Origin of the sequence: Beijerinckia mobilis (genome assembly GCF_000745425.1) — a bacterium.
Lineage (GTDB): Bacteria > Pseudomonadota > Alphaproteobacteria > Rhizobiales > Beijerinckiaceae > Beijerinckia > Beijerinckia mobilis.
In genome coordinates this window covers 1-57,671 of sequence record NZ_JQJH01000002.1, presented here as the reverse complement: position 1 = coordinate 57,671, position 57,671 = coordinate 1, and the positions used below count along the sequence as shown (strand labels likewise).

Sequence of the window (57,671 nt, the reverse complement as noted above, 5' to 3'; positions counted from 1 at the left end):
GGCTTAGGACAGAACGGCGCCAGCACCTGCTGTTCGAAAGCCTCGAGATCCCGATGGTAGAGCCTGAAATCACCAATATGGCCGCGGCGCCGGTCCGGTAGCAGTCGCTGCGAAAGTCCCTGGCCGCGCCAGTCGAATATAGCGATGGCAAAACCGCGCTGGCGGAGATCGGCAATCGTCTCGAAATATTTCTCGATGAATTCAGCGCGCCCGGTGATGATGGCGACCGTGCCCTGCGGTCCAGCGGAATTGGAAGCCGCCCAATAAGCGTAACGAAGCGCGATGCCGTCCGCTGTGAGAATCTTGCCGACCGTCCCGTCCGGAGGCACAGGATTCTGGTCGATCGCAACGAAATGCAAGGGGACCCTCCAACAAAATGGCCTCTGCTCCTTGAGACTCCCCAAAGAGAGCCTCCTCAAAGAGTCACCTCAAATCCGAAGGATAACATAGACCACCCGACCGCCCCGAACCTTATCTCCATCAGGCGCCGGACCCTTCCGGCTCGAAGGAATCGTGCCGCGAAAAGAGCATTGGAGCAGGCAGTTTTCAATGACGTCTCGCACAGGGCACCAAGCCGCCAATCCTTTGAGACCCATCAGACCATGGACTCGAAAATGGATCCTATCCAGCGCCGATGACTATTTTTGAACAATCTGCCCATGAAAAAGAGCGCCGGACGGATCCGGCGCTCCCTGAAATATCCTATCCTGGTAGCCGGGGCACCAGACAATGGGGGAGCCCGGCCCCGATTCTAGTTGCCGTGATAGATCAGCGGAACTTTCGATGTATTGGCGTCATCGAAAGTCAGAGGCTTATCCCCTGCGGGAAAGCCATTCTGCTGCAGCAGAAAGGCCATGATCTGCACATATTCATCCGGTTCGAGACTGCCCGGATTTGTCGCCGGCATGTTCTGCGAGAGGATAATGAAAATATCGCTCACCGTAAAACCTGCCGTGGGCGACGCAAAGGTCGGTCCCTTCAGTGCAGGCCCGGCGCGGCCAGCCAGGGTCGGACCATGGCAGATCGCGCAATTATCCGCATATTTCTGCTTGCCCCCCTCCGCCTGAGCGGTGGTGAAGAGCGCCGGCGGTGCACTTGCCGCATCGGCAGCCGGTGCGGGTTTGGCGGCCGCAGGGGCTGCCTCTTTAGCCGGCGTCGCCTCAGCCAATTTCTGGCCCTTGGGCTCGCTTTTGGCAGCATCCTGATCGAGATAGGGGCTCGTCACTTTGGTCAAGGCGCCGCTGTGGGCGAGCGTGACAACCGCTTTATCGAAATCCTGTGCCGCCGCCGCATTCGACTTGTCGTAAAGAGCGACGAAATCGTAGCGGGCAGTGGTGGAATCCAGATCATGCAGATCGAAGCGCGCATGATGGATGGCGGAATAGCTCGCCACCGTCGGGCGCCACAGCATCGCCGCCTGAACCTTATGCGCGTCGAGTGACGCCAAAGCATCCGACTCCTTCACATGCACATCGGCATGCAGGCTCGGATATTTCGGGAAATAGAGGTTGGGAGTCGTCTGATAGCCGACCGCCACCGTCGCGCCTTTGGGCAATTGGTCGAGCGTGGTCGCGGAGCTGCCCGCCGGCGTCACCAGAACGAAACCGGTATGACCATAGGGTGCCGTCGCCAGCAACCCTTCCGGCGTCACAGGCTCATCGGCAGCAACCGGGAAGCCCATGACCAGAGTGCACTGATGCGCCAGCTTGGCGAAACCATCGAACCCATCGTCGTCATCACCGTCGAAATAATGAATTTTGACGGCCTTGCCTTCCTGCTTGGCGACGGCGCCGGCGAGCGCCGCATCCATCTCAGCCGTAGGGCTTGACTTGTCGACGCATACGGAGAGCTCCGCCGCGCCCGCGGAGCCGCCGTACCCAAGTACGGCGGCGATGGTTGTATTCCGCGCGAGGCGGAAAAGATTATTTAGACCCGGCATCCTGCCTGCCTTTGGTTATAATGAGAAGACGTAATAGTGGCCGCCCAGCGGAATATTGAGAACCCGCGGATCCTTGGCCATCTCTCCTCCCCAGATCGGCGTACCGCCGCCCCAGCCGGCATAAATGCCGATATATTGTTTATCTCCGACCTTCCACGTGCTCGGCACGCCGATGATACCAGAGGTCATTTTGGGGCTCTTCCACAAGACCTTGCCGGTCTTGGCATCGAAAGCATAAAGGAAACCATCAGCGCTGCCGGAGAAGAGCAATCCGCCAGCAGTCGCGAGCATGCCGCCATTCCAGGGAAGGTCGGAGGGGAAGCGCCAAACCTGCTTGCCGGTATTCACGTCGAAGGCCTGGACCGAACCCCAATGATCGGGATTTTCAGGGTCGCGCTTGACGAGGAAGGATTCACCGAGGAACGGGAGACCGGCGCGATAGCTGACCTTATTCCCCTTCATGGTCATGCAGGTATGTTCGGTCGGGACGAAGAAGAGATGGTTCTCCGGATCGATCGCCGTCGGCCACCAGTTCTTGCCACCGAGGAAGCTCGGGCAGGTGAAGATTTCCTTGCCGATATCGGGATATTTATCCGGATCGACGACCGGCTTGCCGTCCTTGAAGCCGGTGATGGAGGTCGCATGCGCGAACTTCCAGGCATTGATCAGCTTGCCGTCAGTCCGGTCGATCGCATAGACCCAGCCATTGCGGCTGGCCGTGAGCAGAGCCTTGTGAGCCTTACCCTCGAAATTGACATCCGCCAGCACCGTCTCATTGGTGCCGTCATAGTCCCAGCTGTCGTTTGGCGTATACTGATAATGCCATTTGATCTTGCCGGTCGCAGGATCCATGGCGATGACGGAATCCGTGAAGAGATTGTCGCCGGGACGCAGCTTGGCGAGCCAGGGGCCCGGGTTGCCGACACCCCAGAACAACGTATCCGTATCCTTGTCATAGCTGCCGGTAAGCCAGGCAGCGCCGCCACCGGTCTTGTAGGCACCTTCCGGCCAGGTATCGCCACCCGGCTCGTTTGGCGCAGGAATCGTATGCTGGCGCCAGGCCTCCTTGCCGGTCTCGGCATCAAGCGCCGAGATGAAGCCGCGCGCGCCATATTCGCCGCCGGAAACGCCGACGATGATCTTGCCCTTGACGACGAGCGGGGCGACCGTCATCGCATAGCCGATATCGGGCTTTTCGAGCTGTGTATTCCAGAGGAGCTTGCCGGTCTTGGCATCGAGCGCGACGACACGATTGTCGAGCGTTGCCATATAGACCTTGTCGCCGTAAAGGGCGACGCCGCGGTTGACCACGTCGCAGCAGATCGTCTTCAGGCCGACGCCGGAAAGATCATGTTTGTAGGTCCACAGCGGCTTGCCAGTCGAGGCCTGGAAAGCATGCAATTCGTTTTTCGGCGTTGTCAGGAACAGATAGTCACCGTTGACGATGCCTGGCGCCTCATGACCCATATCAAAATCGGTCTTGAAATCCCAGACCTGCTTCAGATCCGTGACGTTTTTCGTGTTGATCGTATCGAAGGGCGCATAGCCCGACGAGCCATAATCGCGACGATACATGAGCCAGCCATTGTCCTTGGCGGCATCGTTCAGACGGGCCTCGGTAACCGGCGCATAAGCGTCATCGGCAGTCGCGGCACCGCTCGAGAACAGCATAGCCACAAGCAAGCTGCTTGAAATCAGAAATGAGCGTTTCACGGTGTCCCCTTAAGAATGTTCAGGATGTGATTGAACCAACGCCATACCGTCTCGTAACGACCGGCGGCAGAAGCGGATATCATGCCAAGCCCATCTGAAGCCGACCCAAAAAGGCCGGAACAACAGTCGCGATGACATGAGAACCGGTTTTAGTTTGTCAGCCAGAACCTAGAAGTCAGGAATTGGGAAAAGACAACCGAAACGATCAATGGAAATGGCTTCCAGCATAAACGAAACCTGCGTTTATGGAAAACTTCCTGCGACCGAATGGCATTTTCCCGGCGCGGAATGTGGCAGGTCCGCCCCTGTTAAGCAACTCATTTTCATCGGTAAAAGGGGAGATAGCCAGCCTGGAAAAGGAATCGGCGAGCCACCATTCCCCCGCGAATCTTCGCTTCAGGAACCGGCGTGAAAGGCTGCAACATCCGAATTTTGGAAGCTTTTTCCATGCTCCCGGCCGAAGAGCTTTCCGTCAAAGGCAGCCGGTTCGAGGCCGATCATTTTCTTGCAAATCATCGCCTGCCGCTCCTGCCTGACCCTGTTCAGCAAGCCTCGAAAACAAGTCCAACATGCTGAAAAAACGCAATCATCTGCAGGCAGCCGGGCCATTCGCAACGTCAGAGCGAAGCGCATCAAAGCCGGGCCGTACTCATCGATAGAAGTTTCCTATCAAAAGACCGTCATTATGAATGTATTCCAGAAGAGATTCTTCCAAAAAAGAAGGGTGAAAGGACGCGCCTTTCACCCTTTTACTTTCCAGTATCGATCCGCAGGCGGACTCAAACCTGCGGTTGCGGCTCAAGGCCCGGTTCGGGTCCGGATTTCGGACGGCTGACACCGGTCGTCGGCACCGTCGAACCACGCGGCGGAGTCGGCTCCTCCCTGATGTCGCGGACAGGAACCCGGCCCTGGAGCAATCCCAAAATCTCCTCGCCCGAGAGCGTCTCAAATTCCATGAGCCCCTTGGCGAGTGTTTCGAGATCGGCGCGTTTCTCGGTCAGAATGCGCGTGGCTTCGGCAAGGCCCATCTCGACGAGCCTGCGGACTTCCGCATCGATCTTCTGGGAAGTGGCTTCGGAAATATTCTGCTGCCGCCCCATCGAATAGCCGAGAAACACTTCCTCCTGGTTCTCGCCATACATCACCGTGCCGAGTTCTTCCGAGAAGCCCCAGCGGGTCACCATGGCCCGCGCCAGCTTGGTCGCCTGTTCGATATCGGACTGGGCACCGGAGGTCACCTTGTCACGGCCGAAGACGATTTCCTCGGAGACACGGCCACCCATGAGAACGGCGAGCCGGGAGAGCATCTGCTCATAGCTCATCGACAATTTATCCCGCTCGGGCAATTGCATGACCATGCCGAGCGCGCGCCCGCGCGGAATGATCGTCGCCTTGTGAACCGGATCCGTCGCCGGCACATTGAGCGCCACCAGCGCATGGCCGCCTTCATGATAGGCAGTCAGCGTCTTTTCCTGTTCGGTCATGACGAGCGTGCGGCGTTCCGCACCCATCATGATCTTGTCCTTTGCATCTTCGAATTCGACCATAGTCACGACGCGCTTGCCGCGCCGCGCCGCCATCAGGGCCGCCTCATTGACGAGATTCATGAGATCGGCGCCGGAAAAGCCCGGCGTCCCGCGCGCCACGGTTTTGAGATCGACATCCGGCGACAGCGGCACCTTGCGGACATGAACCTTGAGAATACGCTCGCGGCCGACGATGTCGGGGTTGGGGACGACGATCTGGCGGTCGAAACGGCCGGGACGCAAAAGGGCCGGATCAAGCACGTCGGGCCGGTTGGTCGCGGCGATGAGGATGATGCCCTCATTGGCCTCGAAGCCGTCCATCTCCACCAGAAGCTGGTTGAGCGTCTGTTCGCGCTCGTCGTTGCCGCCGCCGAGACCCGCACCACGGTGCCGGCCAACAGCGTCAATCTCATCGATGAAGATGATGCAGGGCGCATTCTTCTTCGCCTGTTCGAACATGTCGCGGACGCGGCTCGCGCCGACGCCGACGAACATTTCCACGAAATCCGAACCGGAAATGGTGAAGAAGGGCACGTTGGCCTCGCCGGCGATTGCCCGGGCGAGCAGGGTTTTACCTGTACCGGGAGGGCCGACAAGCAGGACACCGCGCGGGATGCGCCCGCCGAGCCGCTGGAACTTCTGCGGATCACGCAGGAATTCGACGATTTCCTGGAGATCTTCCTTCGCTTCGTCGACGCCGGCGACATCCTCGAAGGTCACCCGGCCATGGGCCTCGGTCAAAAGCTTGGCTTTCGATTTGCCGAAACCCATTGCCTTGCCACCCGCCCCCTGCATCTGCCGTGACAGAAAAATCCAGACGCCAAAAATAGCGATGAGCGGCAGCCCGTTGACGAGCAGCGTCACAAGCCAATTATTGCCGTCGGATGGAGGCTTGGCCGAGATCGAGACGTTCTTTTTATAGAGCATCTGAACGAGATTCGGATCGTTCGGCGCATAGGTCGCGAAGGCGCGGTTATCGGTGAAATGACCGCTGATCTCATTGCCGGCGATCGTGACTTCGCGCACCTTCCCCTGGTCGACCTCATTCAGCAGCTGGCTGAAAGTGATGTCCTGGGTCGCCGTTCGCTGTCCGGGATTTTGGAACAGCATTACAAGCGCCGCCACCAGGAGGATAATGATGACCCAAAGTGCGAAATTCCGGAAGTTCGGATTCATTTCGATCCCGCGACACGCCGACCGGCTCGAAAGCTTCAGCGTCAGTAGTAGAAGGAAGCGCCCTCCGGCGCGATTTTTTCAATGTAGGCGCCATGCGCCCCCTTGCCAAGGACCCTCGGTGGCGAAAGCAAAGTCAAGTGCCCGTTAGAACAGGAGCAAATGCGCCCCTCAGGAGAGCGGCAAATAAGGGCGGTTCTCTGACGCGGCGGCCCGTGCCGTTAGAAAAAGAGACTCTGCCTCCAACCAAAACTGGTCATCGCAAAGGATAAACTGTCCGTTTGCTTACAACCGTCCCACCATAAATTTTCCATGCAAAATCAATGCTAATGGAAGAAGCATCGGCTTACCGATGCACCGATCAGCGCAGCCGGCCGCTTTGAGGCGATTCGGCCGTAAAGAGGGTGGAGAAAGATCAATGCACCCCTTTCCGGTCGATGCGACGATGTTCGACAGCTGCGAATTACCCTATCCGTAAAATGGCAGATACTTTGTTTCGGACCACTTCCATTGCCCCAGTCACCGCTTGATGCATCGCCCGGCTACGCATCATCGGATTGCGTCGCGGCTTACTAGCATTCACGCCGCCTGCGCGAACCGCTCCGGGTCAAACTTCAATAGGCCTCTGGCGCTTCGCACCCCTTGGCCCTTCACGTCGCAAATCGAGCCTGCCGCACGCGTCAAGGTGCAAACAGATGCCGCCGAGCGTCGCTTTGAAGGCACTGGCGGCATGAAGCGCAGCACCGAGACCATCGCTCAATGTTTCGAGACGATCGAGCCGCAAGGGCTGGCCTTTTTCCGAGAGCGCGAGAATTTCCGCTTCAATGAATCGCAGCAGAATTTCCTCGGGTTCATCTCGAAGCGCCCGGCAATCCACCGAAACGGTGTCGGACCGCCGCTCTGCCGGCAGGGCAGTCCGGACCTGTGCCGTCCGTGCAATGATCGCCTCGTCGGCACGGGCCGCACGCCTTCCGAGACGCAGCAGGCCCATGCGATCGAGTCCGATTTCCGCCATTTGCCGTTCCATTCCCCGGAGCCTGGCCCGCGCGAAACGCGTGTCGGTATTGGACGGATCCCTTACGAAAGGATGATGCGCCTGGACACAGACGGTCAGCAAATCGGCTTTCGTCAGTTCAAGCAAGGGCCGGAAATGCGGCAAGCCATTGCGCAGACAAAAAGCCTCCATACCGCGCAAGCCACGCAGCCCGCTCCCGCGCAGCAAACGGAAAAGAATCGTCTCCGCCTGATCATCGGCATGATGCGCCGTGACGATCCCCTCGGCGCCGATCCGTTCCGCATGAGCAGTCAAAAGAGCATAGCGTGCCTCCCGCGCCCGTTCCTGCAGCCGGGTCTTTGGCTTCTCGCCTTCCCATCGCAAAAGGTGATGCGGCAAACCGAGCCTTTCCGCCCATTTTCCGACATTTTCCGCCTCAAGGGCGGAATCCGGCCGCAAGCCATGATCGACGCTCGCCACATGCAACAGCGGCACCGGCGTGCCGATGCTCTCACGGTCCCGGCGCCAGCGCGCGGCCAGCAGCATCAAGGCAACGGAATCGGGGCCGCCGGAAACAGCGAGCAATAGGCTCGTCATCGACTCGAATGGCTGAAACAGACGGGCGAGCCTCTGGGAGGCAACGAGATCATCAGCCGGCGCTTCTTCCCATTCAGCCTGACCGGCGGGACCTTCCGGCCGCGGTGCCGTAAGGACGCTCTTCTCCCCCGCCGACAGAGAAACGGGATCGAGGCCTGCATCCGAACCATGCGGGAGCGCCGCCGCTCCGCTCAACACAGGCTCAACATTGCAGACGTTTGGCTTCGCGATCCGCATTCGCTTTCACCTGCGCCGATGCATTGGGATATTTGCGATCGATCTCGGCGAATGTTGCGCAAGCCTGTTCCTTTGCCCCGAGAGCGATGAGCGACTGGCCTAGCCGCAGCATGGCTTCGGGCGCCCGGCCCGTATTGGGATAATGCGTCGAGATCTTGAGATATTGCTCGGCGGCCTCACGCTGGCGTCCACGACGATAATAGGTTTCGCCAAGATAAAAGATGGCGTCGGGAGCGAGGCGGTTCTTGCCGTTCTTGGCCAGAAAGGCGGTAAAGCTCTTTTCGGCGTTTTCATATTCTTTCTGGCGGAAATAGCCGAGCGCCAGATCGAAATCCTCCCGGACCGGATTGGCGGGCACCGATGCGAGCGTGGTGCTGGCGGCTGGCGCGGCCGCATCATTGTGCTGCGGCGCCGCCTCGGCGCGCAAGCGCCCTCCGGCGAGGTCAAGCGGCGCATTGACCGTCTCGGCTCGTCTGTTCGCGGCTGGCGTGGTTCCGAGCGAGCGCGGCGCACCCGGCGCATCAGGGTCGGCAGCGGGATCGAAAGCATCACGCCGGCGACCATTTTTTCCCGTGGGGACGGCGGGAGGCAAATCCCCATCACCATCCTCCGCCAGCTGGCTGGCAAGCGCACCAATGCCATCGGTCACATCGCCGCGCCGTTGCGGCGTCCTTGGAGCGGCAGCAGGAGATGTGGGGGTACCTGCCGCTCCGCGTCCGGCATTGCCACTTTCCTGCAGGCGGAAATCGACATCCTCCTGGAATTTCTTCAACTGATCCTCGAGCTTGCGCGTCGTAAACTGCATCTGCTCGATCTGGCCGGTGAGTTGACGAACCTGGTTTTCCAGCTTGTCGATACGCACCAGCAGGCCTGCACTATCCTGCGCCGGCGCGCGGCCGTAGCCGCCATCACCGTAATCATTGGGCGCATAATCATAATTCTGGGCATAAAGCCCGCCGTTCGTCCCCGCTTCGAGCGGCTGTGCGACGGCGGGGGACAGGAGGGCAAGACCAACAGGCCAGATGGCAGGCGAAAAGCTCAGGGCGTTCCGGGCCAGGCGGCCGGCGGCCATCATACGAGAAAATAAAAACAATCTGGCAAAACTCATGAACCGATCCCCATCCTCCCGCAGGAAGACCGATGAACGACGGCAAGGCAAGTGAAAAAGCCGACAGGTAACGCTTCCGGCTGGACGCTGATTGCCGGAAAAACCGCACCGGGCTTGTCTCCCCGGCAAGACACCTCCGAGAGAAGCCTCTATAGCATCTCAGAAACGTCCCGGACCATTTCCGCAAGGAAACAGGCTACAGCTTTATTGAATTGATTTTCTTAAATATGGATCGGAAACAGAAGTTGAGACCGTACCAACATTCTTATTCGAAAACCTTGTCATGAGACCGATGCCTAATCAAGTCGGACCGATTGCCTCTCAGATGGATTATAGTATGGTCAGGATCGTGGCCCATTGATCCGACGGATCACGTTCCACCCTCCGCCGGGACGATGTTCGAACGGCTCCCTTGAAAGACCGGATTGTTCCATCGGGTGCGGACAAGAAGCGTTTTACCGCGATCAAAACACGCGGCGATCAATTTAATGGTCGATGCTCGGAAGCATAAAGCCCGAAGCGGACGGACAAGCGGTGCATGTTCTTTAGTGGGAATGCTGCAAATTTTCGCTGTGAGCAGTCGCAATTTTCGAAGGGATGCCGTCAAAGCGTCTCATCGGGCTCCTCGCACACCGGACCCCGGTCCGAGCTATTGGCTCTATTGGCAATTTGAAAGATATCGTTCATTTCGATCAGGAAGCGGGCTCAATCCATCCTGCAGGAACGAGACGATCTTTTCTTGACCTTGAGACAATTGACGACCGGCCTGACGCATCAGCCTCAGGCATGGTTGACCAGTCAAACTCTTCTTATCCCATAAAACTTTACCGAATCGCGGTTCCGTCGAAAGTCTGTTTACCGGCATGGGCTTAGAGGAATTCTTGCCATCGTTCATCCGCCGGCTCCCGCAGCGCGGTCCAGGGCTCGTGAAGCAGAGGTTCGGTGGCTGAGAGCGATTGAAAGGACGCCAAATCATGGCACGCCAATATTTTGGAACCGATGGAATCCGTGGCCGCGCGAATGCCGCCATAACGCCTGAGCTGGCGATGAAAGTCGCCCAGGCGACCGGCGTCCTGTTCCAACGCACCGGCGACCAACGTCATCGCGTCGTGATCGGGAAGGACACCCGCCTTTCCGGCTATATGATCGAATATGCGATGGTGGCGGGTTTCACCTCGGTGGGTATGGACGTACTGCTGCTCGGACCCATGCCGACGCCGGCGGTCGCCATGCTGACCCCCTCGATGCGCGCCGATGTCGGTGTCATGATCTCCGCCTCGCATAATCCTTACGAGGATAACGGTATCAAGTTGTTCGGGCCGGACGGTTTCAAACTCTCCGACGAGGTCGAGGCCGAAATCGAATCCATGCTGACGCGTGAGGTCCCGCCCAAACTCTCGAAGCCGGCCGACCTCGGCCGCGCCAAGCGGATCGAGGGCGCGCAGGCGCGCTATATCGAATTCACCAAGCGCACGCTCACACGTTCGCTCTCCCTCGAAGGATTGCGCATCGTCATCGATTGCGCCAACGGGTCGGGCTACAAGGTCGCGCCGGAGGCGCTTTGGGAACTCGGCGCCGAAGTCTTTTCCATCGGAGTCGAACCGGACGGATTCAACATCAATCGCGAGGTCGGATCGACCGCACCGGGCGCCCTCATCAAAAAGGTGCATGAGGTGCGCGCCGATATTGGCATTGCGCTCGACGGCGATGCGGACCGCGTGATCATCGTCGACGAAATGGGCAAAGTCGTCGATGGCGACCAGCTGATGGCGGTCATCGCCGCGAGCTGGCTGGAAGAGGGACGCCTGAAACATCCCGGCATCATCGCCACCGTCATGTCCAATCTCGGCCTTGAGCGCTATCTGTCCAGCCTCGGCCTCACGCTCGAGCGGACCGCCGTGGGTGACCGTCACGTTCTCGAGGCCATGCGCGCCAAGGGCTATAATCTCGGCGGCGAGCAATCCGGCCACATCATCCTGTCGGATTATTGCACGACAGGCGACGGGCTCGTCGCCGCGCTGCAACTGCTCGCTGTCGTCAAGCGGCTGGGCAAGCCGGTCAGCCAGGTCTGCCGGCGGTTCGTGCCGGTGCCGCAAATCCTCAAGAATGTCCGTGGCGTCACCAAAAGCACGCTCGATGAAGCCCATGTCATCCATGCGATCGAAGAAGGACGCCAAAGGCTCGGCGCCTGCGGCGGCCGTCTCGTCATCCGCCCCTCCGGCACGGAGCCAGTCATCCGCGTAATGGGAGAGGCGGATGATCAGGATCTCGTCGAATCCGTCGTCGATGAAATCTGCGACACGCTCGCCGCCGCACCGCCTATCGCCGCCGAATGAGTCGCGCGAAGGGGTCTTGCCGCGCGATTGTTTTGGACGCGAAGCGCTCCCATTCGCAAATCCCGTTTGCAAATCGACCTCGGCGAAACCGCCCTTGGAGACTATCCTTCAAGGAGCGGTAGCCCGTACAGGCACGGTCTTCCCATCCCGCGCCTTATCAGCTTTCTCCGAAGACGGTGGATAGGCGGCAGGAGGATGCGATCACCGGGCCATGCTGCCTGAATGCATCATACTTCAGGGAAGAGCCGGAACACGGCGGCGCGTTCCGGCTTGATGTGCTCTTGCTCCGGCGATACATCGATTCATCCGGGAAACAACGAAGCCATTCAGGCCAATGCCTAGAGCATGTTCGGATGTTTCCGAACTGCACCACTTGAAACTGCTCCAAGCAAACTCTCCGAAGTTTGCTGACACTTACAAGTCAGAGCCGCTCCGATTTTGTTTCTAAAAGCAAAATCAACCGTGGCTTTAGCCATGCAACAGTTTTTCCCGATAATGTTGAATCGCCTTGCGGTTCCATGATACTGAAAATACTCTTGTTTTTCGAGTAGAGCGTTTCTGGACATATCCGAAACGGTCCAGGCTGCTTAACGCACGGGGCATGAATGTCGGCCATCCTGTCTCCCGAAGAAATCGAACGCTATGGTCGCCACATTCTCCTGCGGGATATCGGTGGCCAGGGGCAACAGAAACTCAAGGCGGCTCATATTCTCGTCATCGGCGCCGGCGGCCTAGGGTCCCCCCTCATCCAGTTTCTCGCCGCCGCAGGTGTCGGGGAGATCGGCGTCATCGATAATGACGAAGTCTCGCTATCCAATCTCCAGCGGCAGGTGCTGCATGGGACACCGGACCTCGGCCGCCTCAAGGTCGCCAGTGCCAGGGATGCGGTGCAACGCCTCAATCCCCATGTCGTTCTCACGCCCTATGCAATGCGCCTCGATGCAGGCAATGCGCGGGAGCTTATCGAGCGCTATGACATCATCGCCGATGGGTCGGATAATTTCGCCACCCGTTATCTCGTCTCCGACCTTTGCTTCCATGCCCGCCGTCCGCTCGTAACGGGGGCGGTCGGCACTTTCGATGGATCGCTCACGACTTTGCGGCCCTTTGAAACGCAGCCGGACGGCAAGCCTAATCCGACCTATCGTTGCCTGTTTCCAGAGCCGCCACCGGAAGGATCCGTGCCGACCTGCGAGGAAGCCGGCGTGCTTGGCGCCCTGACGGGTATGATCGGTGCAATGATGGCTCTGGAGGTCATCCGCGAAATCGTCGGTTTCGGCGAAGGCTTGGTCGGACGCCTCCTTTTAGTCGATGCCCTGCATATGCGTTTTGAGACCTTGTCTTATGGTTGGGATCCGGCAAATACCCTGAATGGGAATCCCGCTCCTCTCTAATGCCGACCCCTCTTCAAGGCATCCGCGCTGATTGTGAGCCGGGCCTAAAGAGCTGTGCGGCGATCTCCCCGTCCCATCTCCAGGAAATACTGGCGTTGCCGGGTTCGACTTTCTCCAGTGCATGGTGATGCGAACCGTTGCGGCCGGGCTGAAGCGCAATGCAACAGAATAGAAAGCGGCGCATGAGCAAGCCTCCCCACCACCTTGGCCCTTCCTCCGTCTATTCTTGCGGCCTTTTCCCCCGCCGGCCATCGGATCCGCAAAATCCAAAGCGCCTGCGTCCGGTCCTCCGCTCTCTTTTCGCGATTCTGCTCTGGCTCATCGGGCCATGCGCCGGTCCATTCGCGATTCCGGTGCATGCAGAGCAGCCTCCCCGTCTTGCCAGTGAAGGACGGTTTCTGCCGGTTCTTGCCCGCCACGGCATGGTCGCAGCTCAGGAAACCAAAGCCGCATCAATCGGCGTCGCGATTCTGCAACAAGGCGGCAATGCCGTTGATGCCGCCGTCGCAGTCGCCTTCGCCCTTGCCGTCACTCTGCCGCGCGCCGGCAATCTCGGCGGCGGTGGCTTCATGCTGGTGCATCTCGCGAAGGATGACAAAACAATCGCCATCGATTACCGGGAAACCGCTCCCGAGGCGATGACTGAAACCACCTTTCTCGACGCCGATGGACATGCCGATCCGGAACGCTCGCGCCGCAGTGGTCTGGGCGTCGGCGTGCCGGGCACGGTCGCCGGGCTTGCACTGGCGCACCGGCAATACGGTTCCGGGCGTCTGACGCTGGCCGAGCTTGTCGCGCCCGCCGTCGCGCTTGCCCGCGATGGCATCAACGTCGGCCAGGATCTGTCCGATTCCCTTTATTACGGATATGATCTCCTGCGCCGATGGCCGTCGAGCGCCACAATCTTTCTCGATGGGGAAGGCCATCCTCTGGAACCCGGGGCGCGCCTCGTTCAAACGGATCTCGCAACCACGCTCGAAGCGATCGGACGCGACGGCGAGAAAGCTTTCTACACCGGCCCCGTCGCGAGCAGAATCGTGGCGGCCGTCAAAGCCGCCGGTGGATCGATGACGCTTGACGATCTCGCCAATTATCGCGCCATCGAGCGCCAGCCGGTCTCCGGCGTCTATCGCGGCCATAAAGTGATTTCCATGCCGCCGCCTTCGGCCGGTGGAACCCATCTCATAGAAATCCTGAATATTCTCGAAGGCTTTCCGCTTGCCGATTACGGCCCGGATTCGGCGCGGACCATCCATCTGACCGGAGAGGCCATGCGCCGCGCCTATGCCGATCGCGCCCATTATCTGGGCGACCCCGATGCGGTCGCAATTCCCCTGCAAAAGCTTCTTTCCAAGAGCTATGCGTCGGAACTTCGGGCGCAGATCGATCCGGCGAACGCCACGCCGTCCTCGGCCCTCCATGCGCTCGATTTCATCCCACATGAAAGCGACCAAACCACGCATTTTTCCGTCGTCGATGCCGAGGGCAACGCGGTCTCCAACACCTATACGCTGAATTTCTCCTACGGCATCGGTCTCGTCGCCGAAGGCACCGGTGTGCTTTTGAACAACGAACTCGACGATTTCTCCGCCAAGCCCGGTGCGCCCAATGCCTATGGACTCGTCAGCAGCGGCGCCAATACGCCAGGCCCGCGCAAACGGCCGCTTTCCTCGATGACCCCCACGATGGTCTTCGGCAAGGATGGCGAGCTCGAACTGGTCACCGGTTCGCCCGGTGGCTCGCGCATCATCACGATCGTCCTCGGCATTCTCATGGATACGATCGATTTTAAAATGAATATCGCCGAGGCAACCGCTGCACCGCGCATTCATCATCAATGGCTGCCGGATGAACTGCAGGTCGAACGTGGCCTGTCTCCCGATACGATCGAAAGCCTGGAAAGGCTCGGCCATCATGTAAAGATCTTCGATGCCTGGGGCTCCGCTCAGAGCATCGCCCGCCTTTCCAGCTTTCTCATGGGCGCGGCTGATACACGCCAGCGTGGAACTTCAGCGATCGGTTATTGAGGCTGAATACGCTCATGTTTATGTGTAGTCTCCCGCGAAGGCTCTCCACCCGCCATGAGCATTGGGGAACAAACACAAGAGCTTTCGCGATTTCATTCGCGCGAAAATGCGTTGATTTTTAGGTGGCATGTTTCCGGATATGTCCGAAACGTTCTATGCGGCCCGATTCTCGTGACGATTTTCCTGACCGTCCGGCAGGAAGGCAGGGGAAGCCGCGGGCACAGTATAATGTTCGATGTAGCGTTCACCCAATTGATCGAGCGGCATGACCGTGAACACATCGGTCGTATTGAATTGCCAGTCGATCACAGCACCATCGCCAAAGCGCGCGCCCGCCCGCAAATAAGCCTTGATAAGCGGCGGCAAGGACGCAAGACCCCGCCGGGGATCCACTTCCTGTTTGTCGAGGATCGCCATGGAGACGGCCGAGGTGCCGCAGGGCCGCACCTGCCATTCCGGCTCGGCTTGGGCGTGATGATGCAGAAAACTCAGGGGCAAAGCGAGCTTCTTGGCCTGCGTCCCGGGCAGGCTGGCGCAGCCGATCAGCACATCGATTTCATAATGCTGCGCATAGATCCAAAGTCCGCGCCACAACAATTCGATCACGCGTTTCGAGCGGTAATCGGCATGGACGCACGAGCGTCCAAGTTCGAGAAAACGCTTGTCCGCATGGCGGGCCAGCATCGGCGCGATCAGAAATTCCGTCTGGCTATAGAAGCCGCCATATTTTTCCGCGACGTCGCCCCGCAAGAGCCGATAGGTGCCGACGAGTTTGGGTTTGAGACGGCCGAAACGATTGCGATGGGCGGTATCGAATACAAGCAGATGATCACAGATCTTGTCGAGCGCGCAAAGATCACGCCGCAGCAAAGCACTGCGTGAATGCGCCGTCGCGCCGCCTTCCTCGTAGAAAACCTTGTAACGCAGACGCTGGGCTTTTTTGATATCGCGCTTGTTTTGCGCGAGACGGATTTCGAATGGCCCCGAGGCTCCGAGCATAGCTGGAAGCGGCGACCCGCTTGCCCGATCACGCCGCCGAACGGTTTCAGGCTCGACAGCGGAAGGCGGCGATGAATATTCCTCGGAATGAACGCCAAAGCCGAACGCCGAACCGAAAGACCACATGCGCCGACACGTCTCAAGAGGAAGCGATGAATAACCCTAGGCGCAAGCTGCGACGCCTTGATGACAATTCGGCGAAGAGCTTGTGAATGCCAGGAGTTTCGAAAAATTTCTCGCGGACTTTTGCCTTTATAGTCTAATGCTTTCCTGTCGGCTACATAGTGTCATCATCGCACTGTATGTTCGTGGTAGGGTTCGACCGCCAATACTCATTGGCTTCTATTTTGTCTTTCGGGCGAGGATCATGAACTTCCTCAGGTTGATCGGCCTCATCGCCACGCTTGTCATTTTCCTGTGTTGCGCCGTGCCACTGCAATTCCTTGCGCAACGGCGTTTTCCGCATTTGTCGGCGCGGATGACACAGAATTTCGCACAATTGCTCTTGCGTATCCTGCGCATCCGTATCAACTGTGCGACTCGAAGCGAAAGAACCGGCGCCCGGCTTCTCATCGCAAACCATATTTCCTGGATCGACATCCTTGCCCTGGCCAGCGTCGAATCGGCGAGCTTCGTCGGCAAGAGTGAGATTGCGCGCTGGCCGCTCGTCTCGACTTTCGCCAAGGTCGAACGGACGATCTATATCGACCGGAAAAGACGGCGTTCGATCATTCCCGCCAACAGGATGATGGCCGATTGCCTTGCCAGCAACCGCGACGTGCTGTTGTTTCCCGAAGGCACGACCGGCGCGGGCAATGGGCTTCTGAAATTCCACAGCTCCCATTTCGCGGCGCCAGGCCTCGCACTCACAGCAATGCCCGAACGCGAAAGCGTGCCAGTGCAGCCCATCCTGATCCGCTATTCATCCGCGACGGCGGCCTGGATCGGCGACATGAGTCTCATCCCTCATATCTGGCAGGTTCTGCGCGAAAAACCGATCGTGTGCGAACTGCTCTATGGCCCAGCCCTTGACCATCAACGCGACACAAATCGAAAAGTGATGACACAAAAGGCGCGTGCCATCATGGAATGTCTCCAGGAAGCACCAGAGTTGGAAGCCCGCCATGCCGCAACGTCAAGGCAAATCATCCAACCGGGACGGCCCATGCTCGTCCCCGTTCAAAACAGCTCGCATTCACCCGGAATGGAGAGAGAACCCGCCGGCTCCTCTTGGTGCGGCCTCAGTTTTGAGGAAAGCGCGGCAAGTTTGACAGCCTGCAGGGCCGATTCCGAATCCATGCGCCAGTTTACGGGCAATTGAACCGCCACTTTTGCGAGAAAATCCGCGAGACAATCCAATGTCTGCGAGACATGGTCGATCGTTTGAATGTCTCGCAAGGAGGCGGCGTCACCAAAACCGATCCTGTCGTCGCGCCCGACGAGGAGCGGACTGAGCGCCCCCTGGAAACGCCCCATCGCCTCTCCAAGCTGCGCCAATTCCACGGCGACACGCCCGAGAACCTCGCCGAGCGGCGCGCCCGCCTCGCGTTCTGACACCGATGGAATCAAGGGTGTTTCGTGTTCATCATCCATCATGGCCAATCTCGGAAACGGCAATCGTCTTTACTCCGGCATCTCAGACGAGCGGCCGCAAAGCGTAAAAATCCAGCGCAGCGACTCTTATTTTGACGAGACCCGTCAAAAAAGTTCGATCGAGCCCGCTTCCGGCTGCACGAGGGGCTTTGCCGGCACCGCCGTCACCAGCCCATCATCCTTGAGAAAGACCTGCCGCGCCCGCCCCGAAACCGGCCAGAATTGTATGCGCCGTCCACGCGACCCTCGCAGGCTCCCGCCGATAATGTGAATCCCCTCATTATGAAGGAAATGTTCCGCGAAATCCGCATTCTGCGTGCCGATATCGACCATACCCTCGCGTGTACAGGCACCGCCAAACAATTTGGCCTCAAGCCGTGACCGGTGCCCACCCCTCTGCAGAATACCATTGAGCAGAAGCTCCATCAGATAGACACCATAGCGCTCGGCTTCTCGGATCGAAGCGTGACCCTGCGGTGCAAAGGACAACCCGTGCCCCGGCAAAAGAAAATGATTCATACCACCGACATGAGCGACCGGATCACGGATACAAGCAGCCACACAGGATCCGAGCAAAGTCGTAATCACCACGTCCGGATCGTCGCTGACATAATATTCACCCTGAATGATATGAATCCGTTTTTCCCGCCCGGCCTTCTCACCCGGCTGTAAAGACAATGTAGAGGCTCCACCGGCTACATGACCGGGAGGAATTTTTCTATCCGCAGCCCTATCCGCGCGCTCATTGGACCGCAAAGGCGCATTCATTCTTGTCATTTGAGTTTTCCAATCACGGCCTCGATCTGCGATTTCAGCACCGGCACGGTGAAGGGCTTGGCCAGAAAGTTGTTGACTCCGGCGCTGGCGGCCCGTTCCATCAACGCCCTGTCGCTTTTCCCGGTCAGCATGATGAAAGGAATCTTGCGTGTGGCTTCATGCGCACGGACAGCCCGCAAGAGCCCGATTCCATCGAGCTTCGGCATGTGGAAATCGGAAATGATTAGATGCGCGGCTCTGCCCGAAAGGCTTTTCAGGGCTTCCTCGCCATTCGAGGCCATTTCGATTTCCGACATCCCCAAGTCCTGGAGCCCCCCGCGAATGAGAAGCCGGCTGGTTAGCTGGTCATCGACGATGAGCACTTTCACGGCAGCGGCGAAGGGCATTTTTCTTCTCCATAAAGGCTGGTGGCACGCAGAATCTCGGCCCCGATCCTGTGCAACGGGACCTGTTTCTCAACCGCGCCAATTTCATAAGCGGCCCGGGGCATGCCATAAATGAGGGAGCTGGCTTCATCCTGACCAAAGGTGCGCGCGCCTTGCCGGCGCATCGCCAGCAGACCTTCGGCGCCGTCCCGTCCCATTCCTGTCAAAAGTACGCCGACGCTGCGCGGACCGGCCACCTGGGCAATGGAGGAAAACAGCACATCGACCGAAGGACGGTGACCATTGACAGGGTCCGCCTGGCGAAGCCTGCAACGCAGGCCATTAGCACCCGCAGCCGCGATTTCGAGATGACGCGGACCGCCCGGCGCCAGATAGATTTGACCGACCTCGAGCGGCGCACCATCCTGCGCTTCAGCGACGCGCGGAAGGCTCAGCCGGTTCAACCGTTCGGCAAAGCTGCGGGTAAAGCCGGCGGGCATATGCTGCGCAATCACTGTCGGCGGACAATTTTGCGGAAAGCCTGAAAGGACGGTGATGAGCGCCTCCACGCCGCCAGTCGAGGCACCGATAGCGACGAGGCGTGCGCCCGGCTGGAAATTGTCATGAGCACCCGCGCCGGATCTTTCGCGCGGCTGCGTGATCGCAGCGGGCCGCACCGGCGTCGGACGCAACGAGGCGCGCGCCCCTGCGGCCGCCCTGACCTTTGCAGCGAGGTCGGGAAAGAGGTTCGCTTCTCCCATCGCCGGTTTCGCCACGCAATCAAAAGCCCCAATCTCCAGCGCCTTGATCGTCGCCGACGTACCCTGCGCCGTGAGGTTCGACACCATGATGACCGGTGTCGGCCGCAGGCGCATGATCTTGTCGAGGAAATCGAGACCATTCATGTTCGGCATCTCGACATCAAGCGTCACAACATCAGGGTCGAGAGCCTTCATCGCCTGGCGTGCTTCGAGCGGATCTTTCGCCTCCCCGACGACATCGATATCATGATCGCGTTTGAGCACCATGGCGATCAGCCGCCGCATGGTAATAGAATCATCGACGATGAGCACGCGGACCGGTCTCATGCCTGCTCCTTCTGTAAACGCCTATAGGTGGTGATGCCATCGCCCACAAAAGCATGTGCGGCATCCCCCGTGAGCCGTTCCGAATGGCCGATATAGAGGACACCTCCCGGCTCGAGAAACGGCTGGAAACGGTTCCAGATCCGGCTTTGTGTTTCTTCCTCGAAATAGATGACAACGTTGCGGCAGAAAATCGCCTGGAACGTGCCTTTCATCGGCCAATCGCCGATCAGATTGAGTTCGCGGAAACTGACGAGCGCACGCATGGACTCGCTGACACTCATCCATTTCTCGCCGTCAACATCGACCGGAGCGAACCAGGATAGGAGAGTAGACGGAACGCCGGCCATCGCCGTCTCGGCGTAAACGCCCGCCCGCCCTTCGCCGAGAACCACGGGATCAATATCGGTCGCGAGAATTTTCACGTCATAACGCGCCGCGTCCGGCAGGAGGGAAAGCACGGTCAAGGCGATCGAATAGGGTTCCTGCCCGCTCGAACAGGCCGCGGACCAGAGCCGGACCCGACCGCCGCGGCGCGCACCATCGAGAAGAGGTGGCAGCACCTGCGTCCGCAAATGCTCGAAATGATGCGGTTCCCGAAAGAAGCGCGTGACATTGGTGGTCAACGCAGCGAGCATCCGCTGACGTTCATCCACACCGGCCTTATCGCCGATCAGGGCGCAATAATCATGAAAGCTCGTCAATCCGAGCAGACGCAAGCGTCTCGCCAGCCGGGAATAGACCAGCGTGGCCTTCGATTCCGGCAGATAGATGCCTGTGCTGGAATGTAATGTATGCGCGATCTGCCGAAAATCTTCCGCCGTCAGAATGAATTCCCCATCGACGAGACTCTTGGCCAATGGATTATGCCGCATGGCTTGCGCCCGGCTGACCCCTTCATGCGGCGCCATGGTTCTTGTCGTCATGCCATTCTCCATCATTGACCGTCGCCGTCACGCCGCCTCGCATGCAGCCGCAGGGAGCACCTGATCGAGGGAAATGAGACTGATCATGCGGCCATCGATGGCGAGAACACCGCGCACGAACAATTTCGCCATTTCAGAAGCAACCTCAGGCGTCGGCTGGATCATCTCATCCGTCACACTCAGAATATCGAGAACAGCGTCGACGAGAAGGCCGATGACCTGGTGGCCAAGCAGCGGATGGACGACCTGAACGACAATGATGACATGACGGACCGTCGGCTCGGCGGCCGGGAAGCCCAGACGCGCGGCAAGATCGACGATCGGCAAGACGGCTCCGCGCAAATTGATGACGCCCCGCACGAAACCCGGTGATTGCGGCAGGACCGTTGCAGGTGTCCACCCACGTATTTCACGCACAGACATGATATCGACGCAGAATTCCTGCACGCCGATTCTGAAAGCGATCAACTCACGCGCGAAAGCATCATTTCTGTCAATTTCATTCATGGCAGTCCCCGATTCGTATCATTATTGGAAGACATCATGGATATTCTCTCCGCCCATCCGTGAAGCGGAAACATAATCCCATGAATGACGCCAAGGCGGAGGCGAGATGGAATTGTATGAAATGTTCCATAAGGTTCCGTCACCGACGTTCCTAAAGTTTTAGAACATCCTCGATTAAGGACGAACACAATATATTTTAAGTATTTATGGATATTCAAACAACTGACGGTCCAGGAACAGTCAGGTGGACCCGAGAGCGCCTAGCGGCAGAGTGAATGTTTTCGACAATGCTCTTACAAAAATGGAGCGTACCGCACACAATTCCGGTTGCTCAAGCGATCCTCCACTGGATGCCATCAGACGGCTTTAGGTAAAATGATCACGACATAAACATACCAGCAAATCCCACTCTGAATGGGGGAATGAGGACGTCCTCCGTTTCGCAATCGGGAACGCCTCCATGCGCCGTAAACAGACCGGCATCTGCGTAAGTGTCCGTTACACGTAGCAATCGATTTCTTTCGGGGTCTTGCGATCCTCTCGAGGAATGACGGAGTCAGAGGGCGCCCCGATGCGGGAACTCGCGACCAAAGCCTCGACATCGAGAATCAGTGCGACCCTGCCATCGCCAAGAATGGTCGCCGCCGCTATACCCGGCACATGGCGGTAATTGGCTTCAAGACTCTTGATGACCACCTGGCGCTGCCCCTGAATAGCGTCGACGAGCAGCGCATTGCGCACACCGCCCTCCGTCTCCACCAGAATGACGACGCTAGCGAGCACGTCCGCAGTTTCACAGCGATAGGCCAATTCCCGCCCGACATCGATCAATGGCGTGAATTGATCACGGATAGCGATCACACGCGTATCGCCACCGAACTCATGCACAGCGACAGACCGTGGCTGCAAGGTCTCGACAATGGCAGTCAATGGCACCACGAGTGTCTGCCCAGCGACAGTGACAACCATGCCGTCGAGAATGGCAAGTGTCAGCGGCAGGCTCATGGTGAAGGTCGACCCCTTACCCGGCCGTGAACTGATGGAAATGCGGCCGCCAAGCGCCTGGATCGACCGGCGTACCACATCCATGCCGACACCACGCCCGGAAATATCCGAAAGGGTCGCTGCCGTGGAAAAGCCCGGCAGAAAAATCAGATTGTCGATCTCGTCATCGGTCAGCGCGGCATCCGCCGGGATCAGCCCTTTGTCGACGGCTATCTGCCGCACACGCGGCCGATTGATGCCAGCGCCATCATCGGAAATCTCGATGACAATCCGTCCGGAACGATGCATCGCACAAAGATGCACGATCCCTTCCTCGGCTTTGCCAGCTGCGACCCGCGCCTCGGGCGCCTCCAGACCATGATCGATGGCATTGCGGATCATATGCGTCAGCGGATCGGAGAGCTTTTCGATAACGGTCTTGTCCACCTCCGTATTCTCACCGGAGGTCACGAGCCGCACCGATTTGCCGGTCATAGCGGCGACTTCCCGCACCAGACGCGGCATGCGCTGGAACACCGATTTTACCGGCTGCGCGCGGATCGCCATGACACTATCCTGGATCTCACGCGTCAATTGTTCGAGGTCGTCGAGCCCGGAGCCGATGGCCGCTCCCCTCGTCAGCCCCGCCTCATTGACACTTTGTGCCAGCATGGCCTGGTTGATGACGAGTTCACCGACAAGATCGATGAGGCGGTCGACCCGATCGAGATCGACGCGAATGGTCGCGGCAGGCGCCGGCGCCTGCGTGCTTTCGCGTCGTTCGTTCTCGCGCCGCTCGCCCATCCGGCTTTCGCCTGCCACTTGCCCCCCTGTTTGGCTCCCTTCACGCGAAGCCGGTGCGGGACTGGCTGCCGTTTCCGGGAAAGGCGCTTTTGCGGGAGCGGATGCGAGCGAAGCACGAGGTGCAACCCCCGACGTCGCGGCTCCCAGCTCGTCAACCGCTTGTGGGGCATCAGGCCGATCTTCCGGCTGATTTTCCGACATGGCGGGCACCGAAGAAGCGAGACCCTCCTCCTTTACGCGAGGCAGCATTTCGTCACGCAGCGCAAAAAGGTTCAATGCCTGCCCATCGGGTTCCGTATCCGCACTCATTTCGATGGAGAGATCACAATCCCACTCCACGAATTCGAAAACGGCTTCAATCGCCGCTTTATCCGCTCGTGTATGCAATGTGATGACAAAGGTGAGATAGGCTCCCTCGGGATCGAGCTCACCGAGAAGCGGCAGAGTGGAAAAATCGCAGGCGACAATCATTTCGCCGAGTTCGCCGAGACCACGCAGCAACAAAGCCGCCTCATTGGCTTTGGCATAGAGACCAGGCTTCGGCGTGAAGCGGATCGTCCAAGAGGTTTCAGGCAGCTCGGCGAAGGCCGGCAGCTCATCGTCGAGTTCATCGAAGGAAACCTGCACAGGCTGAAAAGAAAAGCCCGCCATATCTTCGGACTGGTCTTCCGCCGCAGGTTTGTCCGCTCCGGAAAGAGCCGCAAGTTCCACGGCCATGGCGTCTGAGCGTTCCGCATCGACGGTTCCTCCGTCACGCGCCGCCCGGACGAGATCGGCGAGAATATCCGAGGCCCGCAACAGCACCTTCAACACATCCGGCGAAGGCGCGAGCGTTTCCGAGCGCACCGCATCAAGAGTGGTCTCGAAGATATGGGAGAAGCGCACGAGATCATCGAGGCTGAAAGCGCCGGCTCCCCCCTTGATGGAATGAACCGCGCGGAAGACCGCATTCACCGTTTCGGCGTCGGCTTCGCCGTTCTGCATCGCCAACAGACCATTTTCCAGTTCCGCAAGCTGCTCCTCGCATTCCTGGAAAAAGGTCTGTCTGATCGCCATCATCGCATCCATGTCGATCTCCAAGACCTCAGGCAGCGACGCGCCGGATCGCGTCGACGAGTTTTACCGGATCGAAGGGTTTGACGATCCAGCCGGTGGCCCCGGCGCGGCGCGCCCGGTCCTTTTTTTCCGCATCGCTTTCCGTCGTGAGAACGAGAATCGGAATCGCGCGATGGCGATCGTTGCCGCGGACACCCTGAATGAAGCCGAAACCATCGAGGCGCGGCATGTTGATGTCGGTCACGATGACATCGGGGCATTCATGATTGAGTACTTCGAGGCCTTTCTCTCCATCTTCGGCCTGGAGCACTCTGTATCCGGCATCGCGCAATGTCAGCAGCAGCATATCGCGCATGGTCCGGGAATCATCGACGGTGAGTATGGTCTTGGTCATCGGGATAAATCCTTATCGAGAACGACCGTGCCATCCTGTTCCGGGTCGTTAAGGCCCGGATGGCTGGACAAAGCTTCCAGCATATGGACGGATCGAATACCGAGGAGATCGAGCCCTTCCAGAAAGTCCGGCGAGGGCTTGGAGATGGAAAGCGGAATGTCATCGGCCCGCCAGGTCAGCGCCGCCGACAACAGAACCTGCAGGCATTGACCGCCGAGCCGCTGGACTTGCTCCGCGTCGATGATCAATTCCCGGCCCCGGCTAGCAAGGAGCGCATTGGCGAGCGGCGTTGCCGCCCGCAGATCGAGAATCGCCGGCAGGGCCACGGTGGCGATGGCGGCGGAATCGGGCAAAGTGTTCATCAGATCATGATCCTCGACTGAACCCTGGATATTCGGGAGGCGCGTGGCGCCCGCGCGAAGCCTTTCCGGGGGCGGCCATCAGAATTCCTCCCAGCCTTCATCGTCCGGCGAGCTTTCCCCAAGCTTGAGAGCCGCCGCTCCATGGCTCGACGACACTGGCTGGCGGAGCGGGGAAGCCCCCGTTGACGGCCGCGAAGGAGCTCCTGAGGAAGGCCTCGACGCTTTTCCCGAGACCGCAGGTGTACGCTGGGGTCGCCGTGCCGCCGGATGTGCGGCGGAGGAGGATAATGCTGCTCCCGAGGCAGCAGCGTTCTGATCCTGCTGCTTCTCGCCAGCAATTCTGAAGCGGGAGATGAGACCGTCCAGTTCCTCGCCTTCCCTGGTGAGGGCACGGGCCGCGGCGGTGGTCTGCTCCACCATGGCGGCATTTTGCTGTGTCATCTGGTCCATTTGATTGATGGCGGTATTGATCTCGTGCAATCCGGTCGCCTGCTCGCGGGCGCTGGCGGCGATCCGCGCCACGATCTCGTTAATCTCGTTGACCTGCGCGACAATGCGCGACAGGGCCTTGCCGGTATCGCCGACCAGATCCACCCCTTGCGTGACCTGGGTGCTCGAGGCCTGGATCAATGTCTTGATTTCCTTCGCCGCCTCGGCCGAGCGCTGCGCCAGCGCCCGCACCTCGGAGGCCACAACCGCAAAGCCGCGCCCGGCTTCTCCCGCCCGGGCGGCCTCAACGCCAGCGTTCAGCGCCAGAAGATTGGTCTGGAAGGCGATCTCATCGATCACGCTGATGATCTGACCGATCTGGGCCGAGGATTGCTCGATCCCGCCCATCGCTTTGATTGCTTCGGAAACGATCACACCGCTCTTGTCGGCATCGGCCTTCGCGGTCGCGACCACCTGGCTTGCATGGCTCGCCCCTTCGGCCGTTTTCTTGACCGTCGCGGTGATTTCATCGAGCGCCGCCGCCGTCTCTTCAAGACTGGCCGCCTGCTGCTCCGTGCGGCGCGACAGATCATCTGCCGCGCGCGCGATCTCCCGGGTCCCGGCGCTCATGCCCTCGCCCTTCGCCCGCACCGTCGCCAGCGCTCCATGGAGGGTCTCGACGGATTGATTGAAATCCTGGCGCAGGATATCGGCGGCGGAAGAAAAAGGCTCGTCAATCCGCATCAATAGATTGCCAACGGCAAGCTGTTTCAGACCATGCCCCAGGGCGACAATTGCCTGTTGCCGTTCCTGTTTCGTCTCTTCCTCTATGACAGCGGAATGCCGGCGCTCCGCCTCGATGCGGTCCTGCGCCGCTTTCGCCTCAGCCGCCAGGCGCTCGTTGTCGATAAGACCTTTCTTGAAGACTTCCACCGCTTCGGCCATGCTGCCCAGTTCGTCATGGCGATCGAGGGCCGGAACCTGCAGATTGCATTCTCCATTGGCGAGACGCCGCATGGTCTGCGTCAGGGCACTCATAGGTCCCGTGATGATGCGCGCCAAAGCGTTGCCGATCAAAAGGGAGAGCACGACGCCGAGGACACCACCAGCAATCAGCGTGGTGCGGAACAAAGTGATCGTGTGCTCCTGCGCCGTTTCGGCCTTTTCCGCCTCCGCATCGATCACTTGCCGCACCTTGGCGAGGCTCGTCCGGAAATTTGCCGCGAGGTCGAGACTATGCCGCTCGTTAACGAGAGCGACAGCCTTGGCATAGGTCGCCTGATCGCCGCCCAACGCTATTTCGGGATCGCCAACCCCCTCCTGCCAGGACCGGCCGGCAGCATCCAATTGAAGGACCATCTGATGGACGACTGGCAAATCCTTGCTGTCTTCGGAGGCCTTCACCATCATGGCCGCAAAACTGCGCGCCCCTTCCTGATAGAAGCCCAGCGCATCATCCCGCCGGGTCAGGAGATAACCGCGCGCGGCCGTCGATTGATTGAAGATGGCGCTGCCGGCCCGATCAATGGCGGTGACCACCTCGGACAGACGGTGATTGAGCCGCGCCGTCTGTTCGACCTGGCTCAAGGCGACAAGCAGGACGCTGCCGACGAGAAAGCACGACAAGAGCACACAGCCAAAGCCGAGCAGAAATTTCTGCGCAATTGAAAATTTCTTAAACACGATGGAAGACCTCAAAAATGGATTTCCATGCGGGCGTCATGAAAATGCCGCGATGATCTTCTCTATCGCAAAAAGTTATTCATTATTTCTTGAAAATATATAGATATGTATTTATATTTTATTCAAATAATACATATCTATACTTATGTATTCTTGGCGCCCTATCCGCGCGCGGCTCATCCCGAGAGATCCGCCCCAACCGTGCTTTCGAATGATTCCGCCCCGTCTTCTTCGAAGGTGAATCGTCCCGCAACTTCACACAAACCGGCAACGCCATAAGGGCTTGCCGGTATCGGGATCAGCGATCACGGCTCGAGAACATCATCGGCTGCGGAAACAGTGGCGCTCTCACGCCCGGAAAGCAGGGTCGCGATCCAGCGGCTTTGCGGAAAATGATCACAGATCGTCAGGCAGGCGATGAGGATCGGCACGCCGATGACCATTCCGGGCAATCCCCACAGCAAACTCCAGAAAAACACCGTGAAGACGACGAGAAAGGGAGAAATCGCGAGCGCCTTGCCGGTGAAGAGCGGTTCGAGATAGCTGCCGATGATGAACTGGATCATCGTGATGACGCAGAGCACCAGAAACGCGGTCTCGAAGGAACCGGTCTGGGCGAGCGCAAACAGACTCGGCAGTGCCGTCGCCACCAGGGGACCAATGAAGGGAATGTAATTAAGGGCGAAGGACATCGCGCCGAAGGCGCTGGCGAGTTCCATTCCGACGGCCAGCGTCACACCCCAGATCAGAACTCCCGTCAGCAGGCTCGCCAGAGTGCGCATGAGCATGTAGCGGCGCCATTTGCCGCCTATGGCGCGAAAGGCCGCGACGAGGCGCGCGCCATTACCGGAGCCAGCGCCTGCCCCGATGGACGATCCAGCGGCGGTTCCGGTGCCATCGAGCGCCAGCAGATTGCTGCGCAACGCATCGGCTTCGAGAAGGCCCATCGTCATGAAGATGAAGACGAGCAAGGTGAAACCGAGCAGGCTGTTCAGGCGCTGGACGAGCGTCTGAAACACGCGGATCAGCCAGACGACATTAAAGGTTTCGGCGGCATTGGCGGCGGCGAAAATATCATGGCCTTCGAGCCATGACGCTCCCTGCACATAAAGGTCCTGGAAATGGCCCTGGTTCTGGATGAGCCAATGGGTGATCTGGCCGCCGCTCCAGGTGATGAGCGACGAAAAAGTGATGACGGCCACGAAGGTGAAGAGCAGCGTGATGATGAGCGCTAGGCCTCGCGGCAGGATCTTTCTGAGCGCGGCATCGAGCGGCCAGACGATCGCCATGATCAGAAGGGCGAAAGCCATGGGTCCGAACACGACAGCGGCGAAAGACAGCGCAGCCGTCACCATAAACAGGCTGAGGAGGATGCATGCGAAACGGAGGACACGGTCGTTCATGGATCCCATCGCCGTTTGTTGGCGGAACAGATTTTCCGCAAAAGGATTGAACCAGAAGACGGCTTGAAAAAGCATCATCGCCGCCGCATGCTGACGCGCCGATTCGGCATCTCAGCAAAAGGAAAGATTTCCAATGTCCGATCTTGTCGTCATTGTCTATCCGACCGAGGAAAAAGCCGAAGAAGTGCGCAAGCGCCTGTTCGAACTGCAGCAGCAATATATCATCCAGCTCGCCGATGCGGTCATCGCCACCAAATCTCCTGACGGCGAGATCAAACTGCACCAGACAATCAATACGACGGCCGCCGGCGCCGTTTCCGGCAGTTTCTGGGGGCTTCTCGTCGGTGTTCTGTTTCTCAATCCGCTTCTCGGCGCCGCCCTGGGCGCGGCGGGCGGTGCGCTTGGCGGCGCGCTGACCGATTTCGGCATCAATGATAATTTCATGAAGGAACTTGCCGAAAGCATCCAGCCCGGCAGCGCGGCTTTGTTCGTGCTGATCCAGCAAATGACGCCGGATAAAGTGGTCGAGCAGATCAAGGATTTCGGCGGCGTCGTGCTGCAGACCTCACTCGACGAAACCAAGGAAACCGCTTTGCGCAACGCTCTTGCCAGCGCGCATACAGCATCCGCGTCACCCGCAGCGCCGCAAGCATAAACACATACAGACGGTAGGAGATCCGGCCTGGAGCATGACGATAAAGCGGCATCAGGCGACGGCTAATACGTAAGGCTTGGGAATGAGGAGGGGCGGAGCGTCACAGACGCTCCGCCCTCTCTGTTTCAGGCAGAGGTTCCCATCAAGGGATCACTGATGCTATCGTGGCCGGTTTCCAGACGGCCGGCGAAACGCCGCTCGAAACCATTCTCCCCGACAATGGTGAAATCATACCAGTTCGCTGATTGCGCCAGGGAAATGAATTCATCGACGACACCGGAAACCGGCAATTTGAGCGGGCGTTGGGCGCCGGAGCGGAGATTGTCGACGATGGTAACGGCACCACCGAAAAATCCATCGCGTCCGAGCCGGAACCGCAATCCGATGCCGGGAATATCGAGGTTCAGCGACACCGCCGGTTCCGGCTTCTCGCCGAGCGCCGGTGCCTTGCCCTTGAAGGTCCGCACGAAACCATTGGGTCCGTAGACCCACAGATCGTAAGAGCCGTGATCCGTATCGAGGACATTCCAGAAATCGTCGGAAAGGCTCTTGCCGGCTTCCACCGTGTAGCGGCGCGGAATACGATCGAGATGCAGTTTGTCGTAAACATGGAACACGGCACCCTGCTTGCCCGTATTCTCGAATTCGAGATGCAGCTTGCCGCGCGGGTCGATATGACCATGAACATGTAAATGATAGGGCAGAGCGCGCGAATAGCGCCAGCCACTTTCCTGATAAAGCGGCTGCGGTGACGTTGGTGCGGCGGCAATCGGCAGCGTCTTCGAATGCGCCTCGATCTCCGCCCAATTGCTCATGTCGGGCAGAGCCGGGAAGGCCGCGTCATTGGGATGAGCAAAATCGAAGGCCGAGGTCAGATCGCCCGCAACCGCCCGATGCCAGGGGCTGATGGCGGGAATTTCGATTCCGAACCGTTTTTCGAGAAACTGCCCGACCGACGTATGACAGAAGACCTGTGAATTCACCCAGCCGCCCCGGCTCCACGGCGAGACCACATACATCGGCACACGCGGACCAGGACCCCACGGCCGAATATTGCCGCTGATCGTGTCGCGGGAATCGAGATAACTCCGCTTTGCGTCGTTGAAATACATGCCAGCGAGATCAAGCGTCGCCTTGCCGGCCAGAGTGCCGTCGTCATTGTAGGAAGGAACCGCAGGGGCGGGGATGTGATCGAACAGGCCGTCGTTTTCGTCGAAGGTCAGGAAAAAGACGGTCTGGCTCCAGACGGCGGGATTGGAGGTCAGGGCTTCCAGCACCTGCTGGGTGAAATCGCCGCCATGCGCCGGGCTCGACGGGCCGCCTGGATGTTCCGAGGCAAGCTGCGTCGGCAGCACCCAGGAAACCGCCGGCAGCGTGCCATTCTGCACGTCCTTCGCGAGATCATCGAGCGTCCACAAGGACATGCCGTTCTTGTAGATCGACGAGCCCGGCTGCGCCGTGCGGAAGCTCTCGAAGGCGAGGCATCCGTTCATCGCCCCGGTCCAATTGTTGTTGGGATCCTGGTAGATGCGCCAGTTGACGCCGGCCTTGTCGAGAACGTCGGGAATGGTCGGCCATTTGAACGCCGAGCCCGCATAAGTATAGCCCGGTGTCGGCCACTGGCCCTTGATCCAGCAGCGCAGATTGTTGGGTTCGCCATCGGTATCGGTGCTATTGATACCCTGCGCCCGCAGATCGGGATTGAAATTCGAGCCGGACCAGAAAGCGATGCGGTTGGGATCCGTGCCCGTCGTGACCGAGCAATGATAGGCATCGCAGAGGGTGAAGGCTTCGGCGAGCGCGAACTGGAACGGGATCTCCTTGCGGGTATAATAACCCATTGAATATTGTTCTTTATAAAGAGGCCAGAAGCCGAACTTTCCCTGGTTCCAGGCCGCCTGCATGTTGGAATAGGCATGCGGCGTGCTCGGTATCAGCGCCGCATTCATCGTATCCTGATCGAAATGATAGGGCGTGATCTCGCGCGTTCCATCGGATTCGAACCAGACCGGCTTGCCGCTTTCGAGCGGGATGGGAAAGCGGTCGCCGAAACCGCGCACGCCGCGCATCGTTCCGAAATAATGATCGAACGAGCGGTTCTCCTGCATCAGGATGACAATATGTTTGACATCCTTGATCGTGCCGGTCTTCACCGAGGCAGGAATGGCGAGAGCTTTCTGGATGCTCAGGGGCAGCGACGAGACAGCGCCGGTACCGGCTGCAAGCCGTACGAAATCGCGGCGGGAGGGATGATTCACGGAAACGGTCCTGTTATTTCGTTATGGATTGATTGCTGGCCACGCGGGCGGGTCCTCTCGCGAATCGGATGACGCGATAATGATTCCCTCACCCGGCGCGCAGGACTGTTAAGCCGTTTCCATGACAAGGCCGTATCACAGCGATGACAATCCCCCCGTTACTGTGAAAGATTGTTTCCATTGAACCTCCTTGCAGACAAATTCATTGCGTGCCGGATACAGCATCGGCATTCTATAAAATCTTACTACCGGAGATGATATTACGTAGATCCCTACACGCTTACGTTGTCGCGCAGACAATATAAGCTCCCAAAGTTTGTCTTTTGAATCGGGTGACGGCAGATACATTGCTTTTTGAGCGTGCACAGATTCCGATCGTTCCCAATGGCTTTTCCAAATCCCGTCTCTTTCACCAGCTTGTACGGAACCACGCTCAGCCCGCGCGGAGACGGCCGCACGCCAATCCATTGCCGGATCTTGATGCTATCTCTTGCCAGAACGCTTTGGTCTAAGCTGTTGCCTCCTCGCGCCGCCGTAGCAGCAGGCGCCAAAATCAGCCAGGAAACCGCAAAGCACGGGCTACCGTCACGAGGATGAAATCCCGACAGGTCATAGGCATGGGATCGGTGTTGAAAAAAGCTTGTCTTCCCTTGTCTTCTGACGGCGCAAGGGATGCTTTCTCTCCCCCATGTTCTCGGCTAATACCGTCTCTGTTTCACCGCGATCTGTGGCGGTTGCAGAAAAGGGGGGACGGAGCTTCGTCCGGACTTCGCGGCGAGTCTCGATGAGCATGCCTCGTCGAGGCATGCTATAAGGAGCTCAATCCGTTGGGTCATCCTGATCGGGATTGGTATAATCAAATACATGTATCCGATGCATGATGCCGGCAATGCATCGGCGCAGGCTCGCCCCGGCCCGCCGGAGGGAAGGTTATGGAAGGCGCCATGCATACGACGACGCATAAAATCGCCTTTTTCCTTCTTTTGATCTTCGTCACCTACGCCTTCGTCTGGCTGCTGATGCCCTATTACGGCTCCATTCTCTGGGCCGTCATTCTCGCCATTCTGTTCCGGCCGCTGCAGCGGCGCCTCGAGGACAGATTCGGGGAGGGCAGCAATATCGCCGCTATTATCACCTTGCTTCTGTTCATTTTTCTGGTGCTCATCCCGGCAGCGATGATCATCAGTTCCCTGGTGAACGAAGGCACGAGCCTCTACCAGCAATTGCGCACCAGCGGCATCGATCTCAGAGAATTCGTCACCAATATCCGCGCGGCCGTGCCGTCGTCGGTCATGGTCTGGCTCGACAGGCTCAATCTCGGCGATTTCGACGCCTTGCGCGACAGGCTGACATCAGTGCTGATGCAGGGCAGCCAGATCATCGCCTCGCGCGTGCTCAGCGTCGGCCAGGATACGCTGCAGTTCTTCGTCAGCCTGGGCCTCATGCTCTATCTGCTGTTCTTCCTGTTTCGCGACGGCAGCGCGCTCGCCCGGACGATCCGGCGGACAATTCCGCTCAACGACGCCTATTCCGGCGCGCTCATCGACAAATTCGCAGCGGTTGTCCGCGCCACCGTCAAGGGCAATATGATCATCGCCGCCGTCCAGGGAGCGATCGGCGGGGTGGCGTTCTGGCTGCTCGGCATCAAGGCCGCCCTGCTCTGGGGCGTGCTCATGGCCTTCCTATCCATGCTGCCCGCCATCGGCGCCGCTTTCGTCTGGCTGCCGGCGGCGATCTATTTTCTCGTCACCGGGGATTATTTCAAGGGAACAGTGCTGATGTTCATCGGCCTGGCAGTGATCGGCCTGATCGACAATCTGCTGCGGCCGCCGCTCGTCGGCAAGGATACGCAATTGCCAGATTACGCCGTCCTGCTCTCGACGGTCGGCGGCATCGCCCTGTTTGGCATCAACGGTTTCGTCATCGGCCCGCTGATCGCCGCCGCCTTCATCGCCGTCTGGACGCTGCTCACCGCCGAGCGTGAGGCCCAGGCGCTGCGAATGAAAGGCGGGCATCACCCGCATTGATCCGGCCAATATCGAGCGAGGATTGCCGGATTCAATACGCGAGATCGAGCCGGGGGAGAGCGGCCACGACCGGTCGAACCCTCGGACCAGAAAGCGGGGTGGCGGCCTTCCGCCGAATCAGGCGTGCCGGGATGATATTGCACGGATCCCCATGGCCGTTGGGGCCAATCAGGCAGCGCGTTAGATATAACCAAACTGTCTGGCAACGGCAGCGAACAGCAGCCCCGCGATAATCCCAAGCAGCATTTCGATTTTCCGGGCACGTTCGCAGAGAACGCGGAGTTGCTCCTGCTGGATTGGGGTGTCATCATCGAATGTCATGTTTGGTTTCATCAAGTTTCCTCTGAATCTCCTTGATCCCAACAGGTTGGGATCAAGGAGATATGGAATTTACTGACCTTCTTCTTTCTGGGCTTTTTCGATGAGCGCCACGGCATCGGCCGAATCCCATTCCGCCGGGCCCGCCATGGTGCCGATCTCGCAGCCATCCTTGCCGACCAGCAGCGTCGTCGGCAGGCCGGTCGCCTTGCCCGCCTGCCGCAGGGTCTGGAAGATCCCCGCCTTCGGATCGGCATAGCGGGCGAGCGTCTTGACACCGATCTCATCGAGAAAGATGCCGACATGATCGAGGCGCGCCGTGTCGATATTCACCGCCACGACCTCGAAACCGGGCGAACCGAGCTTTGCCTGCAGACGGTCGAGCGCCGGCATTTCCTGCCGGCAGGGAATGCACCAGGTCGCCCAGAGATTCAAAAGCACCATCCGGCCGGAAAAATCCTTGAGCGCGGTCGCACTGCCGTCAGGCTTGTTGAATGCCAGCGCTGGCACAGGCTTCGGCTCATCGGCGAGGACCAGGGCAGCGACTTCGCCCTTGACCAGCGGCTTGATCCTCGCCGCGACCTTGCGGCTCGAAAGGCAGGCCTGTGCGTCACTGACAGTCTCCAGGGCGCGCTTGCCGCCGGGGGATCTGATCCCGTATAGGGAAATCGCACCTACCGTGAGAAGGCAGAGGAGCAAAGTGGCGAGAGCATAGCGGCGCCGACGCCCGGCGGCCGGCCGGAGTTCTGGTGGAATATCCGAAGCATCTGTCATCTGGTCGCGTGATCCTGTCCTCTCCCGTCTCCATCCGGGAGTTTTGCCGTTCCGTATCCGGCGGCTTTGCTGGAAAGGTCCGGGTGGAATGGTCCGGTAGAGATTTTGCGCAGACTTTGGCCAAGGCTGAGCGAATTGTCGACAGGATAAACCGCCGCTCCGCATCATCCCAACGATTAAAGAGCTTGATCCAATGAGCAATCAGATGTGGGGCGGGCGTTTTGCCAGCGGCCCCGACGCCATCATGGAAGAAATCAACGCCTCGATCGATTTCGACCGCAAACTGGCGTTGCAGGACATAAGCGGCTCGAAAGCCCATGTCGCCATGCTGGCGGCGACGGGAATCGTGAGCGCCGATGACGCCAGGGCGATCGAACAGGGGCTCGATACCATTCGCGGCGAGATCGAGGCGGGCACTTTCACTTTTTCCCGCGCGCTCGAGGATATTCACATGAATATCGAGGCGCGGCTCGCGGTGCTCATCGGCCCCGCCGCCGGGCGGCTGCATACGGCGCGCTCGCGCAATGATCAGGTCGCATTGGATTTCCGGCTCTGGGTGCGCGACACGATCGATGCGCTTGATGCACAGATGCACGATCTGCAACAGGCGCTCGCGGAAAAGGCGCTGGCCCATGCGGGCAGCGTGATGCCGGGTTTTACCCATCTGCAATCGGCGCAGCCGGTCACTTTCGGTCACCATCTCCTCGCTTATGTCGAAATGCTCGGCCGCGACCGGTCCCGCCTCCATGATGCCCGCGCAAGGCTCAATGAATGCCCGCTCGGCGCGGCGGCCCTTGCGGGAACCTCGTTTCCGATCGACCGGATGAAGACCGCCACGACGCTCGGCTTCGACCGCCCGACCGCCAATTCACTCGATAGCGTGTCCGACCGCGACTTCGTGCTCGAAACGCTCGGCGCGGCCTCGATCTGCGCCATGCATCTTTCCCGGCTTGCCGAGGAAATCGTGCTCTGGGCAACGCCGCAATTCGGCTTCGCGGCGCTCTCGGACAAATTTTCCACCGGCTCCTCGATCATGCCGCAAAAACGCAATCCCGATGCGGCGGAACTGGTGCGCGGCAAGGCCGGACGCATCATCGGCGCGCTGACCGCGCTCCTCATCGTCATGAAGGGCCTGCCGCTCACCTATTCGAAGGATATGCAGGAAGACAAGGAAGGTACGTTCGACGCGCTGGAAAATCTGTCGCTCTGTCTCGCCGCCATGACCGGCATGGTGCGCGATCTCAATCCCGATCTCGCGCGCATGCGGGCCGCTGCTGGTGCGGGCTTTGCCACAGCGACCGATCTCGCCGACTGGCTGGTGCGCAGCCTCAATATGCCGTTCCGCGAGGCGCATCACGTCACCGGCCGGCTGGTGGCCGCCGCCGCCGAAAAAGCCATCGGCCTCGAAGATCTCACTCTCGCCGAGATGCAGGCGGTCGAGCCGCGCATCACCAAAGAGCTGTTCGATGTGCTCGGCGTCGACAAATCGGTCGAGAGCCGCACGAGCTATGGCGGCACGGCGCCGGTCAATGTCCGGGCGCAGGCGGCGGCCTGGCTGGCAAAACTCGCCAATTCCTGACCGCACTTATGGCCCGGACCGGATCAGCCTCGAAACCAGGAAGAGAGGGTACCACCCTCACCCTCGATGCGCTGCATGCCCTCGCCTTGCGCTATCTCGGCCGCTATGCGGTGAGCGAAAAGGGGCTCGCCGATTATCTGGCACGCAAGGCGCGGCAAGCCTCGGCCAAAGCAGCAAAGGAAGATCCGGCCATAGAGGCTGACGACCGCGAAATGATCGCAGCCCGCATCGCGGAGACAATCGCCAGGATGCGCGAATTGCAGCTGCTCGACGACACAGGCTTCGCCGCAATGCGTGTCGATGCCTTGCAGAAAAAGGGATTTTCCCGTCGCCGCATCGCCGCCGATCTCGCCCGCAAGGGTGTGGCGGAGGACGCGGCCGGGAACACCCTCGATGCGCTCGATCCTTTGGAACAGGCGCGGCTCTTTGCCCGTCGCAAGCGCCTGTTCGAGAAGCCGGGCGAAACAGGCGAGAAAGCGGCGAAGCGCCGTGAAAAAGCCCTGGCGACCCTGGCACGGCAAGGCTTTTCCTATTCGATCGCGCGTCAGGTTCTGGATGAAGGGCCGGAAGCGGACGAATCACCTGCCCCTGGCGACGAGCCATGATCTCGCGATCATCGAGCAGCGTCCCCCTGCTTCGCAGCGAAATTGGGCTTTCCCGGCCACCCATCGCGCGATAGGCCTTGCGCGGCCCCTTGTGAAAGTGAGAAACCACTGAAAGCGAAAGGGTGCAGCCGCGCGTCCTTCAGTTTCACACCAGGGACCTGCCTCTATAAGCATGGTATGACCCGATGGGTCGAACCTCCCGCCAGGACAGCCGCAGCCGCGAGGAACAGCGCCTTCATGAAGATGAACGAACCAGCTTTTGAGGGCGCCGGACAGCTTCGTAGGCGCCATTCCGGCATAATCGGCCACAGCCGGCGCTTTCTCGTGCTCACCGCCCTCGGCCTGCTGGCTCTCAACGAGACCGGATGCGGGCGGCGCGGCGCGCCGGAACTGCCGCCCGACGCCGTGAGCGTGACGCAGAGCGAGAAGGCAGCCAGCATGCCGAGCGGCACTCCGACCACGAACGGCAGCGATTTCAATCCGGTACAGGGTGATAGCTCAGTGACGATCGGTGGCACCGGGCGCCCGGCGATCGGCCAGGCACCTGACCAACCGAACCAGCCGACGCAAACGCGTGCACGCGCCAAGCCGGTCCGGCCCTTCCTCCTCGATCCTATGCTCTGAGTAGCCCTGGCCTTCCGGCCCCGATTTTCAGTCGATCCGGCAGGCCTTCGGTCGGCTGCTTCATTTTCTTCCCGGACTACCGAATATGCATTTCTTCACTTCCCGCAACGGCGTCCTGCACGCCGAGGATGTTGCCCTCGACGGGCTCGCCGCCGTGATCGGCACGCCCTTTTATTGCTATTCCGCGGCGACGCTCACCCGCCATTATGAGGTGTTCGACAAGGCTTTCGCCGGACTGGATCACCGCGTCTGTTATGCGGTGAAGGCCAATTCCAACCAGGCGGTCCTGAAAACCCTGGCGCGCCTCGGCGCCGGCATGGATGTCGTCTCGCAGGGAGAATTGCGGCGTGCTCTGGCAGCCGGCGTTCCGGCCGAGCGCATCACTTTTTCGGGCGTCGGCAAGACGCAGGAGGAAATCGCGCTGGGCCTTGATGCGGGCATCGGCTGTTTCAATGTCGAATCCGAGCCGGAACTCGAGGCCATCGCCGCTCTCGCTGAAAGCCGCGGCACCAAAGCGCGCATCGCAATTCGCGTGAATCCCGATGTCGACGCCAAAACCCACGCCAAAATTTCCACCGGCAAGTCAGAAAATAAATTCGGCATTCCGCTTTCGCGCGCGAGAGAGATCTACCAGCTTGCAGCCGGATACAAGGGTCTCACGATCGTCGGCGTCGATGTGCACATCGGCTCGCAAATCACCGATCTCGCGCCGTTCGACCATGCCTTCGGCAGGCTCGCCGAATTCATTGCACTCTTGCGCGCCGACGGTCATGCCATTGACCATGCCGATCTCGGAGGCGGGCTTGGCATTCCCTACCGCCACGGCGATGATCCGCAAAGCTATCATCCCGATCTCTACGCCGGAATCGTCGCAAAACATTTCGGCGGCCTCGGCCTCCGCGTCCTCCTCGAGCCCGGCCGGCTCATCGTCGGCAATGCCGGCATTCTCGTGACCCGCGTGATCTATGTGAAACAAGGCGAGGACAAGACTTTCGTCATCGTCGATGCGGCCATGAACGATCTCGTGCGTCCGACGCTCTATGATGCGCATCATGAAGTCGTCGCAGTGCGCGAGCCCGCGAAGGAGGCGCCGGAGATCGTGGCCGATATCGTCGGTCCCGTCTGCGAAACCGGCGATTATCTGGCGCTCGCGCGGCGCATGCCGGCGCCGCAGCCAGGCGATCTTCTCGCCATTCTCTCGGCCGGGGCCTATGGCGCGGTGCAGTCCTGCACTTATAATACGCGCCTTCTGGTTCCGGAGGTTCTGGTCAGGGGAGCCGATCACGCCATCGTCCGGCCGCGCGGAACCTATGAAGAATTGATCGGACTGGACAAAATTCCGGCGTGGTTGACATAGATTTTTAGCGGTCCTGCGTTTTGGCAGGAAAGCCTCTCGGGCACAAAAGCCTTTCGGGCAGGACAAATTCAGGCGGGCAATATGGCGACAGGACAAGAGTCCAACCCGACCCCTCGCACAAATCCGCGAGCGAGCGCATCGGCGCCCTCCGCGTCCAAGCCGCCGTCACCAGCTTCCGCTGTCTCTCCAATACCCACCCTCACCGCTTCGCCAAGCCTCTCTGCATCGGAGCAGCCTGAAGCGCGTCTCGAAACTCTGGTGCACCGCGCCAGCCTTGCCCTCCTCTTCGAGACCTTCTGGCGGGCGATCATGCCGCCATTTCTGGTGGCCGGAGCCTTTCTCGCACTCTCCTTTGCCGGGCTCTGGCTGATCCTGCCCTCCGGAGGACGGCTCCTCGGCTTTCTGGTTTTCGCCGCGGCCTTTCTCGCCGCCGCCATGCCGCTCCTGAAAATGCGTTGGCCAACGCGCGCGCAGGCGCTCGCCCGGATCGAGCGAAGCTCCGGCCTGCCGCATCAACCCGCATCGGTGCTCAGCGATACTCTGGCCAATGCCGGTCCCGATCCGGCGACGCAGGCGCTTTGGGCCGTGCATCGGCGCCGAGCCGCGGAAGCCATTGCCCGGATGCGCGCCGGCTGGCCGCAGCCGCGCGTTGTCGAACGCGACCCCTATGCCTTGCGGGCGCTGGTGCTCGTCGGCCTCGTCGCCGCCGCTTTCGTCGCCGGGCCGCAAAAATATGCCCGGGTCGCCGCCGCCTTCGACTGGGGTTTCAGCACCCCGACGCTGCTCGCCACCCGTCTTGACGCCTGGATCGATCCACCGACCTATACCGGCCGGGCGCCGGTTCTCCTCACCGGCAACGAACATCCCGCCAGCAAATTCGAGGTGCCGGCTGGATCGACGCTCATCGTCCGCTCGAGCGGATGGGGCACCGGTTTCGACATTTCCGGCGCTGCTTCCGAAATTGAGCCTGAAGCCAGCGAAGAGAAGGAAAAGACGGGAGAGAAGCCGGCGGCGCGCCAGGAAAGAGTATTGCCCGTGGGTGATGAGCGGGAGAAACGCTACAGGCTCAACGGCAAGGTCTCGCTCGCCTTGCAGCAAGGTGGCCGCTCCCGTGGCAGCTACGAAATCGACGTCATCCCCGACAAGCCACCGAGCATCACCTTCATCGAGGCGCCGCGCTACAACAGGCGAGGCTCGATGACGCTCGGCTATAAAATCTCCGATGATTATGGCGTCGCCCGGGCGCAGGCACTGGTCTCCAACCCGCATCTCGACGGTGAGACGGCGCCGATCCGCTCACTGGTCGAGCCGCCACAGATAGCCCTCGCCTTGCCGACTGCTCCGGGTGGTCTCGGCGACGCCGAAACCACGATCGATCTTTCCGACCATCCCTGGGCTGGCGCCCGCGTCACAATGGTTCTCGATGCACAGGATGATGGCGGCAACGAAGGCCGCAGCCCGCCGCTGGAACTGATCCTGCCGCAAAAACCTTTCACCAATCCGCTCGCGGGCGCGCTCGCCGAGCAGCGGCGGATTCTGGTAATGACACCGTCGAACCGATCCAACGTATTGATGGCGCTCGAAAGCCTGATGATCGCCCCGGAGATTTTCGACACCGGCTTTTCCCCCTATCTCGGCCTGCGCGTTGCCGCCGATCGCCTGCAGGATGCCAAGACCGATGCCGATCTTATTGCCGTCGCGGATCTCCTCTGGGAGATGGCACTGCGGATCGAAAACGGCGGCCTCCCCGATGCCGAGCGGGAATTGCGCGCCGCCGAACAGCAATTGCGTGATGCAATCGCCCGTCATGCCGCGCCGGAAGAAATCGAGAAACAGGCGCAAGCCCTACAGCAGGCCATGGACAAATTCCTGAGTGAACTGGCGCGCCAGGAAGCCCAGGATGGCCAGCGCCCGCGGACCGGCGGGGGCCAGGCGCAGACGATCAGCCCGAAGGAATTGCAGGCCATGATCGATCAGATGCGCGAGGCGGCCAAATCTGGAGATCAGGCCAAAGCCCGGCAGATGCTCGACCGGCTGCGTGGCATCCTCGACAACCTGAAGATCGGGCGCAGGGCCAAGCCCGATCCGCGCGCCGCCGAGGCGAACCGCTCGATCGACGCGCTCAACAAGATGAGCCGCGAGCAGCAGGATCTGCGCGACGAGACCTATCAGAGCGAGGATCGCGACCTTCCGTCCCTCGAGGACCAGTTGGCCGGCCCCCGCCAACGCGGACAACAAGCCAATCCGCAGGCGCAAAATCAAAATACCGAACAGAAGCTGCAGGACCGCCAACGCCGCCTGCGCGAAAAGCTCGGCGAGGTCCAGAAACGGCTCAAACAGACGGGGCAGGGCGAAAAGAGCCTCGACGAGGCGGAAAAAGCCATGCGCGAGGCCGAACAGGCCCTGGGGGAGGGAGAAGATGGGCGCGGGGAGGCCGCCGACGCACAGGGGCGCGCACTCCAGGCGATGCGCGAGGGCGCCGAAAAACTCGCGGAAAATCTCGCCAATGGATCACCCGATCAGGGCGACGGAGAGGGCGAGGGCGAAGGCACCGCGAAAGGCCAGGCGCAACAGGGAGAGGATGACGACAGTCCAGGCCATCCGGCACAGGCCGATGCCTTCGATCCGCTCGGACGCCCCGCCGCCGGCAGTCCGGTGTTCAATCCCGGCTCGCAATTCAATCCTTTGGGGGTTCCAGCCGCGCAGCGCGCACAGCAAATCCTCGAAGAATTGCGCCGCCGCCTCTCCGATCCGCAGCGCCCGCGCGAGGAAACCGATTACCTTGAACGTCTGCTGCGGCCGTTTTGAACAATATCAGGCAAAGTCGGAACGCCGCCACGCTTGCCGCTCCCGGGGCGAGCCCCCATCCTGATGGATTGGCCCTCCGCCCGACCGAACCATTTCCAGAGGAACATTTCATGTCCAATCCAGGCAATCTTCTCGTCGGCATCGGCTGTGGCGCCGTTACGATCGTGCTTCTTTTGGGTCTCGTGAACATGCTGCGCGGCGGCAGTCCGAATTTTTCGCAGAAATTGATGCGCTGGCGCATTGGCCTGCAATTTCTGACGATTCTGATCATCCTTGGCGTTCTTCTCTTTCGCCAGGGTGCCTGATCTCGGTGCTCTTCCTTCGTAACGCGGCCTGTTCCCGGGACCGCCCCGCATCAAATGCGCCCGCTAGAGCGTTTCGGATATATCCGGAAACGCTCCACGAAAGAAAATTATAGTATTTTCAAAACGACAGAATCGCGTAGCGATTCAACCTATCGGAAAATGCTCTAGAGGGGGCTGGGGAACACCCTCCCCTTTTTGCTCATCTTGAACGCCCGGTGCCTTTGCGTGGTATGGGCAGGGGGCAGATTCAGTCCGATCCCAAGCAGTCCGATCCCGTGGCTCAGTGAGCGGAACCATTAAGGATGCTCGACACATGGTGGCCCTGACACGGATTTACACGCGCGGCGGAGACGAGGGCATGACCTCGCTCGGCACCGGCGAAAGGCGCAAGAAACAGGATCTGCGGATCGAAACCTACGGCACCGTGGACGAGACCAATGCGGCGATCGGACTTGTCCGCATCCATACTGCCGAGGACGCGGTCTATGCCAAGCTCGACGCCATGCTTTTGTGCATCCAGAACGATCTGTTCGATCTCGGCGCCGATCTCTGCGTGCCCCAGGACGCAACCGAAGGCAAAGAGTCTACGGCGGCCGCAGGCTCCGAACCCGCACCGGCGCCGGTGCATCTGCGTATCCTGCCCGTCCAGGTGGAGCGGCTCGAACGCGAGATCGATATGATGAATGCGGCGCTTGAACCGCTCACCTCCTTCATCCTGCCTGGAGGTACGCCGGCGGCAGCCGCCCTGCATCTTGCCCGCACCATCGCGCGGCGCGCCGAACGCCTGCTCTGCGGTTTGCGCGACATGCCCGGCGAGCCTGTCGGCGCGCCGGCGCTCGCCTATCTCAACCGGCTGTCGGATTTTCTGTTCGTCGCCGCGCGCTACGCCAATCTTCGGGGGAACGGCGACATTTTATGGGTGCCTGGCCTCAACCGCTGAGACCCCGCCGCAAAGGCGCCGCAAGCCGGATGAGGATTTGCGACCGATCGGAAGGGCGGCGGGGCTCATCCGCACCCGGGATTTGACCAAGGGGGGCGGATTCCGATAAGATTAATGCCGTGCCTTGCCGCCTTCGGGCGGCATTTGATTTTTGGGATCCCCACGCGCCGTTTTCGGAAGCGATCTCCGCTTCCTCGCCGGTGATCCCGCTTCAACTTCGTGGAGCCACCAGTGACGTCGTCGCTGCTTCCCACCTATGCAAGAGCGCCGATTGCCTTTGAGAAGGGAGAAGGCGCCTGGCTCACCGCGACGACGGGAGAGCTCTATCTTGATTTCGGCGGCGGCATCGCCGTGGCGAGTCTCGGCTATAGCCATCCCCATCTCATCAAAACCCTGCATGAACAGGGCGACAAACTGTGGCATACGTCGAATCTGTTTCAGATTCCGCAGGCCGAACGCCTTGCCGAGCGCCTTTGCGCCGCCAGTTTCGCCGATTATGCCTTTTTCACCAATTCCGGCGCCGAGGCGCTCGAAGGCGTGATCAAGACGGCGCGGAAATATCATTCCGTGTCCGGCAATCCGCACAAGACCCATATGATCACCTTTCAGGGCGCGTTCCACGGCCGCACGCTGGCGACCATCGCCGCCGCCGGCAATGAGAAATATCTCGATGGATTCGAGCCGCGCCTGCCGGGATTCCATAATGTCGCCTTCGGTGATCTCGATGCAGTGAAGGCCGCCCTCTCGCCGGAAATCGGCGCGATCCTGATCGAACCGATCCAGGGCGAAGGCGGCATCCGTGTCGCGCCCGCGCAATTCCTTAAAGCCCTGCGCGCGCTCTGCGACGAGCATGGCCTGCTTCTTCTCTTCGACGAGGTCCAGAGCGGCGTCGGGCGCAGCGGCAAGCTTTTCGCCTATGAACTCTCCGGCGTGATGCCAGACGTCATGGCCATCGCCAAGGGTATCGGCGGCGGTTTCCCGCTCGGCGCCTTTCTGGCCACAAAAGAGGCCGCCAAGGGCATGACCGTCGGCACCCATGGCACCACCTATGGCGGCAATCCTCTTGCGACGAGCATTGGCAACGCCGTGCTCGATATCGTGCTCGAACCGGGCTTTCTCGCCCAGGTCACGGCCATGGGGGAATTGTTGCAGCAAAAGCTCCATGCCTTGCAGGATCGCTATCCGGGCATCATCCTCGAAGTGCGCGGCGAGGGCCTGATGCGCGGGCTCAAGGTCGCTCCCCCCGTCGCTGATTTTACCACCGCTGCGCGGGCACAAAAACTGCTCGTCATCCCGGCGGGCGACAATGTCGCGCGCCTTCTGCCGCCGCTCATCATCGGCGCGGAGGAAATCGAAGAGGCCGTCCTGCGGCTCGATGCCGCCTGCCAAACGCTTGCCTCCCCGCAATTGAGTGGAGCCGCGGAATGACTCCCTTGCCCGTTTCCGATACGTTCGAACGTCCCAATCATTTCCTCGACCTGTCGCAGCTCGACACCGCGGAATTGCGCGCCATTCTCGACCTGGCCGCCGAGTTCAAGGCGCGGCGCCGGCGCGGCCAGAAATCGCGGGAACGGCCGCTGGAAGGCCGGACGCTCGCCATGGTGTTCGACCAGCCCTCGACCCGCACCCGCGTTTCCTTCGATCTCGGCATGCGCGAGCTCGGCGGCGAAACGATCATGCTGACCGGCCAGGAGATGCAATTGGGCCGCGGCGAGACCATCGCCGATACGGCGCGCGTGCTCTCGCGTTTTGTTGATTCGATCGTGATCCGCATTCTCGACCACGCCAATCTGCTCGAACTTGCCGAACATGCCGAAGTGCCGGTCATCAACGGCCTCACCAAGCGTTCGCATCCCTGCCAAATCATGGCCGACATCCTCACTTTCGAGGAACATCGCGGGCCGATCAAGGGACGCACCATCGCCTGGACAGGTGATTCCAACAATGTGCTTGCAAGCTGGATCGAGGCGGCGCGGCGGTTCGATTTCACCCTCAATGTCGCCTGCCCGGAAGAATTGACGCCAGCGCAGGATCTCCTCGCCTTTGCCAATGCGCACGAGAAAAAGGTCCATGTGCTGCGCGACCCGTTTGAAGCGGTGAGCGGCGCCGATGCGGTGATTTCCGACTGCTGGGTTTCGATGGGCGATGAGGCCGAGGAAGCCCGCCGTCACGCCCTGCTTGCGCCCTTCCAGGTCAATGCAAGGCTGATGGCGACAGCTGCCAAGGATGCGGTCTTTCTGCATTGCCTGCCAGCCCATCGTGGTGAGGAAGTCACCGACGAGGTCATCGACGGACCGCAATCAGTGGTTTTCGACGAGGCGGAGAACCGCCTGCATGCGCAAAAAGGCATTCTGGCCTGGTGTTTCGGAGTTGGCCGCTGATGAATGAATCCGCCGCGCGTTTCGTCTCGGATCATGGCGAGGATGACAGCGTGCTGCCTTTCGCCGTGGAGCCGCTCGATGTGCGCGGCCGCGTGGTGAAGCTCGGCCCGGCGCTCGATCATATTCTCTCGCAGCATGGCTATCCCGCCCCGATCGCCCGATTGCTCGGCGAGGCGGTGGTGCTGACAGTCCTGCTCGGCTCCTCGCTGAAGATCGAGGGCCGATTCCAGTTGCAAACGCGCAGCGACGGCGTGGTTGACATGCTGGTGGTCGATTTCGACGCCCCGGACCGGCTGCGGGCCTTCGCCCGCTATGATGCGCAACGGCTCGCCTTCGCCGACCGCGAAACGGATTTGATAGGGAAGGGCCATCTCGCCTTCACCATCGATCCAGGCAACGAAATGTCGCGCTATCAGGGCATTGTCGCGATGGAAGGCCAGGGTCTCGAGGAAGCCGCCCATCAATATTTCCGCCAGTCGGAACAGATCCCGACCTTCGTGCGTCTGGCGGTTGCCGAAGCCGTCACTGGATCCGGCGATTCTCAAGCGACGGCCTGGCGGGCGGGCGGCATCATGCTGCAATTCCTGCCGACATCACCAGAGCGCCAGCGTCAGGCCGATTTCGACCCCGGTGACATTCCGGAAGGCTATGAAAGTGCCGAGGGCGCTGCGCAGGGTGAGGATGCGCAGGAAGACGAAGCCTGGAGCGAGGCGAAGATTCTCGCCGGCACGATCGAGGATCACGAACTCGTTGATCCGACGCTCTCCAGCGAACGGCTGCTCTATCGCCTGTTTCATGAGCGCGGCGTCAAGGTTTTCGCGCCGCAGACCGTCCACGATTCCTGCCGCTGCTCGCGCGAGGGCATTGCGCGCATGCTGAGGAATTTCACGCCGCAGGAGCGCCAGGACATGATCGGCGACAATGGCAAGATCGGCGTGACTTGCGAATTCTGCTCGACCTTCCGGGAATTCGAGCCAGAGGAACTGGAGACGGCGCCGGAAGAGGAATGAGAGCGGGCGTTATGAACTGCTTTCGATAGGGTCCGGGTGTTGCTTGCATCATGGCCGTCCTCGGCATCAGCAGCGGCCGACGGATCGTGCGTCACGCCAATGCCCGAACTGCGGCTTCCTGAGCCGGAATGCCAAGCCCGGTCGGCTGAAACCGGCAAGCCCCCCTTTTTTCCTCGCCCGCCCAGAGCCATACTCTGCTTTCATCCATCCAATGGAGACGCATGATGAACGAGGCTCGCCATGCCGGACTGATCCTCGCCGGTGGCATGGGGCGGCGCATGGCGGGGCAAATGGGAACCTGCGACAAACCGCTGTTAATCCTGCGTGGCAGACCGATCCTCGATCGTCTGATTGCCGTGCTTCGGCCGCAATGCCCGTTGCTGGCGATCAGCGCCAATGGTGATCCCGAACGCTACGCGCAATGGAACCTCCCCGTGCTGGCCGATGATGTTGAGGGCATTGGACCGCTCGCCGGCCTGTTGCGGGGCCTCGACTGGGCGAAACAGCAACAGGCCGATTGCCTTTTGACCGTCCCTGGCGATACGCCCTTCATCCCCCGAGATCTGCTGCAAAGCCTGCTGCCTGCCCCCGCCGTCGCCGTCTCGAACGGACAGCGGCATCATCTCGTGGCGACATGGCCCATCTCGTGCCGGGACCTGCTACGCGAAAGGATAGCGGCGGCCCGCCGCGAACCCGGAACGATAGCGATGAATGTGCGGAGCTTTGCCGAAGTCATCGGCGTTCGCGACGTCGCCTTTGAAACCGGCGCCTGTGATCCATTTTTCAATGTGAATACGCCGGAGGATTACAGATTGGCCGAGGACCTGCTGAGTCGCGAGGAGAGGGAGGATCATGCCGAGCCACGACAGCGGCAATGACAGCCGCGATGACATCACCCGCACGGTCGATGGCGGACACATACGGCAGGATGACCGCCAAAACAGCCAGCCTCCGGTGATAAAGGATCCTGCCGCCGCGCCCGTCGAGGTCATGCACCGCTGGCCGGCGATGATCATCGAGGCCGATGGCGCGGTGCATACACAGCCTTCCTTCGCCATCGCCGACGAGACACCGATCAATTTGATCTACAATACGATCCCCTACGCCGTCATGATGGCGAGCGCGCAGGATATCGAGGATTTCGCCATGGGCTTTTCCCTGACGGAAGGGATCATCCCGTCGCGCGAATCCGTCCGTGAGATCATCGTCACGGAAAAGGACGGCGGTATCGAGGTCCGGCTGCATATCGCCGGACAGGATTTTCAGCATCTCTTGCAATCAGGCCGCCGCGCCATGGTCGGGCGCACTGGCTGCGGCATCTGCGGAGCCGAGACATTGGATGCGCTCGTCAAACCCAGGCCGCGGCTGCCCAAGGGGAAAACCATCGCGCTTACGGCACTGCGGCAGGCACTCGTGGCTCTCGACCAGCAGCAGACCCTCAACAATATCGTGCATATGGTCCATGGCGCGGCCTGGGCTACGCATGAAGGGGAGATTGTGCTCGTTCGCGAGGATGTCGGGCGCCATAATGCACTCGACAAGCTGATTGGCGCAGGGCTGCGCCAAGGCATCGATTTAAGCGCGGGCTTCTGTCTCATCACCAGCCGCTGCTCCTATGAAATGGCGCAGAAGGCCATTACCGCCGGCATGCCGGTTCTCGTCGCGGTATCAGCGCCGACGTCGCGCGCCCTGCGCCTCGCCGAGGCAATGGATCTGACCGTCGTCGCTCTCGCGCGCCGGCACCAGCAGATTCTCTTCACCAGCCCCGAACGGATTGATCTCACGCGCTGAAGGGCTCAACCGCGTTGCGGCAGATCCGCCAGGGGCATGGCGATCTCATGCAGCAGATCGGCGATCGCCTCCACATCATCGAGCGAGAGACACGGCAACGGCAATGACTCCGGTTGATCCGTCGCCACCGCGCGAATGAAAGGGTCGTCTGGATAGAGATAGGGCTTGCCGGTCGCCGCGCGATGCACCTCGATTTTTGGATGGGAGTCACGCTTGAATCCCTCGATGAGCACGAGATCCACCGCCGAAAGATGCGCCAGAAGCTCGGCGAGGGAGGGCTCGGCTGCTTCCCGCATTTCATGCATCAGAGCCCACCGACTTGCCGAGGCAACCAGCACTTCCTGCGCCCCGGCTAGCCGATGCTCGTAGGAATCCTTGCCGGGCTGATCGATATCGAAAGCATGGTGCGCATGTTTCACGGTCGAGACAGTAAAACCGCGCTGACGCAAAACCGGAATGAGCCTGACGATTAAAGTCGTCTTGCCGGCTCCGCTCCATCCTGAAAGACCGATGACACGCGTCATTTTGTTGGTATCGCTTGAGAAAGAAAGGCGCGGAAACCGATCACCCACGCGGGGAGCCTCTGCGCAAATCGAGGGCCAAAGCGCGCAGGTAGAAGATTATTGCCGGAGGACATCTGAGGCAACAGAATGAAATTGGTCAGACAGGCAGTGGAGACAATTTTGCCGCACTTGAGACGGTCAAACGGAAAATAGGCGCCCGGCAAGACGTGCAACGCGAGCCAGTGAATCCCGCGTTGACAGGCAACAATTCCCGATATAGTCAAAGCGATATAAAAAAATATATTTATTGGCCTGTGTCTTCAGGCTTCGCCTGGCACTGGGCTCCATACAAGCCCGAGCTTGCCGAGCGGTGCGCCACCCCGGAGCGGCCTTCGTCGAGAGGCCGCAAACTGTCTGGAGCGCATTCTGATCCGATCCAATCGGACCATGGTCCATGCGGGAAGACCCGCCACCGGGAGTTCAAGGATGCGCACAGGCCTGTTCTGTACCTATGAAAATCCCAACCGCAATTATGCATCGGCCTATGCCGAACAAACCCGGCTGGTTCAACATATCGAAGATTTAGGCTTCGATGAAGCCTGGGTGGCGGAGCACCATTTCAACCCGGATGCAGCAAGCCCTTCACCGCTGCCGATCCTCGCCTATCTTGCCGCACGCACATCGCGGATCCGGCTGGGGACAGCGGCTCTGCTATTGCCGTTTCACAATCCTCTGCTCGTCGCGGAAGAAGTGGCCACGCTGGATATTCTCTCCGGCGGCCGGCTCGATTTAGGCATTGCCAAGGGAGGTCCTTTCCTCGCGCAGAACAAGCATTTCGGCATTGCCCGGGAAGACAGTCAGCCCCTGGCCAAAGAAGCCTTCTCCCTGATCCGGAAACTCCTCAGCGAAGAGAATGTCACCTTCGAAGGCCATCACTTCAATGTGCATGGGGCCAGCATCACACCTCAGCCTATACAGAAACCCGTACCGATCTTTCTCGCCACATCCACACCCGCAATGATCCGGATCGCCGCGGAAAATGATTGCGGCATTATGGCCGGGCCGCCTTTTCCCATCGAGGCTATTCAATCGTCACGTGAGCTCTATCTTGACGCAGCGCGGATGGGCGACCCCCGTCTGGTTCTCATCCGCTTCTTCCATCCCGCACCAACAAGGGCTCAAGCCGTGGAAGAAGCCACACGCTTACTCCAGGGCTTTGTCGATCGCATGCAGGCTGCGACCAACAGCATGCAGCCGGCCTGGACCCCATGGTTCAAATTGGATCGCATCATCGAGGATTCCCTGATCGGAACCATCGACGAAATTCGAGAGAAAGTGTTGCGAATTGAATCCAAGCTTCAGCCGCGCAGTCTAATTTTGAAACCAATTCATCCCGATATTGCCAAACGACTCGGCGATCTCGAGACTTTCAGCCAAATTATCGGAGCCGACCTCCAAACCTTAGCTGATGAAACCAAGAAGACTAGGCCGACGCGGCAAACGCAGTTTGTATAGCAACGACTAGCAATATAGCATTCTGCTAGCAAATTTTAATCGTTGCATATGACATAGCGACGACTATAGTCTCGGAAAAACAAGGTCGGGAACTTCAACTGCCCGTAAGTTTCATTGTATGAAATGCAATAGAACTTAGAGCCGTTCAAACAAACGGTTCCGCTTAGCGAAATCTCCCGAATTATTAGCCCATCATGGCGCGATGGAGATTCCCCAAAGAGGATCGGCATTTTCTGAAGATCTCGATCGGGAAACCTCATCAAAAACATTTCTCTATGCGTCGCCGGGAAAAGCAGCGCAGTCGAGAACCTTGAAACGTATCATTGGGGTTACCGCGCTTTGGCAAGAATGCTTTGAAAAGCACAACGCCACGATAATCCTGACGCTTTCAAAGCGCGGGACGTCTGGACCTATATCAAATTTAGGCGCGATCAAGGGTATACGACAATACCCTTGAGCTCGTGAACATGGAGGCTGTTCCAATTGGGACATTCTCGATGTCGGTTGATCGATGACATCGTCTCATGAAGAGACTTTGCCTGCTCCTCGGGACAAGTCTCGAATGGAGCAAAACCATCAAACCACGGAAATGGAGGTACTTTCTTTATGGCAAAGCAGGACAATAACGTGACGGAAGAGAAGAAGGCCGCAGCCCCCTATCATGCGGATAGCGAAATCATCATTGACGTTCGCTTCTACCCCACCGGCCGCGTCAATACGATCAATCAGCGTCCCGTTAATGTTGATCCGCAGGATTGGTTCGATCGTCTCTGCAAGCGTTTCCCCACCGATTATCGGGCTCTCGCCGGCGGTCGCGGCACATTCCGCATCCCCTCCGACCGTTTCACCAGCATGATGCAAGAAAACGTCGGCTAAACCGGTTCCGAGACCGTACAAAAGAGAGCATTGAGTTCGTCTCAATGCTCCAAAATTACGTTTTTCAACGCGCGGCCTGCAGCGTTCCAAATCTCTCCGAAAACATTTCACTCAAAATTCGCGCATTCTCATAGCGATTCGAGGCTATCGGAAGATACTGTAGGACCAGAGGGAATCCGTGCTTCCAAGGGAAGCGCCTACATTGGACATTGAACCCCTCTCGCGGGCATTACACTTCTTATACGAAACAATCATTATTTTGAATGTCTTAACGTCATTTCGAAATTGACGCGCCGCCGCGGCGGATTGATCCGCCCCACCGAGCCTCATTGCATCGTCTTTAACTTTATTTCAGCGCAATTATTGTCACGAATACACCCGATTATCGCGCGAATTCAGCGAGCAACCAAAGCGGCGAGAGGACAGGGCACAAAACTCTGCCATCAGCCTATCTCTCCTCACTCACAGCTTCGACAGCTCTTTCAATATCCATTTTGGATACGTGCATAGATCTGTTCGGTAAAACTGTAGATCTGCCCGCCCATAAAGGGGGCCGCCAACATCAAAACCAGAAACATCACAATGATTTTTGGAACAAAGGTGAGTGTCATCTCCTGAATCTGGGTCAAAGCCTGAAACAGAGCTATGATCAACCCCACAATCATCGCTGCGCCAACCGCTGGGCCAGCCGCCATCAGCATCGTCCAGATTGCTGACCTCACCAATTCAAGTGCATCTGCCTCGTTCATCACGAACCAATCGTAATTCCGTCAGCCAAATTCAACTGACTGCCATCCGCCAAGGTCGCTGTCGTCGACCCTGATGACATTGTCACCGATACAACCTTGCCGCTCGTCGAGCCATCGGCCGATGTCACCGTTTTACCAATAACATTTCCGGCTTGATTCAAGCTGGTTGACGTCAGAAGGGAGTCAAGTTTTGTATTTGTCTGAACTTGCTGCTCTACAGATGAGAAGGACGCGAGCTGACTCATATATTGTGTCGGATCCGTCGGACTGGTGGGGTCCTGGTTTTGCAACTCCGCAACAAGAAGGTGGAGAAAGGAATTGTAGTCGACCGTATTTGATGAATTTGTCGATGACGTTGAAGACGATGCTGTAGACGATGTCGTCGCTGTTCCGGAAACGGATGAGGCTGAGCTAACAGAAGAAACCATCGAACTTCCCTAATTATAAAAATATAGCACACAATCGCGAAAGTTTTAAAAATCTACCAGACGCAGAACGTCCCACTTCAGCTATAAAAGTCGAAACACAAAGTATCTCGACAGGTTTTTTACTGTAAAAATGATTGTTAAAAAGCGACTATTGAAAATTATAGAGATTGCCGTTACTCACGCAGCCTGGATAGGTGGTGATTGCGTATTTCCACTCATAATCGAACTTTCTATTGGAAATAACGCGCGTGTCGCCTTCAGAGCATCAAATATCCTATTGCTATCGATCAATTTCTTTATCGTATGCAATCCGCCTCGAAGCGATAGATCTTCAAGAACACCAATCGTATCACCGACCGCCGTGTGGAACATTTCGAGCGCAGCATCAGTATCAGTTGGATTCATCAGCATGATCTGGATGATGAAATAAAGCTGGCGCAGAGGAGTAGTCGCTTCCTCCACCTTCATGACATGTGTCTCAAGGAGAAAAGTCGCATCATTCAAGAGTTCGAACGAGACTTTTCGATCCACACGTATCACTGCACCATTAATATAAATTTTTTCACCGGCTCGAAGCGAAATAAACATGCAAATGCCTCACTTCAAGCCATCTTTGATGATCATGCAAATGTTGATGAGACCGTCGACATTTTGTGACGTACCTTTTTGAATGGCTTCGCATTCCTTTAGAATCCAGATTCCGACGGAAAGAAGATCAGCCCGCACAACATTGGGCAGCCCATTATCGTCATTCGCGAGATCTTCCAAAAGAACCGTCCACAAGCGGCTGAGATAGCTTAAGGCTTCAATGCAAGCGAGCGTCCCGATCCCTTCTGCCTTCGCAGTTTCAAGGAGATCAAGCGCTTGCTGCATTGCAAAACGCTCGCGTTCCCTGCAAGAAAGACTGTCATCTTCGAGATGCTCTGCATATGAAAGTTGATACATCGCGCACTCTTTAATATGGGCTTATACTGGATCTTATCGATTACAATCAAAGATGAGTCATACGATTCGTTCCGGAGTCGTTCCTTCACAAGAACAACTCCTTGAACAAGACATCCATCGCCTCGTCATTATCAGGATTTCGCACTATAAATAATTGACAAGACTCATATTATGTAGCTGCGCCGTAAGCGAATATGCGGTCTCCAGCTGCGTCTGCAACGCGGTCATTCGTGTTGATGCCTCCGCAGGGTCGACACTTTCGAGAGAATCAACTTGCGACGACAAATAGTCCATTCTCAATGACATTGAGTCATTGGCCGAGGTCACCTGATTTTGAACCAAGCCAACACCGCCTTGCACATCCGTCAAATCGGAAATAGCGCCTTTTATCGTCGTAATTGCTTGCCCTACAAGGGTATTATAGGTGTCTGAATTCAGGTTCGCGGTACCAAGTTCACCAATCATAGTATAAGCTGAGATCAATTCCTTGAAAGCCGGCTGATTGGCACTGACCGAAGTATTCGCTGTTTGACTGTCGGAAATTTTTGTTGTCATTGTCTGATCGCTGGCGCTCGACCAATTCGTCGACCAATTCGATCCCTGAAATTGGTCGGAGAACGATGTCGTTAAAAAATTCGTCATCGCCGCGCTCGTGATCGAGCTTACGTTACTGTCGGTCTGGGACATCCCGAAAGCCGTTTGAAACGCCTGGTCCAATGCATTGGAATTTGGCGATCCATTCTGATAATCGGTGATCGGCTGCTGTCCACTGTTGATACCCCCGAATAGATAATTGCCATCCAGAGTACTATTCAGGTTCGAGATTAATGATTTCAGATTGCTTTGGGCTAATGTCTGAATCGTGCTCGCATCCCCGCCCGCGGAAGTCGTGCCGACCAGTGATTCCAGAAAGGATTGGGCATCTGACGCAACAGATTTCAAAATGCTTTGAGTGGTATCAAGTCGCGTCGAGACAAAACTATTGCTTGTTGCAATAGTTTTCAGGCTGTTTTGCTGTTCGCGCAAGGAAACGCTCGTTCCTGTAAGCGCGCCGAGGACTAGACCCGTATCCGCGAAGCGCCCCGTCGAGATTTCTGTCTGTGTTTCAGAAAGTTTCGCCGAGGTGGACTGAATTGTTTGCACGAGACCACTGTTAAGGGAAAATGTGGAAATTGTTGTCTGGCTCATCGCTCAGCCCACCGCAGTCAAGAGAGTTCCGAACATTGTATTGATCGTCGACATCAATTTTGCCGAAGCAGAATAAGATTGCTCGAGAGCGAGCATCTTGGACATTTCCGTGTCGAGATTCACGCCTGTTGCATTGGAAAGTGCGCTCGTCACCGAACTTAAAACGGTTTTCTGATAATCATTTGCCGTTGATGAGCTTTGACGCTGGCTGTTCAACCAGGCGACCGAGGCCGTGGCGAAATCTGAAACCGTCTGGTTATTCTGGAGCCCGGAGGCTACGGAAAAAGTTTGGGTCGCATCGAATGATGCGACAAGTGCATTCAGGCGGCCAGTATAGCTGGTGGATGTCGATGATGTATTATAGGTGTAGGTTACGCTGCCCGGGCTCGCGATCCCACCATCCCGCAGTAAGGACACCGAACCGCCTTGTGAGGGATCGACATTGGCATTGACTTCGATGGATGCCGCCAATCCTGTCGCACTCGTAGGAAGACCGGAAGCATTCGGATAGGTAAACAAGCCCGGAAGCGTCGGAGCCGTACCACCCGTTTGATCCGTTTCGGAAAAGTTAGCGATAAGGCTTTGTGCAATCTGATCCAGCTGATTTTGATAAGTCGGAGCGATATTATCCCGTAAGCTGGCAAGACCGGCAAGTTTCCCCGATTTGATCGGCATAGGCGACGTGTCCCCGGTAATAGGAACTCCGTCAACCATGACGTTCTTTCCCACATTTCCAGCAGTATAAACGGATGTAGGCTGAAAGGTTACCGAGCGTGCCTTATCCTGAAACAGCGTCACACCACTATCGGTGAAGATGGACATGCTATTATCGGAATTAACCGTCGTCGTAATTCCAACCTCTTGTGAAAGCTGCTGGAGTAGACTGTCCCGTGAATCCAGAAGATCGGTTACATCGGTGCCTGATTTGCTTCCACTCACAATCTGTGTATTTAGGGATTGGAATTGCGTGAGGATCGAGTTGATCGTATCAACCGATGTCTTTATTTCTGAATCAGCCTGCTCTCTGACGGATTGAACCGTCGTGCTGGCCTTGTTTAAACCACTCGTCAAATCCTTGGCCGCATTAACCGCACTTTGTGCCTGTACGGCATCACTTGGATTAGCAGAAAGCGCTTGCAATGCATTTTTAAATGTATCCATGAGCGCTGCCGGAGATGTTGTGCTCGACGTATCCCCAATGGTTTGATACAAAGCATCAAGACCTGATGACAAAGCACTCTGTTTTGTGCTTTCCGATGTCGATGTCAGAAGATTCGTGAAAAGAGCCTGATCCTGCGCTCTCGTGACACCGGTCGTTTCGACCCCACTATTGTCAGAGCTGACGACTCCCAGGCTTTTCCGCGAATAAAGTCCGGTACTGTTTGCCCCGGCAATATTGCGCGATGTTACGGAAGTTTCAGCGCTGAAAACAGACAGCGCTGATTGCGTCACGTTCATTGCGGAGGTCAGGCTCATGACAGTCAGCTTTCATCACCTAAAATGGTTTAAGGAAGGATATGTCGGAACAGATGTAATTTTTTTCATAAGTCTCATAAAAACTGAACTAGATGGAAGCTTCGCAAAATCAAGCGAAACTATTTCGTGATTGTCAAAAAATGTTATACTTAGGAGATGCTTATGATCATGAGCCATAAAACAACTAGATCATGAAATCATCGTCGAAATGGCAACCTCGCCAAAATAAAATCGGCAAGCATTAATCAATAATAATCCATTTGTTCGATAAATGTTTTGTTCTCAGGATGATAATAAACATCAGACTCTATGTTATTCTCCGGACGAGATTGTCCGTAGCCTGATAATATCATCCTTATTTCACGAGATTGACGAGTTCGGTCAACAGAGTCGATCCTGTTTCGAAGACTTTTGAATTCGCTTCATAACCGCGCTGCGCAACGATCATATCCGTCAATTGCGTCGCGAGATCGACGTCGGACGATTCGAGTTCAGAGGATTTAATCGAACCGAACCCTGCGCTTCCAGCATCGCCAACCACCATTTGTCCGGAGTCGCTGTTCGTCTGGTAGACATTGCCATTCAAAACAGAAAGATTGTCGACGCTCGCGACAGTGGCAAGCGGGATTTTATAGGCAGCAACCGTCGTTCCGTTTTCGTAAACCTCCGAAAGGACCCCATCTGTTCCAATGCTCAGAGATTTCAATCCGCTGGGTGCATTGCCATCTGCATTTTGCGTAGTGACCGAGAAATCCGCTGCCAATTGTGTCATTTTTCCGATATCGAGAGACATCGTGCGGCCGTTCGGAATATTCAGTGAAATCGACGACGCAGAGGTCAGACTGCCGTCGGTCGGGCTGAATGTCAGCGTGTTATTCGGACTAAGAGCCGAGGATGCCGTATAGGGAAAGCCTCCACCTGAAGAGGCACCAGATGCATCAAAGACCGACATTTGCCAAGTGTTCGTGCCCGTCTTGGCGAAATAAATATCAAGCGTCACTGCATTGCCGAGATTATCATAGGTGACGAGTGATGTCTTGGCGCTATAGGTCGAGTTTGCGGTATTGTCGCCGGGTAGATCGGTCGCAATTGTATTATTGTTCGATGGCAGATTGACGGCGAGCGCTCCCGTCGTTGTCGGTGCGGCCTGCAATCCGGCAGCGGAGATATCGATAACCTTTAACTTGGACTGGTCCCCCGACGTGCTATTTCCTGCCGAAAGATCATAGCCCATGAGCTTATAGCCAGCGGTATTGCTTAACGTGCCGTCGGCATTTTTCGTGAACGAGCCAGCTCTCGTCAGATATTTCGATCCACTATCGTCGGTGACCACAAAGAAACCGTTTCCGGAAATCGCCAAATCCGTTGTCGATGACGTGCTATTCAAAGTGCCTTGACTACCGATATTATACCGAACGGATGTCTGCACTCCTCCTGCCTGATAGCTCGTTTTGTTCAGGCCGTTGACGAGCGTCGAAAATTCCGTATCCGCCTGTTTATAGCCAGTGGTGTTATTGTTGGAAATATTGTCCGAGATCGTCGCCAGTTTGGATGACTGGCCCGCCATGCCAGATACGCTTGCCGTCAATGCACTATAGAGGCTCATCTGCAATCTCCGCTTCGTCACGTCGAATAGACATGAATGACCTTGCGCGGAGCTTTCGTTTCGAGATGATTATCGCGATCAATCGAATTGTTTCGAGACGCGATCGGTGGTGACAAGCTATTCGAAAATATCCTGGCCCGATACGAGGAGAGATGAATGCGTTTTTGCTTTCACCAGCTCCATCGTCGATCCAATAGAAAAGAAGGCGTTCATCAGGCAAACCAGAGGCCTAGGTCCTGTTGGCGAATGCGTGCATCCAGAGGCGAATAGCGGCGATATGAACGAAGCCAAGGTAGCTTTCGGCGGTTTTATCGTATCGGGTCGCGAGGCGGCGTGAGTTTTTGAGCTTGTTGAAGCACCGCTCGATGCGATTGCGCAGGGCGTAGATGTAATCGTCGACGGGGATTTGCGTTTTCCGGTTTTTCCGGGTCGGGATGATGGTGGCCGCGCTTTTTGTTTCCATTGTCTCGCGAATATGGTCGCTGTCATAGCCGCGATCGGCCAGAAGCACCTTCGGCTCCGGCCCTTCGGCTTCGATCAGC

50 protein-coding genes and 1 pseudogene (1 of these 51 running past the window's edge) are annotated in these 57,671 nt (G+C 58.4%); 21 read left to right on the top strand and 30 right to left on the bottom strand.

The annotated features are described in order from the left end of the window. From DL88_RS02430 to DL88_RS02420, 3 genes are all read right to left on the bottom strand, one after another. Positions 1-359, bottom strand: the 5' portion of a protein-coding gene (locus tag DL88_RS02430) for an alpha/beta fold hydrolase (RefSeq protein ID WP_084704830.1). 691 nt of this gene lie to the left of the window's left edge; only the first 359 of its 1,050 coding nucleotides appear in the window; it begins with the start codon at positions 357-359; the stop codon falls past the left edge of the window. A 392-nt stretch (positions 360-751) separates the two neighbouring features. Beyond that, a complete protein-coding gene (locus DL88_RS02425) occupies positions 752-1,939 on the bottom strand; it encodes a c-type cytochrome (RefSeq protein ID WP_034991383.1) in 1,188 nt (395 codons plus the stop codon). 15 nt (positions 1,940-1,954) lie between these two features. Further along, positions 1,955-3,652, bottom strand: a complete 1,698-nt coding sequence (locus tag DL88_RS02420) for a methanol/ethanol family PQQ-dependent dehydrogenase (protein WP_210165254.1) — start codon at positions 3,650-3,652, stop codon at positions 1,955-1,957. Between the two features lie 505 nt (positions 3,653-4,157). On the opposite strand from DL88_RS02420, the gene DL88_RS20100 reads away from it, so the two are divergent. Beyond that, entirely contained in the window at positions 4,158-4,487 is a 330-nt protein-coding gene (locus tag DL88_RS20100) for a hypothetical protein (RefSeq protein ID WP_156970902.1), read from the top strand. Here the strand turns inward: DL88_RS20100 and ftsH are convergent. From ftsH to ybgF, 3 genes are all read right to left on the bottom strand, one after another. Further along, complete coding sequence (ftsH, locus tag DL88_RS02410; RefSeq protein ID WP_034991380.1) at positions 4,432-6,354, bottom strand: ATP-dependent zinc metalloprotease FtsH; 1,923 nt, start codon at positions 6,352-6,354, stop codon at positions 4,432-4,434. The two genes, DL88_RS20100 and ftsH, sit on opposite strands and share 56 nt — an antisense overlap. Positions 6,355-6,958: 604 nt before the next feature. Next, positions 6,959-8,179, bottom strand: a complete 1,221-nt coding sequence (tilS, locus tag DL88_RS02405) for a tRNA lysidine(34) synthetase TilS (RefSeq protein WP_084704828.1) — start codon at positions 8,177-8,179, stop codon at positions 6,959-6,961. Then, a complete protein-coding gene (gene ybgF / locus DL88_RS02400) occupies positions 8,145-9,287 on the bottom strand; it encodes a tol-pal system protein YbgF (RefSeq protein WP_084704826.1) in 1,143 nt (380 codons plus the stop codon). Before ybgF ends, tilS begins: the two co-directional genes overlap by 35 nt. A gap of 974 nt (positions 9,288-10,261) precedes the next feature. Here ybgF and glmM point away from each other — a divergent pair. The 3 genes from glmM to ggt all read left to right on the top strand — a co-directional run bounded on the left by glmM (position 10,262) and on the right by ggt (position 15,044). Then, positions 10,262-11,623 carry a phosphoglucosamine mutase gene (gene glmM, locus DL88_RS02395; RefSeq protein WP_034991379.1) on the top strand — a complete coding sequence of 454 codons (1,362 nt, stop codon included), beginning with the start codon at positions 10,262-10,264 and terminating at the stop codon, positions 11,621-11,623. 605 nt (positions 11,624-12,228) lie between these two features. Further along, a complete protein-coding gene (locus tag DL88_RS02390; RefSeq protein WP_034991378.1) occupies positions 12,229-13,017 on the top strand; it encodes a HesA/MoeB/ThiF family protein in 789 nt (262 codons plus the stop codon). A gap of 182 nt (positions 13,018-13,199) precedes the next feature. Continuing rightward, positions 13,200-15,044 (top strand): gamma-glutamyltransferase, encoded by a 1,845-nt coding sequence (gene ggt / locus DL88_RS02385; protein WP_084704891.1) that lies wholly within the window; start codon positions 13,200-13,202, stop codon positions 15,042-15,044. 153 nt (positions 15,045-15,197) lie between these two features. Here ggt and olsB read toward each other — a convergent pair whose 3' ends face one another. Then, on the bottom strand, positions 15,198-16,169 hold the full coding sequence (olsB, locus tag DL88_RS02380) for a l-ornithine N(alpha)-acyltransferase (RefSeq protein WP_084704824.1): 972 nt from the start codon (positions 16,167-16,169) through the stop codon (positions 15,198-15,200). 136 nt (positions 16,170-16,305) lie between these two features. On the opposite strand from olsB, the pseudogene DL88_RS21150 reads away from it, so the two are divergent. Further along, positions 16,306-16,947, top strand: a pseudogene (locus tag DL88_RS21150) (lysophospholipid acyltransferase family protein); the annotation flags it as partial. Between the two features lie 275 nt (positions 16,948-17,222). Here DL88_RS21150 and DL88_RS21145 read toward each other — a convergent pair. The 11 genes from DL88_RS21145 to DL88_RS02315 form a co-directional block, all read right to left on the bottom strand. After that, positions 17,223-17,519 carry a DUF8776 family protein gene (locus DL88_RS21145; RefSeq protein ID WP_503127415.1) on the bottom strand — a complete coding sequence of 99 codons (297 nt, stop codon included), beginning with the start codon at positions 17,517-17,519 and terminating at the stop codon, positions 17,223-17,225. A 222-nt stretch (positions 17,520-17,741) separates the two neighbouring features. Then, on the bottom strand, positions 17,742-18,413 hold the full coding sequence (locus DL88_RS02360; protein ID WP_245270589.1) for a chemotaxis protein CheD: 672 nt from the start codon (positions 18,411-18,413) through the stop codon (positions 17,742-17,744). Further along, entirely contained in the window at positions 18,410-18,799 is a 390-nt protein-coding gene (locus tag DL88_RS02355; RefSeq protein ID WP_034991373.1) for a response regulator, read from the bottom strand. The genes DL88_RS02360 and DL88_RS02355 overlap by 4 nt, the downstream gene beginning before the upstream one ends. Beyond that, positions 18,778-19,866, bottom strand: a complete 1,089-nt coding sequence (locus DL88_RS02350) for a protein-glutamate methylesterase/protein-glutamine glutaminase (protein ID WP_034991372.1) — start codon at positions 19,864-19,866, stop codon at positions 18,778-18,780. Before DL88_RS02350 ends, DL88_RS02355 begins: the two co-directional genes overlap by 22 nt. After that, positions 19,863-20,738: a CheR family methyltransferase gene (locus tag DL88_RS02345; RefSeq protein ID WP_034991946.1), complete on the bottom strand. Its 876-nt coding sequence runs from the start codon at positions 20,736-20,738 to the stop codon at positions 19,863-19,865. Before DL88_RS02345 ends, DL88_RS02350 begins: the two co-directional genes overlap by 4 nt. Positions 20,739-20,816: 78 nt before the next feature. After that, a complete protein-coding gene (locus tag DL88_RS02340; protein ID WP_034991371.1) occupies positions 20,817-21,296 on the bottom strand; it encodes a chemotaxis protein CheW in 480 nt (159 codons plus the stop codon). Positions 21,297-21,794: 498 nt separating this feature from the next. Then, positions 21,795-24,152, bottom strand: a complete 2,358-nt coding sequence (locus DL88_RS02335; RefSeq protein WP_051955502.1) for a chemotaxis protein CheA — start codon at positions 24,150-24,152, stop codon at positions 21,795-21,797. Positions 24,153-24,168: 16 nt separating this feature from the next. Then, a complete protein-coding gene (locus DL88_RS02330; RefSeq protein WP_034991370.1) occupies positions 24,169-24,534 on the bottom strand; it encodes a response regulator in 366 nt (121 codons plus the stop codon). Further along, positions 24,531-24,896, bottom strand: coding sequence for an STAS domain-containing protein (locus DL88_RS02325; protein ID WP_084704820.1), 366 nt, complete (start codon positions 24,894-24,896; stop codon positions 24,531-24,533). Before DL88_RS02325 ends, DL88_RS02330 begins: the two co-directional genes overlap by 4 nt. 78 nt (positions 24,897-24,974) lie before the next feature. Further along, positions 24,975-27,008 carry a methyl-accepting chemotaxis protein gene (locus tag DL88_RS02320; protein ID WP_051955501.1) on the bottom strand — a complete coding sequence of 678 codons (2,034 nt, stop codon included), beginning with the start codon at positions 27,006-27,008 and terminating at the stop codon, positions 24,975-24,977. A 305-nt stretch (positions 27,009-27,313) separates the two neighbouring features. Further along, the gene (locus DL88_RS02315) at positions 27,314-28,489 is read right to left on the bottom strand and encodes an AI-2E family transporter (RefSeq protein WP_245270588.1); all 1,176 of its coding nucleotides are present in this window, start codon (positions 28,487-28,489) and stop codon (positions 27,314-27,316) included. Between the two features lie 55 nt (positions 28,490-28,544). On the opposite strand from DL88_RS02315, the gene DL88_RS02310 reads away from it, so the two are divergent. Beyond that, complete coding sequence (locus DL88_RS02310; protein ID WP_034991369.1) at positions 28,545-29,066, top strand: DUF1269 domain-containing protein; 522 nt, start codon at positions 28,545-28,547, stop codon at positions 29,064-29,066. Between the two features lie 125 nt (positions 29,067-29,191). On the opposite strand, the gene DL88_RS02305 is transcribed toward DL88_RS02310, so the two are convergent. Next, positions 29,192-31,324, bottom strand: a complete 2,133-nt coding sequence (locus DL88_RS02305) for a phosphocholine-specific phospholipase C (RefSeq protein WP_034991368.1) — start codon at positions 31,322-31,324, stop codon at positions 29,192-29,194. 944 nt (positions 31,325-32,268) lie between these two features. On the opposite strand from DL88_RS02305, the gene DL88_RS02300 reads away from it, so the two are divergent. Beyond that, positions 32,269-33,351 (top strand): AI-2E family transporter, encoded by a 1,083-nt coding sequence (locus DL88_RS02300; protein ID WP_034991927.1) that lies wholly within the window; start codon positions 32,269-32,271, stop codon positions 33,349-33,351. 180 nt (positions 33,352-33,531) lie between these two features. On the opposite strand, the gene DL88_RS20095 is transcribed toward DL88_RS02300, so the two are convergent. Together DL88_RS20095 and tlpA are read right to left on the bottom strand one after the other, a co-directional pair. Further along, positions 33,532-33,672: a hypothetical protein gene (locus tag DL88_RS20095; protein ID WP_156970900.1), complete on the bottom strand. Its 141-nt coding sequence runs from the start codon at positions 33,670-33,672 to the stop codon at positions 33,532-33,534. 69 nt (positions 33,673-33,741) lie between these two features. Next, entirely contained in the window at positions 33,742-34,443 is a 702-nt protein-coding gene (gene tlpA, locus DL88_RS02295) for a thiol:disulfide interchange protein TlpA (protein ID WP_034991367.1), read from the bottom strand. A gap of 193 nt (positions 34,444-34,636) precedes the next feature. On the opposite strand from tlpA, the gene argH reads away from it, so the two are divergent. The 12 genes from argH to fdhD all read left to right on the top strand — a co-directional run bounded on the left by argH (position 34,637) and on the right by fdhD (position 47,843). Then, complete coding sequence (gene argH / locus DL88_RS02290; protein ID WP_034991366.1) at positions 34,637-36,022, top strand: argininosuccinate lyase; 1,386 nt, start codon at positions 34,637-34,639, stop codon at positions 36,020-36,022. 8 nt (positions 36,023-36,030) lie between these two features. Further along, a complete protein-coding gene (locus tag DL88_RS19155; protein ID WP_051955500.1) occupies positions 36,031-36,627 on the top strand; it encodes a regulatory protein RecX in 597 nt (198 codons plus the stop codon). 237 nt (positions 36,628-36,864) lie between these two features. Then, positions 36,865-37,251: a hypothetical protein gene (locus DL88_RS02280; protein WP_034991364.1), complete on the top strand. Its 387-nt coding sequence runs from the start codon at positions 36,865-36,867 to the stop codon at positions 37,249-37,251. Positions 37,252-37,336: 85 nt separating this feature from the next. Next, positions 37,337-38,608: a diaminopimelate decarboxylase gene (gene lysA / locus DL88_RS02275; protein WP_034991363.1), complete on the top strand. Its 1,272-nt coding sequence runs from the start codon at positions 37,337-37,339 to the stop codon at positions 38,606-38,608. 81 nt (positions 38,609-38,689) lie between these two features. Further along, positions 38,690-41,416 carry a TIGR02302 family protein gene (locus DL88_RS02270; protein WP_084704816.1) on the top strand — a complete coding sequence of 909 codons (2,727 nt, stop codon included), beginning with the start codon at positions 38,690-38,692 and terminating at the stop codon, positions 41,414-41,416. A 110-nt stretch (positions 41,417-41,526) separates the two neighbouring features. Then, positions 41,527-41,721: a twin transmembrane helix small protein gene (locus DL88_RS02265; protein ID WP_034991921.1), complete on the top strand. Its 195-nt coding sequence runs from the start codon at positions 41,527-41,529 to the stop codon at positions 41,719-41,721. 313 nt (positions 41,722-42,034) lie between these two features. Next, positions 42,035-42,661: a cob(I)yrinic acid a,c-diamide adenosyltransferase gene (locus tag DL88_RS02260; RefSeq protein WP_034991362.1), complete on the top strand. Its 627-nt coding sequence runs from the start codon at positions 42,035-42,037 to the stop codon at positions 42,659-42,661. 231 nt (positions 42,662-42,892) lie between these two features. Next, complete coding sequence (locus DL88_RS02255; protein ID WP_034991360.1) at positions 42,893-44,089, top strand: aspartate aminotransferase family protein; 1,197 nt, start codon at positions 42,893-42,895, stop codon at positions 44,087-44,089. Further along, a complete protein-coding gene (argF, locus tag DL88_RS02250) occupies positions 44,086-45,042 on the top strand; it encodes an ornithine carbamoyltransferase (protein ID WP_051955498.1) in 957 nt (318 codons plus the stop codon). Before DL88_RS02255 ends, argF begins: the two co-directional genes overlap by 4 nt. Next, positions 45,042-46,052, top strand: coding sequence for an Hsp33 family molecular chaperone (locus tag DL88_RS02245; RefSeq protein WP_034991358.1), 1,011 nt, complete (start codon positions 45,042-45,044; stop codon positions 46,050-46,052). Before argF ends, DL88_RS02245 begins: the two co-directional genes overlap by 1 nt. A gap of 221 nt (positions 46,053-46,273) precedes the next feature. Beyond that, the gene (gene mobA / locus DL88_RS02240; protein ID WP_210165253.1) at positions 46,274-46,930 is read left to right on the top strand and encodes a molybdenum cofactor guanylyltransferase; all 657 of its coding nucleotides are present in this window, start codon (positions 46,274-46,276) and stop codon (positions 46,928-46,930) included. After that, the gene (gene fdhD, locus DL88_RS02235; protein ID WP_210165252.1) at positions 46,905-47,843 is read left to right on the top strand and encodes a formate dehydrogenase accessory sulfurtransferase FdhD; all 939 of its coding nucleotides are present in this window, start codon (positions 46,905-46,907) and stop codon (positions 47,841-47,843) included. The genes mobA and fdhD overlap by 26 nt, the downstream gene beginning before the upstream one ends. A 5-nt stretch (positions 47,844-47,848) precedes the next feature. On the opposite strand, the gene mobB is transcribed toward fdhD, so the two are convergent. Continuing rightward, positions 47,849-48,367 (bottom strand): molybdopterin-guanine dinucleotide biosynthesis protein B, encoded by a 519-nt coding sequence (gene mobB / locus DL88_RS02230; protein WP_034991356.1) that lies wholly within the window; start codon positions 48,365-48,367, stop codon positions 47,849-47,851. 465 nt (positions 48,368-48,832) lie between these two features. On the opposite strand from mobB, the gene DL88_RS02220 reads away from it, so the two are divergent. Both DL88_RS02220 and DL88_RS02215 read left to right on the top strand, forming a co-directional pair. Continuing rightward, positions 48,833-49,861 (top strand): LLM class flavin-dependent oxidoreductase, encoded by a 1,029-nt coding sequence (locus DL88_RS02220; protein ID WP_084704814.1) that lies wholly within the window; start codon positions 48,833-48,835, stop codon positions 49,859-49,861. A 606-nt stretch (positions 49,862-50,467) separates the two neighbouring features. Then, entirely contained in the window at positions 50,468-50,737 is a 270-nt protein-coding gene (locus tag DL88_RS02215) for a hypothetical protein (RefSeq protein WP_034991353.1), read from the top strand. Positions 50,738-51,219: 482 nt separating this feature from the next. Here the strand turns inward: DL88_RS02215 and fliQ are convergent, their stop codons facing one another. The 8 genes from fliQ to DL88_RS02180 form a co-directional block, all read right to left on the bottom strand. Beyond that, positions 51,220-51,486, bottom strand: a complete 267-nt coding sequence (gene fliQ / locus DL88_RS02210) for a flagellar biosynthesis protein FliQ (RefSeq protein ID WP_034991352.1) — start codon at positions 51,484-51,486, stop codon at positions 51,220-51,222. Next, positions 51,486-51,914 carry a flagellar hook assembly protein FlgD gene (gene flgD, locus DL88_RS19720; protein ID WP_084704812.1) on the bottom strand — a complete coding sequence of 143 codons (429 nt, stop codon included), beginning with the start codon at positions 51,912-51,914 and terminating at the stop codon, positions 51,486-51,488. Before flgD ends, fliQ begins: the two co-directional genes overlap by 1 nt. Before the next feature lie 177 nt (positions 51,915-52,091). Then, positions 52,092-52,502 (bottom strand): flagellar biosynthesis repressor FlbT, encoded by a 411-nt coding sequence (gene flbT, locus DL88_RS02205; RefSeq protein ID WP_034991350.1) that lies wholly within the window; start codon positions 52,500-52,502, stop codon positions 52,092-52,094. Positions 52,503-52,511: 9 nt separating this feature from the next. After that, positions 52,512-52,859: a flagellar biosynthesis regulator FlaF gene (gene flaF, locus DL88_RS02200; protein ID WP_034991349.1), complete on the bottom strand. Its 348-nt coding sequence runs from the start codon at positions 52,857-52,859 to the stop codon at positions 52,512-52,514. A gap of 144 nt (positions 52,860-53,003) precedes the next feature. Next, entirely contained in the window at positions 53,004-54,047 is a 1,044-nt protein-coding gene (locus tag DL88_RS02195; protein ID WP_034991347.1) for a flagellar hook-associated family protein, read from the bottom strand. A gap of 3 nt (positions 54,048-54,050) precedes the next feature. After that, positions 54,051-55,523, bottom strand: coding sequence for a flagellar hook-associated protein FlgK (gene flgK / locus DL88_RS02190; RefSeq protein WP_034991345.1), 1,473 nt, complete (start codon positions 55,521-55,523; stop codon positions 54,051-54,053). A gap of 355 nt (positions 55,524-55,878) precedes the next feature. After that, entirely contained in the window at positions 55,879-57,129 is a 1,251-nt protein-coding gene (locus DL88_RS02185; RefSeq protein WP_034991344.1) for a flagellar hook protein FlgE, read from the bottom strand. A gap of 229 nt (positions 57,130-57,358) precedes the next feature. Continuing rightward, a partial coding sequence (locus tag DL88_RS02180) for an IS5 family transposase (protein ID WP_034991343.1) occupies positions 57,359-57,671 on the bottom strand: 313 nt, incomplete at its 5' end.

Bases quoted from the DNA above. Each gene is read 5' to 3' on its own strand.
- DL88_RS02280 (WP_034991364.1), top strand. From the start codon at position 36,865: ATGAAGATGAACGAACCAGCTTTTGAGGGCGCCGGACAGCTTCGTAGG.
- ggt (WP_084704891.1), top strand. From the start codon at position 13,200: ATGAGCAAGCCTCCCCACCACCTTGGCCCTTCCTCCGTCTATTCTTGC.
- flbT (WP_034991350.1), bottom strand. From the start codon at position 52,502: ATGTTTATTTCGCTTCGAGCCGGTGAAAAAATTTATATTAATGGTGCA.
- DL88_RS02355 (WP_034991373.1), bottom strand. From the start codon at position 18,799: ATGCCCTTCGCCGCTGCCGTGAAAGTGCTCATCGTCGATGACCAGCTA.
- DL88_RS02335 (WP_051955502.1), bottom strand. From the start codon at position 24,152: ATGGATGCGATGATGGCGATCAGACAGACCTTTTTCCAGGAATGCGAG.
- argH (WP_034991366.1), top strand. From the start codon at position 34,637: ATGAGCAATCAGATGTGGGGCGGGCGTTTTGCCAGCGGCCCCGACGCC.
- DL88_RS02185 (WP_034991344.1), bottom strand. From the start codon at position 57,129: ATGAGCCTCTATAGTGCATTGACGGCAAGCGTATCTGGCATGGCGGGC.
- glmM (WP_034991379.1), top strand. From the start codon at position 10,262: ATGGCACGCCAATATTTTGGAACCGATGGAATCCGTGGCCGCGCGAAT.
- DL88_RS02300 (WP_034991927.1), top strand. From the start codon at position 32,269: ATGCATACGACGACGCATAAAATCGCCTTTTTCCTTCTTTTGATCTTC.
- DL88_RS02260 (WP_034991362.1), top strand. From the start codon at position 42,035: ATGGTGGCCCTGACACGGATTTACACGCGCGGCGGAGACGAGGGCATG.
- DL88_RS20095 (WP_156970900.1), bottom strand. From the start codon at position 33,672: ATGACATTCGATGATGACACCCCAATCCAGCAGGAGCAACTCCGCGTT.
- DL88_RS02310 (WP_034991369.1), top strand. From the start codon at position 28,545: ATGTCCGATCTTGTCGTCATTGTCTATCCGACCGAGGAAAAAGCCGAA.
- DL88_RS02265 (WP_034991921.1), top strand. From the start codon at position 41,527: ATGTCCAATCCAGGCAATCTTCTCGTCGGCATCGGCTGTGGCGCCGTT.
- DL88_RS02360 (WP_245270589.1), bottom strand. From the start codon at position 18,413: ATGACAAGAATGAATGCGCCTTTGCGGTCCAATGAGCGCGCGGATAGG.
- DL88_RS02245 (WP_034991358.1), top strand. From the start codon at position 45,042: ATGAATGAATCCGCCGCGCGTTTCGTCTCGGATCATGGCGAGGATGAC.
- fliQ (WP_034991352.1), bottom strand. From the start codon at position 51,486: ATGAACGAGGCAGATGCACTTGAATTGGTGAGGTCAGCAATCTGGACG.
- DL88_RS02345 (WP_034991946.1), bottom strand. From the start codon at position 20,738: ATGCGGCATAATCCATTGGCCAAGAGTCTCGTCGATGGGGAATTCATT.
- tlpA (WP_034991367.1), bottom strand. From the start codon at position 34,443: ATGACAGATGCTTCGGATATTCCACCAGAACTCCGGCCGGCCGCCGGG.
- ybgF (WP_084704826.1), bottom strand. From the start codon at position 9,287: ATGAGTTTTGCCAGATTGTTTTTATTTTCTCGTATGATGGCCGCCGGC.
- DL88_RS02425 (WP_034991383.1), bottom strand. From the start codon at position 1,939: ATGCCGGGTCTAAATAATCTTTTCCGCCTCGCGCGGAATACAACCATC.
- flgK (WP_034991345.1), bottom strand. From the start codon at position 55,523: ATGAGCCTGACCTCCGCAATGAACGTGACGCAATCAGCGCTGTCTGTT.
- DL88_RS02325 (WP_084704820.1), bottom strand. From the start codon at position 24,896: ATGAACACTTTGCCCGATTCCGCCGCCATCGCCACCGTGGCCCTGCCG.
- lysA (WP_034991363.1), top strand. From the start codon at position 37,337: ATGCATTTCTTCACTTCCCGCAACGGCGTCCTGCACGCCGAGGATGTT.
- DL88_RS02330 (WP_034991370.1), bottom strand. From the start codon at position 24,534: ATGACCAAGACCATACTCACCGTCGATGATTCCCGGACCATGCGCGAT.
- mobA (WP_210165253.1), top strand. From the start codon at position 46,274: ATGATGAACGAGGCTCGCCATGCCGGACTGATCCTCGCCGGTGGCATG.
- olsB (WP_084704824.1), bottom strand. From the start codon at position 16,169: ATGTGGTCTTTCGGTTCGGCGTTCGGCTTTGGCGTTCATTCCGAGGAA.
- flaF (WP_034991349.1), bottom strand. From the start codon at position 52,859: ATGTATCAACTTTCATATGCAGAGCATCTCGAAGATGACAGTCTTTCT.
- DL88_RS02315 (WP_245270588.1), bottom strand. From the start codon at position 28,489: ATGATGCTTTTTCAAGCCGTCTTCTGGTTCAATCCTTTTGCGGAAAAT.
- tilS (WP_084704828.1), bottom strand. From the start codon at position 8,179: ATGCGGATCGCGAAGCCAAACGTCTGCAATGTTGAGCCTGTGTTGAGC.
- mobB (WP_034991356.1), bottom strand. From the start codon at position 48,367: ATGACGCGTGTCATCGGTCTTTCAGGATGGAGCGGAGCCGGCAAGACG.
- DL88_RS02270 (WP_084704816.1), top strand. From the start codon at position 38,690: ATGGCGACAGGACAAGAGTCCAACCCGACCCCTCGCACAAATCCGCGA.
- fdhD (WP_210165252.1), top strand. From the start codon at position 46,905: ATGCCGAGCCACGACAGCGGCAATGACAGCCGCGATGACATCACCCGC.
- ftsH (WP_034991380.1), bottom strand. From the start codon at position 6,354: ATGAATCCGAACTTCCGGAATTTCGCACTTTGGGTCATCATTATCCTC.
- DL88_RS02390 (WP_034991378.1), top strand. From the start codon at position 12,229: ATGTCGGCCATCCTGTCTCCCGAAGAAATCGAACGCTATGGTCGCCAC.
- DL88_RS02350 (WP_034991372.1), bottom strand. From the start codon at position 19,866: ATGAGACCGGTCCGCGTGCTCATCGTCGATGATTCTATTACCATGCGG.
- argF (WP_051955498.1), top strand. From the start codon at position 44,086: ATGACTCCCTTGCCCGTTTCCGATACGTTCGAACGTCCCAATCATTTC.
- DL88_RS02195 (WP_034991347.1), bottom strand. From the start codon at position 54,047: ATGAGCCAGACAACAATTTCCACATTTTCCCTTAACAGTGGTCTCGTG.
- DL88_RS19155 (WP_051955500.1), top strand. From the start codon at position 36,031: ATGGCCCGGACCGGATCAGCCTCGAAACCAGGAAGAGAGGGTACCACC.
- DL88_RS02340 (WP_034991371.1), bottom strand. From the start codon at position 21,296: ATGAATGAAATTGACAGAAATGATGCTTTCGCGCGTGAGTTGATCGCT.
- DL88_RS21145 (WP_503127415.1), bottom strand. From the start codon at position 17,519: ATGGGGCGTTTCCAGGGGGCGCTCAGTCCGCTCCTCGTCGGGCGCGAC.
- DL88_RS02215 (WP_034991353.1), top strand. From the start codon at position 50,468: ATGGCAAAGCAGGACAATAACGTGACGGAAGAGAAGAAGGCCGCAGCC.
- flgD (WP_084704812.1), bottom strand. From the start codon at position 51,914: ATGGTTTCTTCTGTTAGCTCAGCCTCATCCGTTTCCGGAACAGCGACG.
- DL88_RS02220 (WP_084704814.1), top strand. From the start codon at position 48,833: ATGCGCACAGGCCTGTTCTGTACCTATGAAAATCCCAACCGCAATTAT.